This is a genomic window from Photobacterium carnosum (genome assembly GCF_002849605.1).
GTDB lineage: Bacteria > Pseudomonadota > Gammaproteobacteria > Enterobacterales > Vibrionaceae > Photobacterium > Photobacterium carnosum.
In genome coordinates, this window is the sequence record NZ_NPIB01000001.1 from 403,701 (window position 1) to 461,371 (window position 57,671).

The following is a 57,671-nucleotide window of genomic DNA, read 5'->3' on the forward strand; positions in this document are numbered from 1 at the left end:
TGCTCTCCCTTGGCCTTCCACCCCATATTGCACTTGGCACCAATAAACTCGCCGCCAGTTTTGCCTCATCAACCGCGGGATGGGCATATTATAAGAAACAGTTATTTAGCCCTACATTTTGGCGAGCGTCATTTATTGCGACCTTTATTGGGGCCATTATTGGTACACTTGTTGTTAATCTCATCAGCGGCGCGTGGCTAGAAAAAGCCTTACCTTTAGTTATTTTTGCTGTCGCTATTTATAGTTTATGGCATCCGCACCCTAACCCAGATCAAACGCAATTACCGGAAGTAACCACAACGTTTAAACGCAAGCAGTGGCTACAAGGGTGTAGTTTAGGGTTTTATGATGGATTTGCAGGCCCTGGAACAGGCGCATTTTGGACAGTATCAAGTTTAGTTTTATATCGGTTAGATATGCTACGCGCTTGTGGTCTTGCGAAAGCGATGAACTTTACCAGTAATATTACATCTTTAATTACTTTCATTATTTTAGGTCATGTCAATATTGCGCTAGGGTTAACAATGGGCGTGTGTTTAATGGTTGGCGCGTATTTAGGTGCACACTCTGCGATTCATTTCGGTGCTAAATTTATTCGGCCTGTTTTTGTTACAGTGGTCTTTATTCTTGCGGCTAAATTAGCGTGGCAAGCTTGGTTTTAACCATGCCCGTTTATAGGTATAACAATGATTGATCTTTCTCGATTAAAAACGCTTATTGAGCAACTACAACATCAAGCAGAAGAAGCGGATCGCTTACGCGGTGAAGCACAACGTCCTTTATTTGATCAACAATTATTTCGTCACCGCAGTAAATTACTGGCACCTTGTGTAACCGAAATAGCGCAAGAACTAGCAACACTGCAAAAAGAGCAACAAGCAGGTCGATTATTACCTGAACGTACTCAACATCTGTGTGAAAAACTCATCGCGCAAATCAATGCCATTCAACGAGAACTCGCAACTCAACACATTCGTAAAAATGAACCAAAACAAGCGGCCAAATGGCAACGTTCGATCAATGACGTATATCAAGATCTTAATAAACATAAAGATTGGGAACGTCGGTTGAAATTAATGCTGCGAGAGAAAGAGTCATTACTCAGTCGTTGTAGTTCTCAATTTGAACAACAACAATCTCAAAAAGAGATCCTTGCACTGGAAGGTCGAATCAGCCGTTGCCAAGCCGCATTGATAACACTTGAAAATGAGATTAATCGTCGCGAAAGAAAAGGTTAATCTTAGTAATAATACGGTCATGACAATGACACTAAAATAGCGACTGATACCTAACTAAAGAGATTCATTCATGAGTAATGTTCCAACAGCATCATCATTAGATAATGCCCCTGCTGAGATTAAACTCGCGGTTGATTTAATCTGTCTATTAGAAGACAACGATATCGCACCTCAAACAGTATTATCTGCATTAGATATTGTTCGACATGATTTTGAAAAGAAACTCCAATCACAACCGTTATAATCATAACTAACGGCCATAAAAAAAGGCTGAATAAATCAGCCCTTTATAATATTTATCTTAAAAATAAATTAGTTAATACCAGCACGCTTTAACAAACCAGCCATCAATGCTGAGCTTGATTTCACTTGCTTTGATTTATTTTTAAGATCTTTAGCAAGTGCGGTATCTTTTACATCGTTAGCAATGTAAATCATTGATTGATACATATCACGTGGTGTTTTAATACGCTCTTTATCGTTCAATGGCTTAAGCAATGTTACTACATCAGAGCCTTTCTTTTTATTTTCAGTTGTGTAACGTAAAATAGAATCAAGTAAACGATCCATATCAACCATAAATTCAGAGTTTTCAGTACCCTGTTTTTTCATTTCTTTAAGGTTTTTCTTACGAACCTGACTAATAACAAATGCTGGTTGGTTTATTTTACGATAAGCGAAGATACCCGCAAGCACCAATAACGCTACACTACCCGCTGCGACATAACCCCAGATAGAACCTGAAGATTCAGCAACAGGCTGAGCTACAGCGGCAATGTTTGCAACAGACTCTGGTACATCAGACATATTTGTAACCTTTTACTTTAAGAATTCGGAATGCGATGAGACCTTACCACCTACTCGATAAACTGCTATATATTTTATCAAAAATTAGTTCAAATAGGAGACAGAGCTCAAATGTACGCTCATTCTGCCGTTTTCAACAACAAAAATAAAGCACTGCTAGATTGATTTTCAATCAACAGATTGTAACTATTTGTCTAGCAATATAAAAACGTTAATTTGCATCGAAGTTTATTTTATTACTGAGCATAAAACCGCTAGCTACACCACAAATTAAGATTTTATTTAGTATACGTTAATCAGCACTAACAAACTGACTAACAACATACATATTTATGCTTAAAGTTTAGTTGATTTTTCACATAATGATAGTATTCATATTTACATCAGTAGCAATGATAAAAACCTAGGTTGTGCGTTTTTATTACCAAGCTAAATATAAAAATCTTTAATCCCTTGTAATAAGTTATTCACCGCAACAGCCGCTAAAATTAATCCCATAACACGGCTAATAATGGCAGCACCAATATTACCAATCCATTTTTGAATAGTTGTTGCACTCAACAATAAGAATAACGTGACCAATAATACGCCGACCATCACGCCCGCGGTTATTGCTTGATCAATCACAGAGTAACGATGATTATCAGTTAACATTACCACCGCCATCATTGCACCAGGAGAAGCAATAGATGGAATGGCTAAGGGATAAACAGCAAGATCGGCTAACTCAGAATGACTGACATCTTGCGTTAATTTTTGTTCTTGTTCCGGTTTACTTTCACCAAAGATCATCGTTAACGCGAACAATAATAACACTAAACCGCCAGCCGCTTGAAACGCAGGTAAGGGGATTTGCATCGCTTCAAGTAGTAATTGGCCGGCAACCAAGAAAAAGACTAATACTCCAGTCGCAATAGTGACCGCTTTTAATGCGACTTTACGACGTTGTTTGAGTGTCAAATGTTGAGTCTGTGATAAATAAACAGGCACCGAACCAATAGGATCAATGACAGCCCAAAGCACAACAAATTGCGTAATTATAATACCAAGCAAAAATCACCTCTCCGATAATGAATACAAATTCCATTTACTAATAAGAGCATTATCTTATTCTATTAAAGATTTTAGTTTTGGTTATAAACATAGCCTGACAATATTAAAAATAAACGTTATAGCTTCAATTTATTGATATCTTTCTGAAAGATATCAATAAAAAGATAATAACTCGATTTTATAATGCATCGACAGCGGTGGTAAATCCATTTGCAGATAAATTAAAACCTGCAATATCAACATATTCTTTCTTTTGAAAAAACGTCAATACTTTATCCATATTGCCGCTATTATTACCCGAATAAGCATATGCCGTACAATTATGCGTTGTAGAATTGTAGCTAGTACTCACTCGTAATACTATTTCATCACCAACATTTAAATTACTAAAGACAGGTACATATAACCAATTTTTACATGCTGTTGCTTGTGTTTGCATATGATCAAGAAAATCAATACGGGATAAGCGTTGGCCGTTATTAGTGAAATGAAAAATATAAGCTTGATTACCAAAATCTGTTTTGGTCATGATTTCATTTTTCGCAGAAAGCACTTAGTAACTATTGTGCTGGGTCGTACCAGCAAAGGCACTAGGAGCCATAAAACATAATGAAAGCAAAAATGAAGAAATAACGGTGGTTCGGTTAAGCACTGCGTGCACTCCAATGGCTAAATGTCGCTAATAGTCATCTAATATGACTATTAGCGATAATAACACAATAGCTTTTACGGCAATTTTATTTTTAGCGCTGGTATTTATACAGATTTTTATACTGCAGAGTTAATCAATCAATACTAAAGAATCTAAAATACCTTTACCGCTATGGATCCCACCTTCATTTTCACTCGCTGGTTTACTACGAATTAAATACCCAGCGTAACCATCGAGATCAGTTACTGGTTGGCCTTTGAAATAAGCGGTGAATAAACCTATTTCGCTGACTAAATCATTCACAACAGTGGCTTTAGCGTCGCGTATAGCAACAGTAGGTACATCTCGTTCATGAGGATATAAGCGCTGCATTAACGCCCAAGCATCATATTCAGCAACCGTTAATTTCGCTAACGTTGCGCTAATATCATCGCCAAAGACACAGTGACCACCGCCCTCACCTTGGTTTTTAAGTACCCACTCACTTTTTATCGCTTGAGTATTAAACCAATGAATCGTATCAGTATTAATCGGCTTCATTTCCGCTAATACACTTTTAATTAGCTGTGCTTCCTCAAGTGTAACGCCCCAGCGAACATACTCTTGGGCCGGCATCATGGTTAACAACATTTGCATGGTTTTACTGGTTGCTAACTGCTGACCAACCGTAGCATTAAGAGCAACATGATGCTGCTCAATAAAGACGCGCATTTGGCTTAACGTATAACAACACACCGCTTCATGAAGATCTGGCGCACAATAATCTGAATATTGATAACCCGCACGTAAATACACCACATCTATCGCGCCAACCCCGTCTAAGATCAAGCGTTGATTTGAACCGGTTATTAATTGGGCACTTAATTGTTCAAAGGTACGTCTGACAGTACGCACACCTTGTTGCTGCAACGCTATTTCTAACAAATGCTGATCGTAAACGTTATCTTCATTTTTCTGCACCACCATTAAAAATACGGGTGAGCCTTGCTCGTTAAAATCGGCTTTTATTTGGGTTGCCGCGGTCACAATGCCATTGGCTAATTGTGTTAAGCCTTCATTTTCAGCAGGTATGGCAGCGGCATCTTCTAACCATGATTGATAGGTTTCAGGCCATTGACGTTGCATAAAGGCATGAAATTCAGTTGCACGTTGTCCAAACGGAGCCATACCCGCAGCAATACCATTAAATTCAATGACTTTAGCGCCATATTGACGATCATCCATAAAATCAGTTCGCATTAACAGTAATGGCTGACGTGCAGGATCGAGTAGATGAGTGGCTGTGCCATGGATTTGCTGATGAAGCGCCATTAAGCGACCAAAAAAAGGATCCGCTTTTGCCATATCACTCAATGAGGATTGTAAAAAATCAGAATCTTCAGCCACATTGGTGATCAATTTAGTAAGAAGCGGCACCACACGACGTAAATGCGCATAAACCTCACGCTCAATTGTCATCGGAGCAATACTCAATGGGCAATGCTTAGCAGTATTATCCGCTTGACGAAAAGCCACACCATGCATAATTGCCCACTCACACACATCTTCAATAATCTGTGGTGCAATCACTGTTTTTTTATTGATATTCATACTTTAATCACTCTTTAATCTAGCTTAATTTAACACTGATTTTTATCTATAATGTCGATGACAGGGTTGCCGATGTGAGTCCAAAGGTTGTGGTTAATTGTTCATTTTGCTGCTGCTCTTGCTGTGCTAAATAGAGATCTCGATAATCACCGTCTTGAGTAATTAAAGCATCATGTGTTCCACTTTGAACAATTTCACCGTGATTCATGACTAAGATTTGATCTGCATTTTGAACCGTCGACAGTCGATGAGCGACAATAATGACAGTTCTGCCATCTTGAATATTATCCAAGGCTATTTTGACCGCTTCTTCTGTTTCACTATCAATATTAGCGGTGGCCTCATCTAATAAAAACACCTGTGGATTGTGAGATAACGCTCTTGCCAACGCTAATAATTGGCGCTCTCCAACCGATAACGATCCACCACCAATGCTTGGCCGATGATGATAACCGCCTTTTAAACGCTGAATAAAATCATCCGCTCGCACCTGTTTGGCAGCATTAATCGCACGATCTTCATTCAATATCGTATGTGACAATTCAATGTTATCAAGCACCGAACCACTAAAAATAGTTGGATCTTGAGACACTAAACCAACCATCTTGCGTAACTGTGATTCAGGGATCGACACTAACGGCTGTCCACCAACCAATACTTGCCCTTGCTGATGTTGATAAAAGCGCATCAATACATTGATAATAGAGCTTTTTCCACTGCCAGTATGTCCAACAATCGCGGTGAACTTTCCACCTTTAGCGACAAAACTAACATCTTTTAAAACGGGCTGCCCCTCTTCATAACTCAAGTTAACATTGCGAAATTCGATATCACATTGTTGTGGTATCGCAACATTCGTTGTTAACGGTGATTGAGACTCAGATTTATCATCAAACAGTTCAAAAATACGCTTCGATGATACCGTTGCGATCTGCAACTTTCGTAACTCCATTGATAACTGTCTAAAGGGGTCAAAAAAGCGTTCAATATAGTTTAAGAAAGCATATAACGTACCCACATCAATAACCGTCGTTAACGATCCGGTTGCAAACCATGCCACAATGCCCGCAGCGGTTAATGTAGACACTAAACGGGTTAATGGAATCAACATTAAGCTATCAATGCCGATAGATTTAGATCGAAACGCAAACCATCGCTGATTTTCCTGCTCAAACTTGTTTCGAAAAGCAGCCTGTTGTCTAAATGCTTGAATTAACGCCATGCCTTGTAACGACTCATTTAATCGACCATTGATATAGCTGATCTGCTCTCGAACCCCATTAAAGACTGGCATCGAGATTTTCCGATATAAATGCATCGTAAATAACAAGGTTGGAATCAGCACTAAGCTCAGTAACATCAGCCGCCAATCCAGCATTGCAATCGCAATAAAAATCGCGCTAATTCGCAATCCACCTTGAATGATCGTTGGAATGGTCGACACAAACATTTCGCGCATTGATTCAGTGTCATTAGTAATATATGACACTAAAACACCTGCTGGTTGTTTATCAAAAACACGAATCGGATAATTCAATATATGGCTAAACAAATTTCGACGTATATCATTGATAACCAATAATGCACTGTGACGAAATGTTATCGCTTGCCAATACGAAAAGATCGCAGCAATCACATAAGATCCCATCACTGCCGCAATAAGCCAACCAAGGTACTGCCATTCAAAGTGTTGCGGCACAATCACATCATCAACAATAATCTTCGCTAACCAAGGGATTGTCATCTCTGCCGCGACAGAGACAGCTAACAGCATAAACGCTACCAAAAAGCGGGCTTTATGAGGCAATGAATATGCCCATAATCGCCAGAATAACGTTGTTTTTACCGCCGTTGTTTTAAGCATGAGTCACCTCTACTTGCGATGTAGATTGTGCTTCCGCTGTATCTGCCGTATCGGCTGAGCTTAAGTCAGTTTGGCGATGATAAACTTTTGCATACCACCCTTGCTGATGCATTAATTCCGCATGTGTTCCACGTTCGACTATCTGTCCTTGATCCAAAACCAAAATATGATCCGCATTAATCAAATTAGCTAAACGCTGCGTCACTAATACCATCGTTTTATGTCCGTAATGCAACTTCAGATTTTTACGAATGATCGCTTCCGTTTTCATATCTAAGGCACTAAATGGGTCATCTAATAACAAGATATTGGCACCAGAAAGCAATGCGCGTGCGAGGGTTAATCGTTGTCGCTGCCCACCAGATAAGTTAGTTCCACCTTCACGAAGCATGCTATCAAACCCCTGTGGCATTGCTTCAATTTCAGATTTAATCGCTGCCATTTCAGCAACACGAATAATGTCTTCACGTGTTGCATTAGGTTTAGCAAACGCAATATTTTCAGCAATTGAGCCAGAAAATAACAACGGCTTTTGAGGTACCCAGGCTAAATGTTGACGTAAGCTATCAAACGTCAGTGCATCAGTACCATAGCCACCAATATAAATTTCAGAGGGCTTTGCCAGTGGAAATTGGCGCATAATTAAATGCAGCAATGTACTTTTCCCACTCCCCGTTGGACCCGTGACGCCAACCAACCCAGCCGCTGGCACTTTAACTTGAATATCTTGCAACGCACATTGATTGGCATCCTGATAAACAAATTCGGCAATATTGATATCCAAATTCGGTTCAGCATCTGCGGGTAATATTTGTTGTCCTTCTTTTACATCCGGTTGCTCTGCAAATAGTGCTTCTAAGCGTGACCATGATGTATTGCCACGTTGAAACACATTAAATTGCCAGCCAAACTGCATAAAGGGCCCCATTAATTGCCCCAGATAAAGGGTAAAGGTCGTAAATAAACCAATGGTTATATTGCCCTGTGAAATCAACCATGCGCCATAAGCCAATGACAACACAAAAGATAAGCCATAGATAACTTGAACCGTTGGCGCAAACGCTGCATCCACCTTAGCGACAGCAAGATTTGTCGTAAGCGTATTATCTAACGATTGTTCAAATCGCTGTTCTTGGCGCGCACGAATGCCGTGTGAACGAACAGCTCGAACCCCAGCGACGGTTTCACGCGCTTCTTCATTTAAATCAGAAAAACTGGCTTGAGCTGCATCAAATGCTTGGTGTAAGCGCGAACCATATCGATGCGTACAATAAATTAATAACGGAAAAGGCAACAAAGCAACCGCGGTTAGCTGACCACTAACAACAAATATCATTCCGAAAATAACAGTGAAGCCCGCAATAAAAGAATCGACTAACGTCATAATGCCCATGCCCGTAGATTCTTCTACCGCATTAAGATCATTGGTTGCGTGTGCCATCAAATCGCCAGTACTACGACGAGCATAGAATGACGGTGGCAACAAAGACAATTGATGAAACAGATCCCGTCGTAGTACCTGTGTTATAGCAATAGCAGCCCCATATAATCGGCTTTGCCACACATAACGTAAGCCGTACATCGCCAATGCCGAGCCAATAATTCCAGCAACATCAATCAGTAACGTTCTCAGATTCAATGTACCGTGACTAATACCATCGACAATGTGACCGATTAACCACGACGGTATTAAATTAAGTAAAGCAACCACTTGCAAAGCAACGATTGCGATTAAATATTGACGCGCAAACATTCTAATGTAGTGGCGTAACTTCCAAATAATAGCCATAAATTATTTCGCCTTAACCTATCTCTATTATTATTCGTAAATTTTCAGCCTGAAGATAACCATTAAAAGCCATGCGTTATTGTTACTCCATAGGTTGTTATTTTATGTGTCATGCTCCAACGATGACGATGACGCATTGCTGACGAGACTAACACTAACGGAGCCTCACCAATATCAGAGTTAATAGATGAATGTGTAAATGTCGCCCCTAAAGCCATAGGATGCGTTAATGATGACAAGTTCGATACTTAACAACAGCCATTGGTTCTGGGGGTATTCTTGGTTGATAAGTCATTTGACCCCCCAATTGTTTTGCCACATAGCGTCGTAGCTGATCTTGATCTTTGACCTCAACATTCATTATTTATAATTCCATGTTACTAGAATAATGGTTAGGATAGCAAGGTTGCCCTTCTCGCTACTAATGATAAGTTGATATTACTGATTACAGTTGCTAATGCTGGTTCTAATCTTATGACTAAAACTATTCATTCTTTTTTAGGTTCAGTATCCACTCTGCTTTTAATTGCTAAATATCAAATGCGAAAATATGCCCCTAAAAGCATCACATATAATGCTATTCTTTTACTTCAAATCTTTTACTTCAAAAGTGTATTTTTATATTTTTGGATGCAGGATGTTTGATGAGTTACCCACCTTTTATACTATTACGGGTGGGCTATTTATTGTTGCGGCGGGGTTACTTATTATTTATTCCAATTATTTTCCTACCAATAAAAACAAAACCTATTCGTTTTTATTTTAAAGACAATTAGCAGAATGGCATTTCATCATGATCAGAATGGCGTTTTTAATACGTCACCTGATCATAATAATGAAAACAATGGACTTAAATTAAACATCGAAATCTTGTTGGTACAATATTACTTTGTCATTAACCCTTTGCTGTTTAAATAACTCGCGATAAATGGGCGTGATTCTTTTGATAACGTTGCCGTTACCGCACTAGACCAATCCTGTTGTTTATTATGGCTAGAACGCTGCTGATAATAGTCAATCGTTTGTTGGTCATATTCAGCCAACAGCGGTTTATTTAATGGTTGATATTCATTTTCATGCAAAATCATATCCATCGGTAAGCGTGGTTTTGATTGTGGATCTTGCGCAGGCACACCTAAGCACATACCAAATAATACCGCGCTATACGGTGGTAAATTCAATAAAGAATCAACCTCATGGGGATTATTACGCAATCCTCCAATATAAACCCCACCTAACCCCATAGATTCAGCCGCTAATAAACAGTTTTGCGCCATGATGCCGCTATCAATCGCCCCAATTAAGGCTAACTCTGTGTATTCTGGTTTTATCTCAGCACTAATAGAATAATGGCGTTGATAATCAATACAGAACACTAAAAACTCAGCCGCTTGTTTTACATAAGCCTGATCACCGGCAAGATGTGCCAATGCAGTGCGTTTCTCAGGATCAGTAATGCGAATAATCGATGTTGCTTGGATCATGCTTGAACTAGAAGCAGCAATACCTGCTGCAATAATCGTCTTTAATTGTTCAGCAGAAATAGCATCATCCGTAAATTGACGAATAGAGCGATGACCAAGCATGGTTTGAATAGTGGTATTCATTGATAGAGATCCATCCGAGTAGACATAAACCAATAGCGAAGAGCAACAGTACTTTGCTAACCCATCACTACAATAATTGTTATTCGACAAAACTAATAACAACATACTAAATAAGCAAGCGAAAAAAACGAATACAATCATTTCGTTTAGACTACTAACTATTTTGTTATCTATTTATTTATATGTTAGCATCACCCACTTCTAAAACGCCGAGCATGATTTCATTATCATACTCCCAAATAAAAGTAGTTAAACTTGAAGATTACGCCGCCTTAACCTCCCTCTAATGAGCGCCGGCTCATTACTCTAAAAATGCAGCTCTCTTGCTGTCACTCTGCTATGCCTGCCATAGCTAAAACTTCCTGATCCTAAATGTTTGCGGACTTTATCCGTGGCTTTTACACGTCTAAAATATAGAGATTACATGTTAGATTACATAAAAAACAACTGGTTATATAATATAAAGAAAGATCTCCTTGCCGGAATTGTGGTTGCCCTAGCCCTAATACCAGAAGCTATCGCGTTTTCCATTATTGCGGGCGTTGATCCTAAAATTGGTTTATATGCTTCTTTTTCAATGACCGTTATTATTGCCATTGTCGGAGCACGATCAGGCATGATCTCAGCGGCAACTGGGGCAATGGCATTATTAATGATCACCCTTGTAAAAGAACACGGACTGCAATACTTAATGGCCGTCACTATTCTTACAGGTGTAATACAAATAATTGCCGGATATTTAAAGCTTGGTAATTTAATGCGCTTTGTGTCTAAACCTGTTATTACTGGATTTGTTAACGCGTTAGCAATACTTATTTTTATGGCTCAACTTCCAGAATTAACACATACAACTTGGTCTGTTTATCTATTAACAGCCAGTGGGTTAGCTATTATTTACCTATTTCCACTTATACCCATTATCGGCAAACTGATCCCTTCGCCTCTTGTCTGTATTATCTGTTTAACTATCGTTGCAGTATTATTTGGGTTAGATGTCCGCACTGTTGGTGATATGGGGCAATTACCCGATACGCTACCTATCTTTTTATTGCCCGATGTTCCCCTTACGTTCCATACCTTACAAATAATCTTTCCTTATTCTTTAGCGCTTGCTGCCGTTGGATTACTCGAATCGATGATGACAGCAACCATTATTGATGACTTAACCTCAACTACAAGTAACAAAAACCAAGAATGTAAAGGACAAGGCATCGCCAATATTGGTACGGGTTTACTGGGTGGAATGGCAGGCTGTGCCATGATAGGCCAATCAATGATCAATATTAAATCAGGAGGACGAAGCCGTTTATCCACGCTATTTTCAGGTATCGCCTTATTAATAATGATTTTATGTTTAAGTGATATTCTAAAACTCATTCCGATGGCCGCTTTAGTCGCTGTGATGATAATGGTATCCATTAGTACATTTTCATGGGATTCCATTAAAAACATTAAACATCATCCGTTATCAAGCAACATCGTGATGTTAGCGACGGTTATCGTCGTTGTGACAACACATAATCTGGCGATTGGTGTCTTCATTGGCGTATTACTATCATCAGTCTTCTTTGCACATCAAGTTAGCCAATGCGTTGTCGTGAAATCAACGCTGGAAAATGAACAAATTTACAATGTTTATGGGCAAATATTCTTTGCTTCTGCGGATCACTTTTCATCGTTCTTTGATGTTAATAACGTTGCTAAGCATGTCAAAATTGATTTATCGTTAGCGCATTTTTGGGATATCACTGCCATAACAGCATTAGATAAAATCATTCTTAAATTAAGATCACAAGGTGCAACCACTGAACTTATAGGCATGAATGAAGCAACCGCCAAAATAATCAATCAATTTGCTGTTCATGATAATCCAAACTTAAATCAAAAATTGTTAACCAGTCACTAATAATAGTGATTAAAAGGTTAGCTTTTAATCTTCGCTTATTCTAATAATATCAGTATAAACAGATTGCCAACCACGATACCTTGCTTATTGAAAGTGTATAAAGGTTGGCTTTCTTATTACAATATGGATTGGAGTAACGTAATGAATATTAGCCATCTTGACCATTTAGTTCTCACGGTGAAAGACATTAATATTAGTGCTGATTTCTACCAGACAGTTTTAGGCATGGAACTGATAACTTTTGCCAATGGTCGATTTGGATTACGTTTTGGTAACCAAAAAATAAACCTTCACCAATATGGCGCTGAATTTAAGCCCACAGCACAAGCCGTACACATAGGGAGTGCTGACTTATGTTTTATTACCAATACTGATTTGGCTCAAGCCCAACAACATATTGAACAATGTGGTGTCACCATTATTGACGGCCCCGTTGAACGCACAGGCGCAATGGGAAAAATTATATCGATCTATTTTCGTGATCCTGATGGTAATTTAATTGAGATCGCCAATTACCGAGCTTAGAGCTATATTTAATTAGAATCACCCTATTATTTAGTTATATCTTTGCGTTTTATGCAAAACTGTTACGCTTATATATCGATTACATCGTTTAAAAATAATTAATATACTCTTTCCAACAAATCATAAACGATAAAAAGAAAGGTATTATTATTATCCGATTGGATGGTGACACCTTATATTGATAGTAAAGAATTAGAGATCTTACTACCAAAATGGACAGTCACGCATAATGAAAATAGCAGTGGTGAAATTTATGCCGTATATAAAAGCGCTCAATATCTAAAACCACAGATTAGAGCTTTTTTGGACTATTTAGCCGAACAGTTACAATAAAAACTGACTCTTAGTCGTAAGGCATGGCAATGGTCATAGCCTAATCGCGCTCGTTCCTTACGACAAGGAACGACGGATTCGAATTTATGATTTTCGTTGATATTTACGACGAATACAGCATTAAATATTACTGTATATTCGTTATTTTTCGACGTAATAATATTTTTTCAAATAAATCTAATTGTTTATCAGATAATTCGCCATGATTGATAACCGTTTGATAAAGATTACTCAAATAGTCACGTTCCCAATGGCTTAAGGATTCAGAATGTAATAGTAATACCGTGTTAATTTTATTCATCAACTCAATATTATTCGTCATTCTCCCATTCCTTATCCCATGCTTGTTGCGCTTTAATGTTTTCAATACGCTCGCGAATACTAACCGTTCTCTGATTTACTGTTAATGGCTTTTTTCTTTTAGGCTTAGCGTTGATTGATAAATTAGAATCTTTAACTGTAGACTTTGTCATGGTTTACCTTATTGATTTTGAACATACAAATTTAGTTTATACAGACAGATAACTAAGTCGTTGAAATCAATGGCTAATATAACAAAAATCAATAGATATCAGACAACGAACGTTTACAGGAAGATATTATTCAAATTAGTACGTAACTTATTGAATGCTATGGATATACATAACAGTAAACAACTTAAATCTATATTGCACTACGGTATAACTTAGAATTATACCAATGAAGAATATTCAGCTGTAGCTCTCTTTTATTCTCAGGCTGTAATAAAATTTCACGCATTATAACACATTTTTTATACAATTGGCGGAGTGATATTTTCACACCTAAAACTAAGTAAATATTCAAAACAAATTTAGCGAGTAATGCATAAGCCTTCTTGATGAGAATTATTCTAAACACCCTAAAAGTAAGTTTTTTGTTTGCATAAATGTCATTGCATTTTTAAGTGATAGGCGCATATTAGAGAAAAGCGACAAGAACTGAATGTCGCTCTTTAATCCGTCGTTGGCCAAGATGACCAACCTCAAAAAAACAAGAGGTTAGTGTTATGAGTAAGTCTTTAGATACCAAGAAAGGTAATAAAAAACCATCTTTAACGACAAAAGAGAAAAAAGCCAAAAAATTAGCAAAAATCTCTAGCAAAATAGTGTCTAATGTTTAACGAACATCGTTAAACTGTAGCAAAGCTTCTAATACATTTAATCTATTAGAAGCTTTGATAGTTCTATCTTACCAACTGTTTTCAAACCTTCTGTTCTATCTGCCCTTCACGCTAAAGCGTCATATCCTTCGCTGTAATATATTTCAATTAAAATCTGTTAATTTCACTTCAACGTCAGAACCTGTTTATATAAGCTCTAATATAAAAGCATCACAATTTAATAATATACGGATAATCATCCATAACATTAATTACATCACTCAATTTATTGATCATCGTAAAATCAGAAGTGTAACGCAGGTTATTATCTGTCATCTCGGAAGAGAGGCACGAGCTATCCGTGATCTATTCATCACGCGCTTGAGCATTAAAGACGCCAATAAACATGGTTCTTGTGTGATATACAACTCGTTAATTTCTGATATTTTGTTACTAAAAATGTGGAAGTAAAGTCAATTTACATCTGTATCTAAGTGACCAATTTAATGTACCACTACAATAACACTCATATGCTAGTAATATTAATGATAAAATAACGCTTCTACTCTTAACTTCAGATAGTTCCTAAATTGCTATCCACCAACGAGTAATAAGTAAATGGTAAGTATCCTTAAGCGTATTTGTAATTACTTTGATTCATCTAACCTAACTAAAGATTTGACTTTTGTTGGCATAGGTGTAACTGGAATCTTTATCAGCGGGGTTTCTACTGCTGCAATTAGTAACTCATTTAACGGTGAACTGACTCAATGCTACACACCTCAGTGTTTTGATAATCTGCTAAATTGGTTTTCATTCCCATTAAAAACACTGACAGCGACAGCCGCTATCATGGGTATCGTTGCAATGGTACATCGAAGTAAACAGACTGCGACTCAAATAGAATTATCTACAAAGCAAATACAAACCACTATTAATCAAAACATGCACCTTAATTATTTTAGTCACTTAAAAGAATTTAAAGAACGTATTAATTTTTTAGATTTTGAACACTTAGAAATAGTTAATTTAAATACTCTTTACAAAGAAATATACCCATCAAACACACCTAACTATTTTAATCATATAGGTAACTCCCAGCCTTTACTTGGTAGAGTATTAAATGGTTTTAAAAATGCTTATCTAGAAATAAGCAGCTTAAACAGCTACCTATATAACAATGAAAATATATTACGGTATAAACCAACCATAGCAGATAATGATGTTTATTATGTAGCAAATGCTTTATCGTCATATCAGCAGCAAATTACAACACTATTTAAGTCATTAGGGGTATTAGTTAATTGGAATAACTTAGAAAAACAAAATCCAGAGTTATTAAAAAATAAATCAATCAAGTCTAATGGTGAAATAGTCGGCCTTTATATTAATATTGATAATATCACCACCCCAAATCCTGCTGTTTTTGATGGTATTTCGCATGAAATAAATTCATTATTAGACTGCTGCTTAGACATTGCAATGTCAGAGACTGAATACCCAATAGAAAAGAAAATGCTTCTTAGTACACTAATGCCATCTGATATAAATCTTTATTATATAACAGAAGAATTAATTAAGTGTATTGATACACTAAATGGCAAAACACTTGAAAATATAAAACAAGATTCGCCAACACTGTCAAAGGAACATTAAAGGATGAGGTAATAACATCCTCAATAAAAACAATTAGCTCTACAACACGCTAATAGTAGATTCCCTATCTCGTTCGTAACCTCACTGTAGGGAATGACGCGGGGGAGGTTCTGTGGTTAGGTAACGCTTGGATCACATGATACTTGGACACATGACACTTGAATCCACATGACGCTTAGATTAAATGACGCTTGTAATACGTTTACAGGTCTAAATATGTGAGTAGTTTGGTAGTTTGGTAGTTTGGTAGTTTGGTAGTTTGGTAGTTTGGTAGTTTGGTAGTTTGGTAGTTTGGTAGTTTGGTAGTTTGGTAGTTTGGTAGTTTGGTAGTTTGGTAGTTTGGTAGTTTGAAGATTATAACGAAGTATTTATTATTGATAGTAATAAAAAGAGCAAAACAATAATATTGAACTACACTGTAAAGAGTGAATTTGAATATAAGTTTTTGATAGGAAAGGGATTTGCTAAACGCCAGATGGGTGGAAGCTCCCACCAGCCACATCCCGGCACACACGACGCCTGCTGCGGTTGCTTCCTTCCGGATCTGGCCGAGTTCACAAGTTAGTGTTGCGGGAGGACCAATAGGAGCCTCCATAGATTCTTTGTCTCTCTCGAGAACGGGAAGGATTATCTATTAACCTCGCCCATAATGCAAGTGGTTATCTTACCCTTTTGATTGACTGCTGATTATTCAATCAAAACAAAGCAAATAGTAACAATTTCAAACTATTATCTGTTGGCAATGCTATTCATCTTCCTCTTCAGGATCATCTAATAACGATTCACCTAATAATCCCCCGCCTAATATTAATAACCATGAAACTAAAATCGGGTTAGCAACACTAAACTGTGGCAGCACCACTAAGGTCGTAAACGCTATTGCAGGTAACACACAGGCTAAACGTGGGATCCAATCTTGATGTTTCATTTTGACAAGGCTTTGCAACGCGGCAATTAAGCCCGTAACACACAACCCAACTAATGCCGCGGCTTCCATACCACCAAGCCATAGTGGCAATACGGCTAATAATGGCCACCATGTATTACCCGCAATAGGACGCCAACAACGCGCAGAATACCAAATTACCCCAATAGCAATAATTTGGATCACCGTGGCGCTAATACTACCTTCAAGTTTACCCTCAACTTGCAATGCCATTAGCCCTACATTCATTGAGAGTACAATCGAAACCATTAATGCGCCAAGCTGCCAACAGCCTTTAGCAGATGTACAAATCATCAAGATCGGTAGCATCATAAATAAGCTAATGGATAATGCTAGAGGTTGTTCAGGTAACATCGCACCATAAGCGCCAAAGCCACAGAGTAATAGCCAACCTGCAACACCACTTTGCGGCAATAACCACAGCGCAGGAATAGCAAGCGCCAACACAGGCAGTTCTCCCGCTGTTGGACCGAGAGCACTAACACCTAACACCGTTAAAATTAAGGTAACGGTAACCAATGCAGCAGCATACAACATGGCAACACCTCCTTGCGTTATCCTGTTGTTTAAAAAATGAGAGCCGCTATTATTTACCAAGCATATTATTTAACGACTACTTATAAATATGGACGACTTTTGCAATCAAATCTATAGCCAAGTCTACCAAATTCCATTTGGGCAAGTTTCTACCTATGGCGACATTGCAAAATTTGCAGGTTATTCGGGCTATACTCGTCATGTGGGGCGCTTAATGGCAACCTTACCTGATGGCTCAAAAATACCATGGCATCGCGTGATTAATAGCCAAGGCCGTATATCATTGAAAGATGATGCATTATTAAAACAAATAGCTGCATTAAGGGCGGAAAACGTTGCCGTATCTGATACTGGGCGAATATCACTGCGTTATTATCGATGGCAAGGGCACTCATAGGCATATTGGCAGCAGCGTTAAATCAGCATACCATTCCCCTAGTTTTTATTTTTCAGGATATACCATGAGCAAACAATTAGATGAACTACTAACTCTACTGCAATTAGAGCAAATTGAACGTGAACTCTTTCGCGGTCAAAGTGAGAACTTAGGTTTGCCACAGGTATATGGTGGTCAGGTTATTGGTCAGTCTTTATCGGCATCACAGCAAACGGTAGATCCCGATCGTCATTTACACTCTTTTCATAGCTACTTTCTTTTACCTGGTAATCCTGAAAAACCGATTATCTATGATGTTGAAACGCTGCGTGATGGTAGAAGTTTTAGTACTCGCCGTGTAAAAGCAATTCAAAATGGCCGCCCTATTTTTTACTTAACCGCATCTTATCAAGCTGATGAACAAGGTTTTGAACATCAGGCGACAATGCCAAATGTGGTGGGTCCCGAAGGCTTAGCGTCTGAAAGTGACTTGGTTGAATCGGTCGCACAATATTTACCACCAAAGATTGTTGAAATGTTTGGTCACACTCGTCCCATTGAAGTTCGCCCTGTAACGGTCGTGAATCCGTTAAAACCAGCGATTGAAGAACCTAAGCAATATTTGTGGATCAAAACCAACGGTGAGATGCCAAATGAATTAAGTATTCACCAATATATGTTGGCTTACGCGTCTGATTGGGGATTTTTAACTACCTCATTGCATCCTCACGGGGTGACATTATTCAGCCCTAATATGCAAGTCGCAACTATTGACCATTCAATGTGGTTTCATCGTCCCTTTAAAGTTGATGAGTGGTTACTGTATGTGATTGAAAGCCCATCGGCTAGCGGTTCGCGCGGTATTGTTCGTGGTGAGATTTATAATCAGCAAGGGCAATTAGTGGCAACAGCTGTTCAGGAAGGACTTATTCGTCAACGCTAATTTATAACTGGCAACCTAAAAATAACCCCGAACCACTATTGCTAATGACTCGGGGTTATTTTTAGTCTATCTATACGCTTAAACAGGCAACGCTGTAGTGTATTTTAGTGGTTCCATTGCAAAAGTAGACGTTACATTAGTAAGGTCAGCAACCGAAGCGACTAACTTCTTATATAGATTATCAAAAGCTTGCATATCAGCCACTTGCACTTTCATCATATAGTCATACTCTCCCGCCATACGATAAAATTCCATCACTTCAGGATACTCAGTTACCGTCGCAACAAAGTGATTAAACCAATCTTGAGAATGGTTGCTGGTTTTAATTTGTACAAAAGCAGTAAAAGCGATGCCTAATTTTATGGGATCAAGTAATGCTACCCGTTGGCGCAAAATACCATCTTCCTCAAGACGCTTTAATCGCTTCCAACATGGGGTGGTTGTTAAATTCACAGCGTCTGCAAGTTCTGCCAGTGGCATGGTTGCATCATCTTGCAATAAACGTAATAACGTTCTATCAACACTATCTAAAACTGCCATTCATTCCACCAAATTACGATAAAAGAGTAAATACTTACTAAAAAATACCTCTTATTCAATAAAGAGGCAAAAAAAATACTCATAATACTGATCCTTACCACTGTATTTATGCAACCTCACAATAGACAGCCTGTGATTTTACACTTAAAGTGGTAACAGTTATGAATACACAACTTATACAAATAAAAATAAATTCTATATTAAAATGATAATATAGAAAATAAATTCAAAAATAATAATAAAAATAGAAAAAAATACTATTAAATTCCGGTTAAACAAAAAATAAGGCAAAGATTTTTTCAATAATATTGTTTACTATATACCCAATTGCTTCAAGGAAGTTAATTACGTAAATACTCGATGGATTCGAATTAAGCAAAGAGGTAATACAATGAATATGACTGCAAATACTGCATCAGTGCAAAATGCTTGGATCAGTCAAGCCATAAAAGCCATTGAGGCAGACTATCAACGTTCTGCAGATACGCATCTGATTAAATTAGATATTCCCAGCCTTGCAGGTATCGATCTTTATCTAAAAGATGAAAGTACGCATCCAACGGGCAGTCTTAAACATCGCTTAGCGCGTTCATTGTTCTTATATGCTTTATGTAACGGTTGGATCAACCAAGATACGACGGTGATTGAGTCATCATCAGGAAGTACTGCGGTATCAGAAGCCTACTTTGCACGTTTACTCGGATTACCCTTTATTGCCGTTGTCCCACGAAAAACAGCCTCTAAAAAAATTGAACAAATTGAGTTTTATGGGGGTAAAGCCCATTTTGTTGATTCATCAGCAGCCATTTATGATGAATCGCGCCGTTTAGCCGAAGAGTTAAAGGGTCATTATATGGATCAATTTACCTACGCTGAGCGTGCAACAGACTGGCGTGGGAATAACAACATTGCGAACAGTATTTTTAACCAAATGGCATTTGAGCGTTTTCCCATTCCGACTTGGATTGTGATGAGCCCCGGTACGGGTGGCACATCAGCTACGATTGGTCGCTATATTCGTTATCAAATGCACCCAACTCAATTATGCGTGGTTGATCCAGAAAATTCAGTGTTCTATGACTATTTTATGCAACGAGATGCCAATATCACATTAGAAGTAGGCAGTCGAATTGAAGGTATTGGTCGACCACGGGTTGAACCAAGTTTCATTCCTAATGTTATCAGTGAAATGCGAAAAATTCCTGATGCAGCAAGTGTCGCAACTGTCCATTGGCTAGAAAAGATCATTGGGCGTAAAGCCGGTGCTTCAACAGGTACTAACCTTTATGGCGTACTGCAATTAGCGACTGAAATGAAACAGCGCGGTGAAACAGGTTCAATTGTAACCTTGTTATGTGATAGCGGTGAACGTTACTTAGAAACCTATTATAACGATGAATGGATCGCGGCTAATATTGGCGATATCAGTGCTTACCTTGCCCAATTACAACACTTACAACAAACGGGTGAATGGCTGGTATAACAGATAAAGAACAGCCCCTTGGGTTGGTTAGCCACAGCGCCAACCCCCTCTTTCTATTGACACCCTTTATTATTGTATTTTTAGGCAAATACAGATAAACCTAATTGTCCTCTGCACTTCTGGTAATTAGATTTATATGGATAACGTACCATGCTTATTTTTATGCCGCATACTTAGTGCGGCTTTTTTTATCTATGCTATTTGTGATAGCTACTTTTCTATCGTCTTCAGCTGAGTTAGCATACCCCTTCATGCTAATAACATTATTATTCGCATGTTGTTATACCGACTGTTTCTCGGTAATCACTCACAAAGGATAATTCATCATGGCAAAAGCCGTAGTTGTTTTCAGTGGCGGTCAAGATTCGACCACATGTCTCATTCAAGCATTAGCGCACTACGATGAAGTGCACTGTATTACGTTTGATTATGGTCAACGCCACAAACTAGAGGTTGAAATTGCTGAACATATTGCTAAAGATCTCGGGGTTGCCGCTCATAAAATCATGGATGTTAGCTTACTCGGTGAACTTGCAATTAGTTCATTAACTCGCGATAGCATTCCTGTCTCCCATGAATTACAAGCTAATGGTTTACCAAATTCATTTGTACCAGGGCGTAACATTTTATTTTTAACCTTAGCGGGTATTTATGCCTACCAAATTGGTGCAGAAGCCGTTATCACTGGCGTTTGTGAAACTGATTTCTCTGGCTACCCTGATTGCCGCGATGAATTTGTACGTTCGCTTAACCACTCATTAGTGTTAGGTATGGATCGTCAATTTACTATCGAAACCCCATTAATGTGGCTGAACAAAGCAGAAACATGGGCGCTTGCTGATCAATATGAAAAACTAGATTACATTCGCGAGCAAACACTAACCTGTTACAACGGTATTGTCGGTGACGGTTGTGGTGATTGCCCATCGTGTAATTTACGTCGTGCTGGTTTAGATGATTATCTGCAACATCAAGCCACTGTAATGGCGTCATTAAAACAAAAACAAGCACAGCATAAAGCGTGATTTTTTCGTTAATTTAAATAAAAACAGTATCAAAATTTCGATAAAAAAAGCCGACATCAATTATATTGATGTCGGCTTTTTATTTAATCTGTTGTTTTAGTACTGATTAATCGCGGTAAAGTGCAAAATCTGCGGCACAATCAACTAGTTGTTCACGAGTTAACATGAATACACCGTGACCACCATTAGCAAACTCTAACCACATAAATGGAATGTGCGGATATTGCTCTTCCATGTGGATCATTGAGTTACCCACTTCACAAATCAGAATACCATCATCTTTAAGGTAATCTGGTGCGTTAGCAAGAATACGACGAACCAATTTCAGGCCATCACTACCAGCAGCTAAACCAAGCTCTGGCTCATGACGGAATTCTTCCGGTAGGTTGTCCATATCTTCTTGGTCAACATACGGTGGATTAGTAACGATCAGATCGTATTTATCTTTCGGTATATCACGTAAAAGGTCAGAACGAAGCGGAATCACTTGCTGCTCAAGGCCATGATCCGTTATATTCTGCTCAGCAACAGCGAGTGCATCTGTCGAAATATCAACGATATCCACTTCTGCTTCTGGGAACATATGCGCACAAGCAATACCAATACAGCCACTGCCCGTGCACAGATCCATGATGCGAGTTGGTTCTTGTTGTAAAAATGGTTCAAAACGGTTTTCAATGAGCTCACCAATCGGTGAACGTGGCACTAATACACGTTCATCCACGAAGAACTCCATACCGCAAAAGTAGGCAACATTCGTTAAGTATGAAACGGGTGTACGATCATTGATTCGACGCATAACACGTTCAACAATACGATGACGCTCACTGCTTGTTAAACGCGAATTACGCACTTCCGGTGGAACATCCAACGGTAAGTAAACTGTCGGTAGTACCAGTTGCACGGCTTCATCCCACGCATTGTCTGTACCATGACCATAAAATAGGCCAGCAGCGTTAAAACGGCTTACCGTCCAACGTAGCATGTCCTGCAATGTGTGAAGTTCGCTGACAGCTTCGTCGACAAAAATCTTATCCAAAATAGCCTCCGATAAACGCTACAATACCACTATATAATTGTTGGAATTTCATTATGAGTAATAAAAATTCACAGCTTGAAGATGATTTTGACCTCTTCAAGGCAGAGGTAAAAGGCGTAAAAAAGTTCGTGCATGATACCATAATCACGCCACGTCGACAGAACTCAAAAGCGGATAAAGCAAAAGTGATGGGTAAAGAGACCCAAAATCATGAGTTTTATTTCTCAGATGAGTTTGAACCACACCTTAGTGATACTGGCCCAACTCAATATGCGCGTGATGGTGTGTCTAAGTATGAAGTAAAAAAACTACGTCGTGGCGTGTATGTGCCTGATATTTATCTTGATATGCATGGTATGACACAACAAGAAGCAAAACGAGAATTAGCAGCAATGATTGCAGCGTGCATCAAAGAACATGTGTCATGTGCTTGCGTTATGCACGGCATTGGTAAATATATATTGAAACAAAAAACACCAATGTGGTTAGCACAACATCCTGATGTGATGGCTTTTCACCAAGCACCATTAGAATTTGGCGGTGCGGGCGCATTGCTAATGTTAATTGATATACCGGAGCGCTAATATCTTGATTTTACCATATGCCCAACTTTGACGACTTTACCACGGTTAAATAACGTCACTTCTCCTGTCTCACAGACTTTAAGACGTTTTTTAACTGCGGTTTCAACGTAAAAATATTCACAATTATCATTCTTTGCACTATCAATTCGCGCAAAAATAACTAATGCCGTAGCACCAACTTCATTGGAATAATTGGCAAAAGTTATACTACTGCCCGTTTGTGAAATATGCATGCCTTCGGTATGCCCACCCGTCCATTTCACCATACCGTTAGCAGAAATACGAACCGGCTCACCCACACTGCATCCAGCGGTAAACAATAAACCTATCAGTGCCACAATTCCAAATTTAGCCATGATCATTTCTTGTCCATTATTTATGCGGTTGGTGCTGCCACAACAATTTATTTTGCCCTGATTGAGGATCGTAATCTACCGCTGCAATGGCTGAGGTTAGGAACATCGGCGGTTGTAAACCAGCCACCAACTCAGCGGTTAAATAGCCAACTAAAGGCAAATGTGAAATCAGCAATAACGATTGTGGCTGCTCAGTTTCAATGGTCGCTTTAATATAATCAGCAACCGTTTCAGCATCACCATAAGGGGTAATATCTTCAACACTACCCAGTTGTGTTGGTGTTGGTAAGATATCCGCCATTGCTTGCCATGTTTGTTGAGCACGTAGATAAGGGCTAACCCACACGTGATCTAACTCCCCCTTTAAATGCGAAGCTAGTAATGTTGCCATTTGCTGTGATTGCGCAATACCGCGTGCGGTTAATGGACGTTCGGCATCACTGGGTGCAAAATTTTCAGCTTCACCATGACGCATTATATAAATTTGCATAGATCTTTTATAACCTCAGTTAAACAATTGCTGTTCCGACTCTCATTTGGAGTTGGTCGATCATTATTACACGCTTTTATTATTGGCATAACTACATAGTTTCATTCTGTGGTTAAGCCTGCCATTAATCAATACTTCAATTGATTAAGTAATGACGACTTCATCAATTTATTAACAAAAATACGACGTATAATTCATCTAATCGCATCTTCAATTTGCCAGCCTTAATATTGAACGTCATACTTACGTTAATTCCCTCAAAAATAGGCTCTTCCTGTGCATACTAGTCCTAACGATTATAAGCAGTATCGCTACCTCACTTTAGCGAATGAACTTCGAGTATTACTCGTACATGATGCTGAAGCACCTCGTTCTGCTGCTGCCTTATCGGTAGAGATTGGTCATTTTGATGATCCTATGGATCGCCAAGGTATGGCACACTTCCTTGAGCATATGCTATTTCTTGGCACTGAAAAATACCCGCGTGTTGGTGAGTTCCAAACGTTTATCAACCGTAATGGCGGTAGTAATAATGCGTGGACAGGCACCGAAAATACGACCTTTTTCTTTGAAATCAGTCCCCATAATTTTGAGGAGGGACTCGATCGCTTTGGGCAATTTTTTACCGCCCCATTATTCAATGAAGATGCCGTTGATAAAGAACGACAAGCCGTTGATTCTGAATATAAACTAAAAATAAAAGACGATGTTCGTCGTTTATATCAAGTGCAAAAAGAAACCATCAATCAAGCGCATCCTTTTGCCAAGTTTTCTGTTGGCGATCTCACTACCCTTGATGATCGTAATGGTCAATCAGTACGTGATGATTTACTGGCTTTTTATCATCAACATTATTCTGCTGATGTCATGGGGCTGGTGCTACTGGGTCCACAGTCATTAGATCAACTAGAACAATATACACAAGACTTCTTTAGCAAAATCCCCAACGCTACCACTAAAAAGGTAGCAATAGACATGCCATTTATTACTGAAAATGAATGCCAGAAGTTCATTCAAATTGAACCTATAAAGGAATTGCGTAAGCTAACGTTATCGTTCGTAATGCCATCCGTTGATGCATATTATAAAATCAAACCATTATCCTATATTGCCCATTTATTAGGTAATGAAGGCTCTGGTAGTTTAATGGCGATTTTAAAACAACGGGGCTTAATCAATACTCTTACTGCGGGCGGTGGTGTCAGTGGTAATAATTTCCGCGAATTTACGATTAGTTTAAATTTAACCCCTAAAGGTCAGCAACAAACCGATGAAATCGTTCAATGTGTATTTGCCTTTATTGCGCTAATAAAACAGCAAGGGTTAAATAATTGGCGTTATCAAGAAAAGAAATCAGTATTAGAAATGGCTTTCCGCTACCAAGAAAAAAGCCGTCCTCTTGATACCGTTAGTTATTTGGTGATGAACCTTCTTCATTACAACGCTGAAGATATTATCTACGGCGACTATATGATGGAAGGCTACGATCAAGACTTACTTGAACAATTATTGGCTTACTTTACTGTCAGTAATATGCGACTAACGTTAGTCGCACAAGGTGGGTATTACGATCGTGTAGCAGCTTGGTATGACACACCCTATTCAGTGACACCATTAACACCATTACAAATTGAACGCTGGACTAATGTTAGCCTTGATGATGAATTATTATTGCCTGAAGCTAATATCTATTTGTGTGAACAATTTGAGCCATTACCGCTGGAGGCTGGATCAGAACTGCCTCCACAGTTAATTCAAGACCTGCCAGGCTTTCGATTATGGCATAAACAAGAACATGACTTCCGTGTACCAAAAGGCATTGTCTACGTTGCCATTGATAGCCCACACGCCGTCAGTTCAACGGCTAATATCGTTAAAACTCGCCTGTGTGTTGAGTTACTGTTAGAAGCGATTAATGAGTCAGCTTATCCGGCTGAAATAGCAGGAATGTCTTATAATCTTTATGCTCATCAAGGCGGCGTAACTCTACAACTTTCAGGCTTTAGTGAAAAACAACCCCAGTTGATGCAACTGATTTTAGCGCGTTTTAAAAATCGTCATTTTACCCAACAACGGTTTGATAATATCAAAGCCCAAATGTTACGTAATTGGCGTAATGTGGCTGAAGATAAACCCATTTCACAGCTATTTAATCAACTAACGGGGTTATTACAACCCAACAATCCACCGTATCCACACCTCATTAAAGCACTAGAAACCATTACTATTGATGAACTGCCGCCATTTGTTGAGGCTATGTTTGCAGAGATACACATTGATACGTTTGTCTATGGTAATTGGGTCAAAAAAGATGCGTTAGCCCTAGCTGAAACATTAAAAGATGCCTTTAGAGTAACCGATCAATTATACGGCGAGTCTCAACGCCCGTTAGTGCATTTAGAAAACAGCGGAACATTAACCTATGAGTTAGATTGTCACCATGAAGACTCTGCTATTTTAATGTATTACCAATCACGCCAAACGACACCTAAAAAAATCGCCATTTATACGCTGGCAAACCATTTAATGTCGACTACGTTTTTCCACGAATTACGGACTAAACAACAACTCGGTTATATGGTGGGTACGGGTAATTTACCGTTAAATCGCCACCCTGGATTGATCTTATATATTCAATCCCCCGTAGCGGAACCCAGTTACTTATCTGAGGCTATAGATGATTTTACCAATGCTTTTGCACTCGTATTATTAGAGCTAAATGAAGCACAATGGCAAGCCAGTAAAAAAGGACTCATTGCACAGATATCTGAACCCGATACTAACCTACGTTCACGTGCACAACGATTCTGGGTCAGTATTGGAAATAAAGATGAAGATTTTAATCAGCGTCAATTAGTGGTTGAACAACTAAAAAAACTAAGCCGTGCAGACATGATTAAATTTATTGTTGATACGGTGAAGCCTCGAACAGCTAACCGTTTAGTGATGTATTACACAGGTAAAACGCATCATGATGCCGAGCCATTAACGATCGGCAAAGCAATTGAATCAATAACGGATTTTCAGAAAAACGCATACTAAATAAAAACCCCCATTTATATTCAATAAATGGGGTTTTTATCATTATAAAGCATTAATAAAACCGCTGTTCCGCTTGCGCCATCTTGACTAAATAATCACATGGCGCAAACCGATCGCCATAAGAATCACTGTATTGCCGCATCATATCAACCACTAAATCGATACCTAAATGATCCATGTACCTAAATGGCCCACCAAGAAATGGCGGAAAACCAATACCGAAGATGGCCCCAATATCACCATCACGAGCAGATTTAATTACCCCTTCATGTAAACAGCGCGCGGCTTCATTCAACATCATTAACGTACAACGAATTGCAATATCCACTTCCGTTAATTGTTGTTGAGGCTCAACACCGAGCACGGTATAAATAGATTTATCTACTTCTTTATTGTTAGTGTTATACAAATAGAACCCTTTGCCGCTTTTACGGCCTTTTCGTCCATCTTGTTGTAACACATCAAACAGTGCAGGAGGGGCAAAACGCTCACCTAGCTCTGTGACCAAAATAGGACTGATCTTAGCGCCAATATCCACTCCAACCTCATCAAGTAATGTGATGGGTCCAACAGGAAAACCAAAATTAAGTAAGGCGGTATCTATATGCTCAATCGGCTCGCCAGCTAATAATATTTGAGCCGCTTCATTCATATATGGCGCTAAAATACGATTAACATAAAAACCTGCTTTATCGGCAACTACTATTGGCGTTTTGCCCTGTTTTTTTGCCAATGCAACCACGGTCGCAATGGTTGTTGCAGAGGTTGTTGCATGTGGAATAACTTCTACTAATGGCATTTTTTCAACTGGGCTAAAATAGTGTAAGCCAACAATGTTTTGTGGTCGCTGCGCGTTTACCGCAATTTGATGAATCGGAATCGACGAAGTGTTAGTGGCAAAAATCGTGTGCTCTGATGTATTAGCTTCGACTTCTTGAACCATCTGTTGTTTTAGGGCGATATCTTCAAACACAGCTTCGATCACCACATCAGCATGCGCCATACCACGGTAATCAGTACTACCAGTAATACGTAACATCTGCTGTTGAAGTTGTGATTTTCGAATAATATGCCGCTGACGTTGTTGATTCAAAATAGCGTAGTTATACGCAAGCGCATGTTGAATACCGTCATTAGTAATATCTTTAATTCGCACCGCATAGCCAGCTTTAATAGCAGAAACATAAGCAATACCTCCCCCCATTAAACCGCCACCAAGTACGGCAATTCGCGTAATAGGATTAGGTTTAGCATCTGCCCCTAATTCTTTTTTCATCGCTGTAGTAGCAAAGAAAATACTACGTAATGCACGTGATTCAGCAGTCATCACTAAATCACCAAATACTTTTGCTTCTTGCTCAAGCCCCGCTTCAACCCCTTTTTCTAAGCCATATTTTACAGTATCTAAAATCGCATCAATAGCAGGGTAACAACCGCGCGCCTTTTGTTGGGCTTTTTTGGCTGCTTGATCAAACACTACACTTCGACCAAATGCATTGCCTGTCATCGCCCAATCTTGAAATGAATGGGTACGGATCGGTTTAGCGGTTAAAGCCACTTGTTCCGCCGCCTGTAGTAAAATACTCTGCGGGACAACTTGATCGACTAACCCTTTTTGTAATGCTTGCTTTGCTCGTACTTGTTTACCCGTTAACATTAATTCTAAGCCATGTGCAACACCAATCAACCGTGGTAGACGTTGGGTTCCACCAGAGCCGGGTAATAAACCTAATTGCACTTCAGGTAAGCCTAAACGTGTAATATCATCATCCGTACAAATTCGACTATGACACGCCAAAGCAAGCTCTAATCCCCCGCCTAAACACGGTCCATGAATAGCCGCAACAACATGAACAGGCAAATCTTCAAGAGCAGTAAATAACTGTTGGCCTTTAATCGCTAATGCTTCGGCCTCGGCTGCCGTTTTACATTCAGCCAGCATGCGAATATCAGCACCTGCAATGAAATTATCAGATTTACCTGAATAGACCACTAATCCTTTGAGATCGGTATGGGTGCTCAATTCCATAAAAACAGCACTGACTTGATCAGCAAAAGCCGCTTGTAAAGTATTCATTTTGTCATTGGCAACATCGATTTTAAGCCAACCAATGCCATTATCACCATAAGATAAACTAAATGCAGATTGCGTCATTATTCTGCCTCCAAAATCATTGCCACCCCAAGACCACCCGCAGCACAAGCCGTATTTAATGCAAAACCACCGCCACGACGTTGTAATTCATGTAAGGTTTGAATGATCATTCTTGCGCCAGTCGCAGCAAAAGGATGACCATAAGCAATCGAACCACCGAGAACATTAAACTTGTCCATATCTATATCGCCAATAGCGTTATCTCGACCCAGTTTTTGTTGTGCAAATCGCTTAGAACCGAACATCTTTACATTAGCTAACGTTTGAGCTGCAAACGCTTCATGCATGTCAATTAGGGTTAAATCACCAAGGGTCAATCCGGCGCGTTCAAGAGCTAATGGGCTCGCATAGGCTGGCCCCATTAGCATATCTTCAGCAACATCAATCGCAGCAAAAGCATAAGAACGAATATACCCAAGTGGCGTTAGACCAAGTTCTTTTGCCCGTCCTTCGCGCATTAATAATATTGCCGCAGCACCATCCGTTAATGGGGTCGAATTAGCCGCAGTAACACTGCCATATAGACGATCAAACACAGGTGTTAACTTAGCGTATGCTGCCAATGTTGAATCTCGGCGAACATTATTGTCACGATCAATCCATTGTTGATAAGGCGCAAAAAATGCTGTCATAACTTCATTTTTGAGCAAACCATCTCGCCACGCCTGCGCAGCTAAACAGTGAGAACGGTGGGCAAAAGCATCTTGTTCTTCACGACTAATAGCATGACTTTTTGCCATTTGTTCCGCTGTTTGTCCCATGCTTAATCCGGTGGAATATTCAGCAACAGCGGGGGGAATAGGCATCAAATCTTTAACACCCAAGGTAGTGATTAATTTTAAACGTGCTGGCATTGTTTTAGCTTTACTGAGCGCTAATAATGTTGCTGCCATCTTTTTACTTACCCCAATAGGAAGCATTGAGGTTGAATCAGCGCCGCCAGCAATACCAATATCTATCGTACCTGCCATAATGCTTTCTGTAACATTAACGGCAGCCTGAAAACTGGTTGCGCAGGCACGGGTGACACTATAAGCATCAGTATGGGCACTCATTCCCGTCCCTAATACGATTTCACGCGCAATATTGGGCGCTTCTGGCATTTGAACAACCTGTCCAAATACAAGTTGTTCAATTAACTGGGGATCAAAATCAGCGGTTTGCAACATTTCGTTAATAACTAATTTGCCCAAATCAAGGGCTGATAAACGATCAAATACGGTTGATTGACGTGCGAATGGCGTTCGTAAACCGCTAACAATAGCAATACGCTCACCGTTACGTGTGGTGATATGTTGAAGACCCGTCATCGCAACTCCTTGTCACAATTATAATTAACCTACATCGTGAGGTCAGACCACATAATTGTAACCATAAAGTTATATAATTAAAAATATTTGTTTAAACTTTGCGATTAAATGACTTTAAAAGTAAAAAATACTCATGTTTAAATGGGTGAAAACATAGAAAAGATCAATACTATTTAAAAAAGGTATTGTTATGATGGAAGATCTATTTGCAAGGAATAATAATGCATATAATTAAGATAAAAAAAAACCACACCCTTAGGTATGGTTTGAATTGATGCAGAAATAAATCTACATAATAAAATAATCAATTAACATAAAGCCAATTGCAAATCAGGAAAACCCTGATAGGAGAAAGTAAAGTCAGCCTTCAAAAGGAAGTTGTCATCTTGCTCAACAGACGGTATTAACTATTATTAAGTTATTCAACTTAACCATAGCCGTACCATCAGATGACGCGACCACTATAACCTACCACTCAAAACAGAATTTGCACCAGATCAATTTTATTGCGGTTTATGCTATCTAAACTAGAAAAAACATAATACATCATCCAAAGGCTATTAGATGACATCATTAATTGATGCAATAACGCTAAACAGGCACATCAATGATAAAAAAATTTTTTAGTAACAAAAAGACTTCTACTACGGTCTGTTTAAATATGGATAAACAAAAACGTTATGAAGCCCTTGTTAGAGCTTGGCATCAAGACCTATATCGCTATGCGTATTGGCTCTGCCATGATCCCCATATTGCCGAAGACTTAGTGCAAGAAACATGTCTCCGCGCATGGAAATCATTAGATAATTTACAAGATGATAACGCAGCAAAAGCATGGTTAATCACTATTTTACGTCGTGAAAATGCACGTAGATTTGAACGAAAGCAATTTGATTTAGTCGATATTGATGATCACCATATAGCCGATACTAAAGCCAGTGTTGAAATGGATACCGAACAATATTTACTACATCGATTAATTATGAAACTAGCCCCTGAATACCGAGAACCTCTGATACTACAAGTCATGGCTGGTTTTAATGGTGATGAAATAGCCGAAATCTTAAATCTTAATCGTAATACAGTAATGACTCGGCTTTTTCGTGCTCGTAACCAATTAAAAGAACAACTTGAAAAGAAAACAACTCAACGGGGGAATCATCGTGGATGATCTAGAGTTTCGTCGCCGCCTTTTCGCGGATCCTAATGATAATGACCCGGAGCTGATTAAGACTAAAAATCAGTCTACGACTAATCGTCATTTCTCTAATGAGTTGCAACAATTAGATCTTAAATTAAAACAAACGCTTAATGTTGATATTCCAGAAAACCTTGCCGATAGAATCTTGTTTCATCAGTCGAGTCAGGCACAACCTAAAAATCACTCGCCTTATAAACGTTATTTATCTTATGGATTAGCAGCATCAGTGATGTTTATTGTAGGAGTAATGGTCGGTCAGCAAGGTTTCTATCCTCAGCAGCCACAACAGCACGTTTTTGCGCCTGCATCAATGGCAACGATTGCTTTGCAACATGTTAGTGCTGAAGCACAATTTGTTGAACATACAGATGAAGCTGTCACGTTACAGCAAGTGAATGCCAAACTTAAACCTTTTGGTACTAGTATGAACCAATTACCCGGTCATATTTATTATCTTAATTATTGTGGCTTTGATGGTAACCGTGCATTACATATGGTTGTTGGTACGGATACAGGGAAAATGACAGTATTTATAGTGCCGCAAACAAGTTCAAAAATAATAACCGGCAGAGATAAAAGCAACCAAAGCTTATTATTGCCACTGCAAGAGGCAAGCTTAATTATTGTTGGTGATAAAGGCGATAAATTGATGCCCGTTGCAGAAAAACTAAAATCTGAACTTTATTGGCAAATCTAACTTAGCCCTCCTTTCAGATAACAGCTGAAAACGCGATATTAATAATTAAGTATCAAGTTTTCACTGTTATTTGTCATACGAATAGTAGCGAAAACTGCATAAATTCCGCGTAAAATGATACCAAATAAACCCAAATGTTCGCTAGAAAGTATTTTTAACCACCTAAAGTACTGGTCAGCTTTGATCGAGTCCTCTCCCCCCCTACAATCATCGCCAATCAGTCATACATAGACTGGACTTATAAATATAAATAGATGATCAGGAATCATAAAGCATGAACAAGAAGCAGATATTCACACGCTCAGTTATTACTGTAGCCATCGCCTTAGCATCGTCACAAACGATGGCTGCGGGTTTTCAATTAAATGCCCAATCGGCAACAGGTTTAGGTCGAGCATTCTCTGGTGATGGGGTTATTGCTGATAACGCATCAACCATGGCAAAAAACGCCGCTTCAATGGCTCTTTTTGACGCACCAGCATTATCATTAGGTGTTATTGCCATTGATACTGATGTTAATGTTAAAAATACGTTATATAATAACAAACCGATTAATGACGCATCAATTGGTGGTACTAGCTATGCACCTAACATCTACTATATTCAACCAATTAACGATAAATTTTCAGTAGGTGCTTCGCTGTATTCAAATTTTGGTACTAAAACCGAATTTAAAGAAGGTTATAAAGCTGACCTTTTTGGCGGCTTAACGGACGTTAAAAGTGTTAACTTAGGTTTAAGTGCTGCTTACCGTATAAATCAACACTTTAGCGTGGGTGGTGGTTTAGACATTATTCATGGTAGCGGTAAACTACAACGAGGCCGTAATAACCCTCTTTTAGGTGGAAAAAATACGGTTGATATTGATGCAGATGGTATTGCACTAGGATATAACCTTGGTGCCATTTATGAATACAATCAGAATAATCGTTTTGGTTTATCATACCGCTATAGCCCAACAATAAAAGCCAAAGGTGATATTCACGCCCCAGGTAATTACAGTAATGAAAAATTAAAAATACCATTACCATCAATACTTGAGTTCTCTGGCTTTAATAAACTTAACGATAAATTTGCCGTTCATTACAGCATTCAGTGGATTGAATGGAGTGCATTTGATCAATTAAGCACTACGGGTGGTAACTTTACTAAAGATTACCAATGGCAAAATAGCTGGCACTACTCAGTCGGTGGTACTTATTATCTAAACAACGATTGGACATTACGTGCAGGTTACATGCACGACACCAGTGCTCAAGGTAATATTACTTCTATTTCAGTACCAGATTCAGACCGTAACTGGCTATCTGGCGGCTTTAGTTACCACTTAGATAGCAAATCAACTATCGACTTTGGTCTGACTTACCTAATTGGTAAAGATGTTGATGTTAGTGAAAGTCAATATTTAGCTCCTGGAATAAAGCCTTCAGTTAGTGCAACGACTCGTGCTAACGCATGGCTATACGGTCTTCAATACAGCCGTTCATTCTAATTTGAGCGTACAGCAATAACTGATTCTAAAAAAGAAGCCGCCATGGCTTCTTTTTTTATACGCGAAATAACATCTAATCTTTATTTTACCCATAATAACCAACCAAAAAACAAAGAATAACGGGCAATTAACTACAAATATAAACGACTGTATTAACATTGTTTTTAGTACAGGTGTACGCTCAAATATAACTTCATTATAATTATCGAATGAATACTACCCGATAAAAAACTATAAAATCAAACAACTCCAGCACAACACATTTAATGAGGCTATTTTATAAGATAGCTTTTAACGCAATTTATTGCTGCGAGTATCATTTACGTTATTATTTCCGTGAACAATAAATTTTTCTAATATGACTAAAAATAAAATCACTTTAGCCTTAGCGATTACTGCAGCTATTGGTATCAGCAATCAAGCTTCTGCTGCTGGTTTTCAATTAGCCGAATACTCTGCTACAGGTCTAGGACGCGCTTTTGCCGGTGAAGCCGCAATGGCAGATAACGCCAGTGCTCAATTCCGCAATCCAGCAATGCTAACGTATTTAAAAGGCATCCAAATTTCTACGGGTGCTATTTATGTTGATCCCAATATTGATATTTCTGGTACCCATACATTATTAGGCCCAACAGGTAGTTCTGATTTTGCTAATAATGCAATTATCCCTAATTTTTATTTTTCTCGCCCATTAACGGATAAAGCAACGATTGGTATTGCGTTTGGTACTCACTTTGGTATGCGCACCGATCTTGGTACTGATTTCAAAGCATCAATGTTTGGTAATCAAGCTGAGGTTCATACGGTTGAAATCAACCCTAACCTTGGTTACAAAATTAATGATCAGTTAAGTGTGGGTGCGGGTGTTCGTTATGTTATGGGTAAAGGTCATTTTGGCGCAGCACTGCCAACTAATGCATCATTAGGTATGATGCAACCTTTAGCTGGAAAAAAACTAAAATACATGGAAGGCGAAGATAACGCTTGGGGTTGGCAAGCAGGTACAGCATGGCAGATTAATGCTGATAACCGTATCGGTATTAGTTATCAATCAGCGGTTAAATTAAACCTTGAAGGTCATGCTTCCGGCATTGGTTTTGATGGTACAGGCAAGGGTTCATACGCAGGATCGTTACCTATAGAATTACCAGCGTCAGCTGAAATTGCAAGCTTCCATCAAATCGATGCTCAATGGGCAGTTCATGCAAGTGTTAACTGGACTGATTGGAGTACCTTTAAAAAGCTAGAAGCTAATATTCCACAACTTGGTGGCAATAAAAAAATTAAAGATGAAAATTGGAAAGATAACTACCGCTTTGCAATTGGTACCACTTACCAAGCGACCAATAAGTTAGTCCTTCGCTCTGGTGTTGCTTATGACACTTCAGCGGTTAATGAAGCAAACCGTACCCAAACAATCCCTGAAACTGACCGTACATGGTTAAGTGTTGGTGCAGGTTATGCTTGGTCAGAAAACCTAACCCTAGATGCTGGCTTTACCTACATTTTCGCTAAGAATGCAAAAATGAAAGAAACAGATAAAGGTTTAGGTAATCAACAATTCAATGGCCAAACATCCGGTCACATTTGGTTAGCGGGTGTACAAGCAAGTTACCGTTTCTAACACAATATTATTGACAGAAAACAAAAAGACCGCCGAAATGGCGGTCTTCTTTTATAGCTCTAACAAATAAAATTAATCGTTATCAATTTCATCTAAATAACTATCATCAAACGTTGCAGCTGCTGGTTGATCACTGACTTTACCATCACTCGCGGTAAAGTTCTTATATTGAATATAAGCATCACGCGTAAATAAATATGGATCAGGCGAATTATTTAACATCGATTCTTGATTAACTAAGGCTGCACGATCTTCCATACCTTCAAAGATCCACTTACCTAAACCTTCCCAGAAGTTTAATAAACTTAATGGCAGATAGAGATCATCAACTGAATCAGTAAAACCACGGAAAGTAATCGGTCCATAAACAGGTAACATTAAATAAGGACCATTACCAACACCGTAATAACCCAATGTGTCGCCAAAATCACGATCTTGAACTTTGTTAATATCCGCTGCTGATGCGATATCAATCAGACCCGCTAACCCAAAAACAGTATTAATCCAAAAGCGGTTAAAATGCGTTAGAGCGTCTTTACCATGCAATGTCAATAAGCTATTTACCATACCTGCTGGCTCATCAAGATTTGATAAAAAGTTAGTGATCCCCGTACGCGCAAATGAAGGCGTATAGTTCACATAAGCAAGAGAGACAGGGCGAGCAACATACGGATCTAAATAATTAAAGTTAAAATCCCACATTGCGCGGTTAAATCCTTCAAACGGGTCATAAACTGTATTTACTGCTGTATTATCACCATCAATATGATCAGCAACATTGGTTGATACTGTTTGCTCGGTCGCTTTATCGGGTGATTGAGCACACCCCACCATGCCGAGGCTTAATATAATTATCAATAATAACTTTTTATTCAAAACATACACCTAATAAAAAACAGGCTGAACATCAATATTCAGCCTGCTTTATTCACTTTAGCAATAAATCAATTAATTAATTAATATTGCTTATTAATGACAAACGCTGTTTCTCCACCTAAGGGAGTTTGGCTGCTTTGGCCGTACCAATCACCCTGTTTAGTCATTACGTTACCATCGCTATCCACACGTGCTTTAATAATCATCTCTGATAATGATGATAGTTGTCGTTGTGGGATCATGCTGTCTTTATCTGTTAACGTCACCGTTAATGGAAATTTAGTTGATAATGGTAATTTCACTGCAGCAATCGGCATTGGTGAACCATCAGCATCATGTACCGAGATAATAATATCTCCCTGCTTTGGCAACACAACATTTTTACCTAGCGCTATAGTAGCAGTAACTTGCTTATCTGTATCGAGATTTTGCGTTTTAGGTTGTGTTGTTGTTTCATCAATTGCCGTTGGATCGGAGACAACTGCTGAGCCATCCGCACTGTTGATACGCATTTTTGCACGTTCAATACTACGGGTTAGCATTGGCGTACGTGAATCATTAGGACCGATAAGGGTTTTCATCATCGTCCAATAATCGACCGCTTGCTGATAATTTTTCTGCTCAAAGGCATCAAAGGCTAATAACGACAATGCTTGAACGTTAGTATGATCGCTCTTGATCACCTGACGTAAAAGTTGACGAGCTAACTCACTTTGACCCGGCTTACCACTTAACATTAATGTTTGCGCATAACCTAAACGAATAGCGAGATCAACAGGATTAAGATCATAAGCACGTTTCATTGCCATTTCAGCCGTTGCACCATCGCGATTAGCAATAGCAATTCGACCTAACAGTAACCATCCCATTGGATCATCACCGTCTTTGTGCAATTTAGTCCGCAATGCCAACGTAAGATCCGACATGTCTTGATCAGACAGTGGTTCATTCGCTGCATTATCACCCATTAGACGTTGTGTTAGCTCTGGTAAGCGATTTACAGCCTGATGCCATGCCTCAACTTTAGCACTGCTACCAACTGCGCCATAAACACCGTAACAAATACCCACAATCAAAATCAAACCCGGTACAAGCATTGCTGGGCTAACATGTATTGATTGTTTCTTTTCAGTAACAGGCAAGTCATCCAGTAATGTTTGTTGTAAGTCAGACACCATATCTTGCTGACTATCGACCAAACCTTCTTGGGATTCTTCTTCAAGCTCATGAATACGATCTTTAAAGAAGGCTTTATTAAGCTCATCTCGGCTTGCCGCATCGTCATGCTCTTTACCGATATACATCGGAATTACAAAGATGGCGATCGCAATTAAAACCAAGACCGCGGTTAAAATCCAAAACAGCGTCATTTATTTACCTTTGTCTGATTATTGGTAGCTTCAGTATCTTGCTGCGCCATTTCAGCCAACAACCCCTGCAAACGTTCCGACTCAACATCATCAAGTGGCTCATCTTTGGCTAGCTCACTTTTTTTGCGTGAACGATAAACCAAGATAGTAAAACCAATCACAATAAAGCCAATGGGACCGGCCCATAAGATTATTGTTGATGCTGTCACTGCAGGATCATACGTTACGAAATTACCGTAACGAGCAATCATATAATCAATGACTTGCTGTTTGGTTTTGCCTTCTTTTAACAGCTCGTAGCTTTTCAGACGCATATCTTCTGCTAAGGTCGCATTAGAATCAGCAATGCTGTTATTTTGACATTTAGGACAACGTAAAGTCTCTGTTAACTCTTGAAACTGCTTCTCTTGTGCTGGATTTTTAAAATCATACACATCAATTGCAGCCAATGCGGGTGCAACCATCGAAAAAGTCAGTCCAAGTGCAAACATTAAAGCAAAGAAGCGTTTCATTGTGCTTTTGCCTCCGTTTGCATAGCCTTATTTTTTGCTTCCGCTTGTAATTTCTTATAAAGCGGCTCAAGAGTCTTGTTCCAGTTTTCTGGATTCACATCACCTACATGGCGGTAACGAATAATACCATTCGCATCAACCAAGAAGGTTTCAGGTGCGCCATAAACGCCAAGATCCATGCCTAACATGCCATTGCCATCAAACAAAGAGATCATGTAAGGATTACCTAACTCTTTAAGCCATCTAATCGCTTTAGGTCGCTGATCTTTGTAGTTTAAACCAATGATCTTCACCCCTTGCTTCGCCAACACGTTTAAGTATTGATGCTCAGCTTGACATGTAGGACACCACGTCGCCCATACATTTAATAGCAGCGGTTGGCCTTTAAAAATCGTTTGCTGATATTCTTTACCTGGCTCAAACAAATCTTCCAGCTTAAAGGCAGGAACAGGTTTCCCCACTAACACCGATTCAAGCTTCGTCGGATCATCACCCGCTGCATTGCGGCTTAGCTGGACCATAAACATCACAACTAACCCTAAAAACAATACTAAAGGAATAAATAATAGCTTCTTATTCATTAGTTAGCTTTGCCTCCGATTTTTTGTCATTAGCCGCAATGTTAGCAGGCTTACGGAATCGGTAACGCTTATCGCTGATTGCAAAAGCACCACCTAGCGCCATTAAGAACGCACCCATCCACATCCAATTAACAAATGGCTTGTAGTACATACGCACAGCCCATGCACCGTCATTACCTAAACGCTCACCCATAGCAACGTATAAGTCACGGGTAAAGCCGCTATCAATTGCCGCTTCTGTCATCATTGAGCCAGCAACGGTGTAATAACGTTTTTCAGCGTGTAGCGTTGTAATATCGATACCGTTACGGCTAATTTCAAAGTCAGCCACATAACCGTCATAGTTTGGACCATCTGCATCACGTAAACCGGCGAAATGGAAATCATAGCCTTTCACATTAACAGATTGACCTGGTGACATCCGTAAATCACGTTCGATACCGTAATTTGATACTAATGTCATACCGATAATAGCAACCGCTAAACCAAGATGGCCTAACATCATTGCCCAATGACTACGTCCTAGCTTACCTAATCCATCAAGGAAAGAGTGACGGTGAGTCGCACGACGGTAGATCTCAACAAGGTGGAGAACAATAATCCACACTGCCATCATCACACCGACAACCGCTAATGGTTCCACAACGCTTGCTGTTAAATAAATAACTAAGAATGAGAATGGAACGGTAAATAAACCACACCACAACATTGGTTTCGCGATTGAAGCAAAGTTATCACGCTTCCAGCGAACCAGAGGACCGATACCCATTAAGAATGAGAATGGCACCATTAACCATGTAAATAGAGTATTAAAGAACGGTTCACCAATAGAAACAGAACCTAAGCCTAATTGCTTATGAACTAACGGCAGTAACGTACCAATTAATACCACTAATAACGCAGCAACTAATAATAAGTTATTGGCTAATAAGAAATTTTCACGTGAGAACAACGCATAATTGCCACGAGAACGGATTTGACCACCACGTAAGGCGTAAAGCAGTAATGAACCGCCAATAATCACCACTAAGAAGCCAAGAATAAACATACCGCGTGAGGGATCAGATGCAAACGCGTGCACAGAAACCAATACACCAGAACGAACTAAGAACGTGCCTAATAGACTTAATGAGAAAGCAGAAATCGCCAGTAATACTGTCCACGCTTTAAATGTACCGCGTTTTTCAGTTACTGATAATGAGTGCATTAGTGCCGTACCTGCAAGCCATGGCATTAATGATGCGTTTTCGACGGGATCCCAGAACCACCAGCCGCCCCAGCCAAGTTCGTAATAAGCCCACCACGAGCCTAGTGCGATACCTAATGTCAAGAATGACCATGCAGCAATTGTCCAAGGACGCGACCAACGAGCCCAAGCCGTATCTAAACGGCCAGTCATTAGCGATGCAATAGCAAACGAGAATGCAACCGAGAAACCAACATAACCCATGTACAACATTGGTGGGTGAACAATTAAACCGGGATCTTGAAGCAATGGGTTTAAGTCACGACCTTGTACTGGGAAGTTTGGCAATGTGCGCAAAAATGGATTCGATGTTACGATGATAAACAGTAAGAAACCCACTGCCACCATACCCATAACGGAAAGTACACGCGCCACTGCATCTAGAGGCATACCACGGCTAAATCGAGCAACAGCTGCTGCCCAACCCGCTTGGATAAGTACCCATAGCATCAATGAACCTTCATGCCCGCCCCATACTGCGGTTAAACGGTAATACCATGGCAGTAAACTGGTTGAGTTACTGGCAACATACGCTACCGTAAAATCATTGCTATAGAACGACCAGCTCAAAATACCAAACGACAATGCAAGCATGCCGAATATTCCGTAGGACAGTGGTCGTGCCATACGCATCATTGCTTGGTTACCAACCGTGGCACCATACAATGGGTAAATGCTGGCCAGCACCGATAGCGCAAGTGCGGCTATAAGAGCGAATTGGCCTAATTCAGGGATCATTGATCACTTACCTTGTAGTTGTTCTTCAGTGTATTTAAGTTGTTTATGGTTTATCTTCATTGCATCTGCCACTTCAGGTGGCATATAGTTTTCATCATGCTTTGCAAGCACTTCACTTGCTTTAACTGTGGTTGGGTTAATCAATACACCCTGTGCCACAATACCTTGGCCTTCACGAAATAGATCCGGCAGAATACCATCATAAATAACGGTAACTGAAGGACCAATATCAGCGACTTTAAATGTAATGCGTAATGATTTAGGATCGCGTTTAACTGACCCTTTTACAACCATGCCGCCAATACGTAATCGCTGCCCAATTTCAGGTCTAGCACCACCATCAGACTTACCGTTAATTAATTCTGAAGGTGTATAGAATAAATTCATATTTTGGTTAAGCGCGTATAACACGAGTCCAACCGTAGCACCGAGTCCAAGCACTAACGCCAGTACAATGACTAAACGTTTTTGACGTCTTGGGGTCATAGTGTGTTCTCCAATGTTTTTGCTTCTTGAATGCGTTGTTCACGCGCCATTTTATTTTTAATTTCGCGTAACAAACGGCGTTTCGTTGTTAAGCTTGAAAATAAAACCCATAACATCGATAGAAAAGAAATAGCGTAGGCACTCCAAACGTAGCCTGCATAACCGCCCATCGCAAAAAAATCATTTATAGAATCAAAATACATAACGATCTCACTTCACCAACTTCTGCACCCAAGGGCGGTGGCTCTCACGTGATAGAATTTCATTGCGTAACCGTATCAACGTGACAGCAGCAAAGAAACAACCAAAACCAAGTAGCATCACCAACAATGGCCATAACATATCATTTGACATTGAAGGTTTGCCAAATTTAGAAATCGTTGCACCTTGATGAAGGGTATTCCACCATTCAACAGAATAGTGAATAATTGGAATGTTAATCACACCGACAATCGACAATATACCCGCCGCTTTGGCTGCTGTTTTGTGATCATCAAACGCGTTATACAATGCAATAACACCAAGATATAAAAACAATAGAATCAATTCAGACGTTAAGCGAGCATCCCAAACCCACCAAGCACCCCACATAGGTTTACCCCAAATAGCCCCTGTAATTAGAGCAATAAAGGTAAACACGGCACCAATAGGAGCCATTGCAGCGGCAGCCATATCCGACATTCGAATCTGCCACACAAGGCCAACAAAAGAAGAAATAGCCATGGTGACATAAATACTCATCGACCAAATGGCTGCGGGTACGTGAATATAAATAATCCTAAAGCTATCGCCTTGTTGATAGTCAGCAGGAACAAATAAGAGTCCCCATACCGATCCCACTAAAATAGAAATCAAAGCGATAATAGAAAACCAAGGCAACAACTTACCGCATAATCGATAGGTGTTTTCTGCTTTAGCGTAGGGATGTAGCCACTTCCACATAATGCTCTCAACTTATAATAAATAATAAATACGTCACTGAGAGCAACATTATCACTCTCGCTTTCTTCACCACCTCACACTTGAATATCGTGTAAGTGCTAAAGAAAAAATTCATTGGTTAATTAACACTGATCCTGAGTGAGGCTGCCACAGCAAATGGCGCTAAGGTCAACGACCCAGCTAACATCGCCCCCATGATGGCTAATTGACCATCATAAGCCATGCCCAAACTTGCCGCCTCAATCGCAGAGGTTGCGAATATAAGCACAGGTATATACAAAGGCAGTATGAGCAAGCTCAATAAAACGCCACCTTTTCGTAATCCAACCGTTAATGCCATTCCAATTGCGCCTAAAAAGCTCAATGTTGGCGTACCAATCAGTAACGTTAATAACACTGCGATCCAAGTATGTAAATTGAGTGACAATAAAATCGCTAATAACGGACTAATTAAAATCAACGGTAATCCGGTAAGTAACCAGTGAGCAATCATTTTACCAAAGGCCGTAACCGACAGTGGTATTGGCATTAACAGCATTTGTTCTAATGAACCATCAAGATAGTCATCTCGAAATAAACGCTCCATAGAGAGCAATGCCGCTAATAATGCTGCTACCCAAATAATACCAGGGGCAATACGGGCTAATAAATTAGGCTCAGGCCCTATGCCTAAAGGAAACAACGTGATAACAATAATAAAAAACCATAACGGATTAAAAATATCCGCTTGTCGACGATAAGCTATCAATAACTCACGACGAATAATTTGGATAAGGGTGTTAAGCATTATTATTATCCTAGCTTAATTTTTCTTAAACGATCACTGTCAACAAACATGTCTTGGTGGGTGGTTAATAATACCATTCCACCACGTTCTGCATGAGCTAAAAAAAGCGCTTCAAGCACCTTTATACCTTGCTTATCGATTGCAGTTAACGGTTCATCAAGCACCCACAATTTATGATTACTTAACCATAATCTCGCCAAAGCAACACGACGTTGTTGACCTGCGGATAACTGCCCAGCACTAATATCTTCACGCCCAGCTAAACCAACATGTGCTAAAGCTTGCCACAGAGCACCCTCACCATTTACTGCAGGTGTTCCTTTGAGATCTGAGCCTTGCTCACTCGTATGCATTGATTGAAAAAAAGCCAAGTTCTCAAAGGCCGTAAGCTCACGCTTTACGCCTGTTTGATGCCCTAAAAACAATAGTGCTTGATGATAGTCTTCACGGGCAGTCGTAATATTTTCATTACACCACTGCACTTCACCACTGTCTGAATGACCTAGGCCAGCAATAATCCTTAATAAGGTTGTTTTGCCCGCCCCATTTGGACCTTCAATTTGAACTAATTCACCACTTGAAATCGTGAAATTTAATTCATCAAATAATACGCGTTCATCACGAACACAGCTCAAATTTGCTACTGACAACATAAAATAATGTATCCTAGGTGTCACAAAATAGCCGCATAATACCACAATGGCTAACAAATTGACTAAACTGCTCTGCTTCTTAATCGTTAACTAACGTAAGTAAATGTGAAACAAATGCAAACAAAAATATCACCAAATCAATCTATATTTATAGAAAAACCATCAAAAATTGAAATGGTTAACATAGCATCTAAGACTTCACATGTAGAATTACCAACAATAATTACCAACAGCAACTCAAAACTTATATCTCAACTGCCACAATTATTATTATTTATGAATAGCTTGCAACAATTAGTTACAAATTTATTGATTCCGTTAAACTTAGGTACAGTTAAGTCAACCCATGTGGCACCACAACCACTACAACAGTTATTTAACCAATTATTACTACCCAATAATCAACCCGCATTAATCAATTGGCTACAACACAATATTGGCAATAAAACCTTAGCGACGTTATTACTGCAACTATCGCAATCGTCAAGTCCTCTAAGTCAGTGGTTAAATCAGCTTAGCCCTGAACAACAGCAAGAATTCACTGCATTATTACGCCTTGCGGGTGAACAACGAGGACCAGAAAATCAACGTTCACCAGATCATAACAATATCCATCTACAATGGGTGCAAGCCAACGGCCAAACTATTTCACTACAAGTGAACAATCACCAACCAAAGAAAACAAATACTGTTAAGAATAACAATAACAAATGGACCGTCAAATTGAGTTTACCTATTGGTACAATAGATAAGATGAATGTTATTGCTTGTTGGCATCAACAACAGTTAAGCACTCGCTTTGAATGTGCCAATCAAACGTTATTACATCATATTGAACGGGTTACACCTTATTTAATTTCACGATTACAACAATTAGGTATAAATAGCACCCCGCCACACTATAAACTGATCATTCAGCAACCACAAAATATGCCACCAGCGTTATCGGGTTTATTAATAAAAGTATAATTATTAGAAGATAAATATGACAATCAAGTCAACATCCGACCCGCAACAAGCGATTGCGTTACGCTATGATGGTAAGCAAAGCCCCTATATAGCGGCTAAAGGCTACGATCAATTAGCACAGCACATTATTGAACAAGTAAAACAACAAGGTGGGCTAATTCATCAAGATCCAGTATTAGCGCAATACCTCAATAGTTTTGATCTCAATGATCATCTTCCACAGGAGTTATATCTCATCATTGCAGAGTTAATTGCATTTTCATGGTACCTAAACGGAAAAACCCCTCCAGGATGGGAAGGGTTTGAAAATATTGATCTTACAGCATAGTGTGATGGTTAAATCTAACGAGTTAACGCCGATAATGTTGGGACATACTTTTTTGTAAGCTCAGCATTAATTCCGCTTCCGCTTTTGGCAAGTCGCATTCAGTCATTAGCTCGTTAACATCCGCCCCAAGTTCGACCATCTTGCTGGCGCGACTGTATAACCGCCCACCAGAGTCATTCATGGCAATCTCATTTTGACGTTCTTCAACCTGTTCAAGCTGCTCAATCAAATCAACTAACTTATCACTCATACCAATGCTGCCAGTACGTAATTCATTAAATTGCTTAGTTAAACTTTCATACTGTAAACGTGAATTTTTTAATACTGTTTCAATAGCTGAAAATTTTATTTCTAATGCTTTTCGGGCTCGACGCTCACGGCTAATTAATACCGTTGCAGTTATCGCAATTAACACCGAAATAGCAACAGGTAGCCATTGTTGAAGTATTATATCCATTACAAATATGCGACCTCATCCCACTCGTCTTCAGACAACAGTTTATTTAAGTCAACTAATATCAATAATTGATCGTCATGGTTACTGACACCTTGAATAAACTTGGCACTTTCTTCTGTTCCGACACAAGGGGTACTATCAATTTCAGAATTACGCAAATAAACCACTTCAGCGACACTATCAACTAAAATACCGATCACTTGCGTTTCTGCTTCAATGATGACAATACGTGTGCTATCTGAAATCTCACCATGCTGTAAACCAAAACGAGCACGAGTATCAATAACGGTAACAACATTGCCACGTAAATTAATAATACCAATCACGTAATCAGGCGCACCTGGCACCGGTGCTATCTCTGAATAGCGTAAAACTTCCCGTACCTGCATAACATTAATGCCATAGGTTTCATTTTCTAATTGAAAAGTAACCCATTGCAATACCTGATCATTAACGCCGTCTTTTTGTTTTTCCGTTATATTTACTTGGGACATACTATTTCCTTTTTGACGCCTCAACTCGCGCCACTATTAACATCTAAGCCTTTATTCAACATTTGAATTAATGCATCAACATGGATCAGAGTACACATCTTTTGTTTTACCATTCCCGCTAACCACGGCCGCTTACCGGCTTGTTCTCGCCACCGAATATCTGTTGTCATTAACGTTTGAGTACCATGTAACTTATCGCAAGCTAGGCCCCACTGACTATTCCCTAGCATTACCATATAACGATAATTATCACGATAATGGTCATTAGTTAACTTATCAGCCATTACCCAATGCGCCGTATCAACCACATCAACATTGTATTGTGGTAACGGAGCTAATCCTAAATACCATGCTGGGCGACCCACTATATGGTTCAATTCACCAAGCTGATAAATCGCACCTAACTCGGTTAATGCCACCGCAAACATCATCCCATTCACTTCAAAAAACAAAGATTGAAATGGTTGTTGTTGCCCATGATGTTGCCATGCGACAAACTCTGGTTCTGGTTCTGGTTCTGCATCAATCACAGCCACAACCAGAGGTTCAACATCAAGTTGTGGTGGTATTTGCGCTAATAATTGTTGTAATTGTTGTGACGCTGATGGCTCACAAAATACCGTCGGTTTGATCTCTGCTATCGGTTGTGGATCAGTCTCTAACAGTAAATCACCGAAATAATCATCTAATGCTTGTTCACTTGTTAACGGTTTATTATTCATTGTGCACTAATCTTGTTAAGTGATTCAGTAACGTTTTATAAGCAAAAACCCCTCGACAATTAGGAGCATACAATGAGGGCGGCATATGTTTAATACTGGCATCACGAAACTTAGTATCAATGGGAATAGCAGACATCCACACTTGATCAGAATAACGGGTTTTTAAGTCTTGTAACGTTTGCAATGATGCACGAGTACGCTTGTCATACATAGTTGGTACAATAGTGACATCAAATTCAGTCGGTTTTGAACGTTGCATAATCTGTAAAGTACGCAACATCCGTTCTAAACCTTTCATGGCTAAGAACTCTGTTTGTACCGGAATTAAAATACGATCACTGGCCGCCAATGCATTGACCATCATCACCCCAAGAATGGGCGGGCAATCAATTAATACATAGTCATAATCAATGGCGACACTGTGTAAGGCTTTCTTTAAGACTAACCCCATTCCACTACGATTACCCATCGATCGATCTAAGGTCGCCAATGACATATGGGCAGGAATAATATCAATATTGTTAAATGTGGTACTTAAGATCAATGATCTTACGCCATCTCGATTAATCTCAGGCAATTGAAACAAATCAAATAAACTGGCAGGCACATAATCAGCATCAAAATTCAAATAGGTTGTTAATGAACCATGGGGATCAGTATCAACTACCAATACCCGTTGATTTTGCTCACTTAATAATCCTGCTAATGCTATGGTAGTGGTCGTTTTCCCTACTCCACCCTTTTGGTTTGCAATACTCCAAACAACCACCGGCAACTCCTCATGACAAACCTAATTCAATTAAAATACATTCAGCAATACGGTCGAGGGGAAGATCATGACTAGAAATGCCAGCTTTAGCAACTGCTTGTGGCATACCATATACAACACAGCTCTCTTCATCTTGAGCCCAAACGGTCGAACCATTGGCTTTTAGCATGCGAGCACCTTCACGCCCATCAGCACCCATGCCCGTCAGCACTATTGATAACACCCGATCATTAAACACTTTTGCAGCTGATCCAAACGTCACATCAACACAAGGTTTATAATTCATTCGATCGCCACCATCAATAATTCGTAGTCGTGCTCCGACGTTACGTCCATCGACCATCATCTGCTGTCCGCCTTGCGCTAAATAAGCAACGCCAGCACGTAGTATATCGCCATCTTGGGCTTCTTTTACTTCTATACGGCACAAGTTATTCAATCGAGCAGCAAAAGCGGCAGTAAATGTCACGGGCATATGCTGTATTAACACAATCGGATGAGGAAAATTAGCAGGTAATTGGGTCAATATTTTTTGCAAAGCAACAGGGCCACCCGTAGAAGTACCAATGGCGAGTAGCTGATATTTTTTTCCTGATGCGCGAAAATGAAATGGCATTGATGGGGTCATTGCCGAGCCTGCCATTGCAGACCCCGTTAGCGCACGTCCAGCGGTCGAAGTAACCGTGGTGTTCGGTGTTGCCATCACTTTAGCCGTTATGGCTGGAGTATGACGAACAAAGGGCGTTGATGCAGATTTAATTGACGAAGCTAGACTGCTATTTCTACGCAAATAAAAGCGCTTACCCGCTAACTCCGCTACGCGTTTTTGTAATAAATCGACGGCATCATCACGATTACGGGCAATATCTTCAAATTTTTTCGGCAAGAAATCTAATGCGCCAGCATCCAATGCATCTAAGGTTGATTTAGCGCCAGCTTGCGTTAAAGAAGAAAACATCAAAATAGGTGTTGGGGCAATTCTCATTATTTCACGAACAGCGGTAATCCCATCCATCACCGGCATTTCAATATCCATGGTAATAACATCAGGCTGTAAATGTTTAACCATTTCACATGCTTCTTTACCGTTAGTGGCATTACCAATAACCGTTAATCGTGGATCAGCATTAATGATTTCACTAACGCGACGACGAAAAAAACTTGAATCATCAACGACTAACACCTTTATTGCCATTTTCTTTTATTCCTTTACTTACACAACACTGTAAACATGAACACCATGGATAACATGACCATTATTGTTAATAATTAGCGTCTTACATAATGATTTAATAGATTTGGCACATCTAAAATAAGTGCAATATGACCATCACTGGTAATCGTTGCTCCAGCCATACCCGGCGTTCCTTTTAGCAATTTATCTAATGGTTTAATCACCACTTCTTCTTGGCCAATCAAACTATCAACAACAAATCCGATCCGTTGAGGCCCCGTTTGTACAATCACTACATGACCATAACTATTATGTTGTTTATTAGTCTTTGATTTTTTTGATAACCAATCTTGTAAATAAAATAACGGTATCGCTTTTTCACGCACAATAATCGTCAATTGACCATCAACTGTGTGCGTTTTAGTTAAATCCAAATGAAAAATTTCATTCACATTTGCCAATGGTAAGGCAAAGGGTTGTTGTGCGACCCCAACCATCAATGTTGGTAAGATTGCTAATGTTAATGGTACTTTAATATCAATCCGTGTCCCTTTCCCTAAGGTAGAATCAATCACGATTGAGCCATTAAGTTGGTTAATGCTGGTTTTCACCACATCCATGCCAACACCACGTCCTGAAATATCAGAAATCTCTTTTTTAGTTGAAAATCCTGGTGCAAAAATCAGGTTATAAGCATCATTATCACTCAAACGAGAAGCCGCATCGTGATCCATCATGCCACGATCAATCGCAATCTGACGCAATTTATTAGCATCCATACCCGCACCATCATCAGCAATGGTTAAACGAATATGATCCCCTTCTTGTGACGCGGATAACAATACTTTACCAGTCGATGATTTACCTGCTTGTTCTCGTACAGCTGGCATTTCAATACCATGATCAACTGAATTTCGAACCAAGTGAACTAACGGATCAGCCAAAGCTTCGACTAAGTTTTTATCAAGATCGGTATCTTCACCCACCATCTCAAGCACAATTTCTTTATTGAGGCTACGGGCTAAATCACGTACAACACGCGGAAAACGACCAAAGACTTTCTTAATCGGCTGCATACGGGTTTTCATGACCGCCCCTTGAAGATCAGCAGTAACAACATCCAGTGTTGATACCGCTTTTGACATTTCTTCATCGGTAGTATTTAAGCCTAAACTCACAAGTCGATTGCGCACTAAGACTAACTCACCCACCATATTCATAATGATATCAAGGGTTGAGGTATCAACACGTACCGTAGTATCAGCCTGTGGCTTAGGTTTATCTTTACTAGGTGGCAATGGCGAACGATTAGCAGGCTCACTTATTACCGTTGGCGGCGTAACTAACGCCGAATTTTTAACAGCAGCTACTTCGATAACTGGCGTACTGTGTACAACTTTATCCGTAGATGTAGATGTAGATGTAGATGTAGCTGTAGATGTAGATGTAGATAGATCATGGTCAACCTGGGGTGCGCAACCAATGCCATGTAATTCATCTAATAGATTTTCAAACTCATCATCCGTCATTACATTTTCACTAACACCCATTCTATTTTCATTCGCAGTTATTGGCGTTACAGTGATCTCAGCCGACGTTGCTGTTGAAGCTATTGTTGCAGCAGTTACCACAGAATCGGCAGCGCCTGGGGCATTACCACTACCATGTAGCTCATCTAATAAACGTTCAAACTCATCATCGGTAATATCATTACTTTCAACACTTGCAACAGTATTAGCGATAACAGCAGTTGGTGATGATGATGGTGAATGACCCACACCATGTAATTCATCTAATAAGCGTTCAAATTCATCTTGGGTAATATCATCAACAGAATTAGCCGCAATCGCACTTGTCGATAAAGAAACCGCGGGGGGGTTACTGCTTACTACCGGAGTTTCAACTACAGCGTCAAGCGTCACGTCAACAGTCACTGGCGGTAAACTATAATGATGTAATTGCCCCAATAATGCGTTATCTGCTTTGATCAATGGCTGGTGTTCTTGTACTTGAGCAAACATCACATTAATACAATCTAGCGCTTCTAAAATCACATCCATTAATTCGGAGGTCACTTTACGCTTACCTGTACGTAAGAGATCAAATACATTTTCAGCGCCATGACAAGCTTCAACCAACTCCGTCAATGATAAAAAACCAGCCCCACCTTTTACGGTATGAAAACCACGAAAGATGGCGTTTAATAATTCACTATTATCAGGACTACGTTCAAGCTCAACCAATTGCTCAGACAGTAATTCAAGGATCTCTCCGGCTTCAATCAGAAAGTCTTGTAGGATATCTTCATCTAAATTAAAACTCATAAAGTTCTCTAAAATCCAAGAGTTGAAAGTAAATCATCAACATCGTCTTGTGATGAAACCGTATCTTCACGCTGCTGAGGATTTATAATAGGTCCTTCAGCTATAACGCCTAACGGTAATCGCTGTTCTGCCGTCGAAATAGAGGCTTGCTCAAGACCAAATGCTTGTAAAACATCTAGCATTCGCTCTTCAACTTCATGCACTAACGTGATCACTCGTCGAATCACCTGTCCGGTAAGATCTTGAAAATCTTGAGCCATTAAGATATCGGTTAAATGCTCACGTAACAGTGAACTATCTTGATCAACTTGGAGCAATAACGCATTAATATCATGACAAAGCTGTTTAAAATCGGTCAACGCAATTTGGCCAATCATTAATCGCTGCCATTGCGGATGAAGACTCTGCAATGTTTGTTGTAATTGTTCAGCAATAGGCAAGGTTATTTCAACCGCGTCCATAGTGCGGTTAGCAGCAGCTTCAGTTTTATCAATAACATAAGATAAACTATCTCGTGCATCTGGAATATCCGTTTCCGCTAAATCCCGCCAACGTAGATCTTGTCGAAAACTGGCTAAACAATCATGCAATTGGCGAGTCATTTTCCCCACTTCCTCATACATAGGCGCATGATGACGTTCAACTAAAGTCTGCACTAACGTGTTAGCTTGTTGTTGTTGTCTTTGCTCAAGCAACACCACTAACTGCTGTGCTTGCTCTAATGAAATCATGGTTATCTTTCCCTATGCCAAACATAATTACTGCTGTAATCGTTCAAAAATCTTCGCCAATTTTTCTTTTAATGTCACTGCATTAAAAGGCTTAACGATATAGCCATTGACGCCAGCTTGAGCGGCTTCAATAATTTGATCGCGTTTAGCTTCAGCGGTAATCATTAATACAGGCAAATGTTTCAATTGCTCATCAGCTCGGATTTGACGTAACAAATCAATACCTTGCATACCTGGCATGTTCCAATCAGTCACCACAAAATCAAAATCACCACGCTTTAGTAATGGTAATGCGGTTAAACCATCATCCGCTTCTACGGTATTATTAAACCCCAAATCCCGCAGTAAATTTTTTACAATTCGACGCATTGTTGAAAAATCATCAACAATAAGAATTTTCATATTAGTATTCAAAATCACCTCCACAGCGAAATCTGTGTTGTTCTTAGTTATAAAATAATTGTTTTGTTACTATTATCGAAATTATGCAGCCCAAACCTTTAACTTAGCCCGCAAACGTTGCATTGCTTGACTATGAATCTGACAAATACGTGATTCACTCACACCAATAACAGCACCAATTTCCTTTAAATTCATTTCTGCGTCGTAATACAGTGATAACACCAACGCTTCTCGCTCGGGTAATGTTTTAATCGCTGCCGCTAAACTGTGACGGAAACTATCATCAACAACATCTTGAAATGGCGTATTTTGATTGATGTCATCTGCATGCATCATCGTTTCTTCACCACCAGCAAGATCAGCGATCCCAACAATGCGACCACAATTAACATCATTTAATGCCTGATGATATTGCTCTAACGGCATTTCAAGAAACTGTGATATTTCAATATCTGTTGGATCTCGTCCAAGGCTGTGTTCAAGTTTTGAAATAGCATCACTAATTCGACGATTATTTTTATATACAGACCGCGGAACCCAATCGCCACGTCGAATATCGTCTAACATCGCGCCACGAATACGGATCCCAGCAAAGGTTTCAAAACTCGCACCTTTAGTCGGATCATAATTTTGGTGCGCTTCTAACAAACCGATCATGCCTGATTGAATCAAATCTTCGACCAAGACACTGGGTGGCAACCGTGCCATTAAATGATGAGCTATCCGTTTAACCAATGTCGAATAACGTTCAATAAACGCCTGTGGACTTGGTTGATAACGGCTATACGTTAACGTTTTATTCACGAATAAAAGCCTCCATGGCTCGTGGTTTATGCACTAACAATCGTTCAACAAAAAATTCCAAATGCCCACCAGGATGATGTGGTAGCGGCCATGTCATCGCTTTTGATGCGAGTGAATTTAATGCTAATGCCGCAGGGCTATGTGGAAACGCCTCAACCACGAGTTTTTGACGCTTAACCGCTTGGCGAACATTATCATCAAGTGGTATACATGCCGCGAGCTCAAGGTTGGCATCAAGAAAACGTTCGGTTACTCGGGTTAACTTAATGAATAAATCACGCCCTTCACGATAACTACGAACCATATTGGCAACAATCTTAAATCGTTGAATATCATACTCACGACTCAGAATTTTCATTAATGCATATGCATCTGTGATCGAGGTCGGTTCATCACAAACCACAATAACAACGTCTTGAGCAGCACGCGCAAAACTCAGCACCATGTCAGAAATACCGGCTGCGGTATCAACAATAAAAAAATCAAGTTCATGCTGTAAATTACTAAAAGCTCGAATCAAACCCACATGTTGAGCTGGGGTTAATTCCGCCATATTTTGCGTACCAGAAGCTGAAGGGATAATTTTTACGCCATAAGGACCTTCGATAATAATATCTTCAAGTTCACATACCCCAGCCAGTACGTGCGACAAATTTCGTCCCGCACGTAAACCAAGCATCACATCAACATTCGCCAGTCCAAGATCAGCATCAAGTACCATCACTCGCTTACCCTGACGAGCCATTGAAATAGCCATATTAAGAGTGATATTGGTTTTTCCCACGCCTCCTTTACCGCCAGTAACCGTAATGACTTTCGTCGATGTTAATTGGGTCATTCGACGCAAACCACTCGCTTGATCGTACATAATGTTCTCAGTCATAAAAATCGGCCGCATTATTATCTGGGCTATCACTAGACCAGACATGAGATTGCTGTGACAGTTCTAACTCTAACAACTCATTGGCGCGCGAAACGAGATAATTCCCGGTCGCTACTTTTAAGTCTTCAGGAACCCGTTGACCATCCGCTAAATAGGCAATGGGTAACGCATTTTGAATAGCAACCCCAATGATTTCCCCTAAGCTTAACGATTCATCAAGCTTGGTTAATACACAACCTGATAATGGAATACGGCGAAAATGCTCAAGCGTTTCTTGAAGTACTCGCCGTTGTGATGTCGCTGGCATAACTAAATAACTGCGGATCTTAGCGCCGCTATTTTGCATTAATGTATCTAATTGTTCAGATAGACGAATATCCCGTTGACCCATGCCTGCGGTATCAAGCAGCACTAATCGACGATGACGTAACTGATGAAGTATATCGGCCAGTTCCTGTGCATCTTTAGCAACTCTTACTGGACATCCCATAATTCGACCATAAGTGGCCAGTTGTTCATGGGCACCAATACGATAATTATCGGTGGTAACTAATGCAATTTGATGTGGTCCAAATTCCATAGCAGCACGTGCAGCCAGTTTTGCTATTGTGGTGGTTTTTCCCACTCCGGTCGGTCCAAGTAGCGCCACAACACCACCCACTTCTAAAATACAGTCATCAGTGGTGATCAATTGATCGGCTAATAAATCTAGCAAGGCTGGCCATGCTTCATTAATCGGTAAATCTTCAGATATATAGCACGCAAATTGATCGGCCAATTGATCAGATAAACCCATCGTCTTAAGCCGTTTAATCATCATTGCTCGCATCGGTTCTTGGCGTTCAACTTCTTGCCACATTAGTCCCGATAATTGATGCTCTAATAAACGTCGAATAGAGATAATTTCGGCACGCATACCCTCTAATTCATCGTCTTTTCTCGTCCCTTTGGCTTCATAGCGACTCGGGTCTAAACGGGGCTTACGACCAACTGACGCTTCTCGTTCATAGTGTTTTGATGATGGGCGGGTATAGTCACCAATATTGAGATCTTGAGGGTGATCATCATAACGGCGTGCAGGTTTCGACGGTGACGATAAGCTTTGACGCTCAGCGGTCAGTTGCTGACGCTGTTGGTCATGATTATCATTATGATAATCATGCTGACGCGCTTGCCCTCGATCACCATCATTCGTATGGTTAGGTTGTGATTGCTGCTGATTTTGATGCTTAGATTGGCGTTGCAACAATGCCGTTAATGAATCAACTGATGCCATCTCATCGGGTACATTTGTTGTCGCTGCATAATTTTGTAATACACTGGCAAACTGCTTCGATACTAAAGGGCTAACATTAACTTTATCATCGGCAAGTTTGCGTCGAGCTTGACCTAAACCTTGTTCTAATTCATCACGCGCTACATGGTTATTTTTAATATTTGATGGATGAGGTTCAGGATCGACCGCGGCAACAATTTCAACCCCACCAGACACTTTTTTATTTGACATAATCACCGCATCGGGGCCGAGCTCTTCTTTGACTTCGCTAAGTGCAGATCTCATATCCTTGGCAAAAAATCGTTTAATTTTCAAACTTAATTCCCTATCAGCAAGTGCTTAAATTAGTGTTCACTTTCAACATTATTAATGACCTACAGCATTAACAATTCGAATTTGCTTTTCATCGGGCACTTCTTGATAAGAAAGTACTCTCAAAGTCGGAATGGTATTTTTGACAAATTTTGCCAAGGTAGAACGTAATACACCGGAAGTTAATAACACCGCAGGTTCACCTTTTAATTCTTGTTGCTGAGTCGCTTCTGTCAGTGAATTCTGTAAACGTTCGGCTAGCCCAGGTTCAATACCTGACGACTCGCCCCCCGCAGACTGCATCGTTTGATGCAATATCTGTTCCAACTCAGGAACTAAAGTAATGACGGGTAATTCTGCTTCTATTCCATTGATTTCTTGACAAATTAAACGTTTTAATCCAATACGAGCTGCTGCGGTTAAAATGTCAGGATCTTGACTCTTGGTTGAGTACTCAGACAAAGTTTGAACAATGGTTCGAATATCTCGTAATGGAATAGCTTCGTTAAGTAAGTTCTGCATCACTTTCACCACCGCCCCAAGAGGCAATTGTTCTGGTACAAAACCATCAACCAATTTAGGGGTTGATTGACCTAGCATTTCAAGTAGATTTTGAACTTCTTCATGACCCAACAATTGTGCCGCATGATTGGTAAGTAATTGACTTAAATGGGTAGCTAGCACAGTGGCAGAATCCACCACGGTGTAACCTAAAGCTTGTGCATGTTCACGTTGTGAGACTTGAATCCATACTGCTTCCAAACCAAACGCGGGATCGAGCGTACGTTCACCATCAATATTGCCAAATACTTGACCAGGATTAATGGCTAAATCCATATTGGGGTGAATATTAGCTTCACCACAGGTGACACCCATAAGGCTGATACGGTAGCTATTAGGCGGGAGTTCTAAATTATCGCGAATATGTACCGGTGGAATGAGGAAACCAAAATCTTGAGACAGTTTTTTACGTACCCCTTTAACGCGCTCTAACAACTCACCGCCTTGGTCTTTATCAACCATCGAAATCAACCGATAACCGACTTCAAGTCCAATCGTATCGACAGGCTGAACATCATCCCATGACAACTCTTTCATCGGTTGAATCATCGCCATATCATGCATGGGTGGTTCTTTTTCAACTAACGCTGCGATCTGATCTTTTTTGTAGCGCCAATACGCCGCGCCACCAATAATAGCGGCCAAAAATAGAAACGGCACATGGGGCATGCCAGGAACAATCCCCATTACAAATAAAATAACCCCAGTAATAATCAATGCTTGAGGATTATTAAACATTTGGAAATACATCTGCTGGCCCATGTCTTCGTCAGTATTTTGACGAGTTACCAGCATTGCCGCACCAATCGACAACAATAATGATGGGATCTGTGCGACCAAGCCATCGCCAATAGTAAGCAGGCTATATATTTCTATCGCTTCCATAAAGGCTAAGCCATGCTGGCTCATACCAATGATTAATCCACCGATAATATTAATAAATAAAATCAAAATACCCGCTATTGCATCCCCTTTAACAAACTTAGATGCACCGTCCATCGAGCCATAAAAATCCGCTTCTTTTGTCACCTCAAAACGACGTGTACGTGCTTGATCTTGATCAATCAAACCTGCATTTAAATCAGCATCAATTGCCATTTGTTTACCGGGTAAAGCATCAAGAGTAAAGCGAGCACTAACTTCTGAAATACGCCCCGCACCTTTAGTAACAACCATAAAGTTAATGATCATTAGAATAAGAAATACCACCAAACCGACGGCATAATTACCACCAATCACCACCGAACCAAAAGCATCAATAACCTGTCCTGCAGCATCAGATCCTTCATGACCA

The 57,671-nt window shown here is 39.7% G+C and carries 58 protein-coding genes and 1 other RNA gene (2 of these 59 cut by a window edge); 19 read left to right on the plus strand and 40 right to left on the minus strand.

Translation table 11 applies throughout. The features are described from left to right. The 3 genes from CIK00_RS01790 to rsmS all read left to right on the plus strand — a co-directional run. Nucleotides 1–662: the 3' portion of a TSUP family transporter gene (locus tag CIK00_RS01790; RefSeq protein WP_101767211.1), read on the plus strand. The gene continues 112 nt to the left of window position 1, outside the view; only the last 662 of its 774 coding nucleotides appear in the window; the start codon falls outside the window, past its left edge; the stop codon is at nt 660–662. A 24-nt stretch (nt 663–686) separates the two neighbouring features. Continuing rightward, complete coding sequence (locus CIK00_RS01795) at nt 687–1,238, plus strand: primosomal replication protein (RefSeq protein WP_101767212.1); 552 nt, start codon at nt 687–689, stop codon at nt 1,236–1,238. Between the two features lie 70 nt (nt 1,239–1,308). Further along, nucleotides 1,309–1,482, plus strand: coding sequence for a pleiotropic regulatory protein RsmS (rsmS, locus tag CIK00_RS01800; RefSeq protein WP_101767213.1), 174 nt, complete (start codon nt 1,309–1,311; stop codon nt 1,480–1,482). A 68-nt stretch (nt 1,483–1,550) separates the two neighbouring features. Here the strand turns inward: rsmS and CIK00_RS01805 are convergent, their stop codons facing one another. The 8 genes from CIK00_RS01805 to nfsA all read right to left on the minus strand — a co-directional run bounded on the left by CIK00_RS01805 (nt 1,551) and on the right by nfsA (nt 10,600). Continuing rightward, nucleotides 1,551–2,045 (minus strand): hypothetical protein, encoded by a 495-nt coding sequence (locus CIK00_RS01805; protein WP_101767214.1) that lies wholly within the window; start codon nt 2,043–2,045, stop codon nt 1,551–1,553. A 429-nt stretch (nt 2,046–2,474) separates the two neighbouring features. Next, nucleotides 2,475–3,098, minus strand: coding sequence for a MarC family protein (locus CIK00_RS01810; protein WP_101767215.1), 624 nt, complete (start codon nt 3,096–3,098; stop codon nt 2,475–2,477). Nucleotides 3,099–3,276: 178 nt separating this feature from the next. Continuing rightward, nucleotides 3,277–3,627, minus strand: coding sequence for a hypothetical protein (locus CIK00_RS01815; RefSeq protein WP_233426521.1), 351 nt, complete (start codon nt 3,625–3,627; stop codon nt 3,277–3,279). A 252-nt stretch (nt 3,628–3,879) separates the two neighbouring features. After that, a complete protein-coding gene (locus CIK00_RS01820; protein ID WP_101767216.1) occupies nt 3,880–5,340 on the minus strand; it encodes a glutathione synthase in 1,461 nt (486 codons plus the stop codon). Nucleotides 5,341–5,386: 46 nt separating this feature from the next. Beyond that, entirely contained in the window at nt 5,387–7,204 is a 1,818-nt protein-coding gene (locus tag CIK00_RS01825; protein ID WP_101767217.1) for an ABC transporter ATP-binding protein, read from the minus strand. After that, entirely contained in the window at nt 7,197–8,993 is a 1,797-nt protein-coding gene (locus CIK00_RS01830; protein WP_101767218.1) for an ABC transporter ATP-binding protein, read from the minus strand. The genes CIK00_RS01825 and CIK00_RS01830 overlap by 8 nt, the downstream gene beginning before the upstream one ends. Before the next feature lie 62 nt (nt 8,994–9,055). Next, a complete protein-coding gene (locus tag CIK00_RS21245) occupies nt 9,056–9,232 on the minus strand; it encodes a glutamate--cysteine ligase (RefSeq protein ID WP_164838134.1) in 177 nt (58 codons plus the stop codon). Nucleotides 9,233–9,877: 645 nt separating this feature from the next. After that, the gene (gene nfsA, locus CIK00_RS01840; RefSeq protein WP_101767220.1) at nt 9,878–10,600 is read right to left on the minus strand and encodes an oxygen-insensitive NADPH nitroreductase; all 723 of its coding nucleotides are present in this window, start codon (nt 10,598–10,600) and stop codon (nt 9,878–9,880) included. Between the two features lie 424 nt (nt 10,601–11,024). Here nfsA and CIK00_RS01845 point away from each other — a divergent pair, with 424 nt between their 5' ends. From CIK00_RS01845 to CIK00_RS01855, 3 genes are all read left to right on the plus strand, one after another. Beyond that, nucleotides 11,025–12,506, plus strand: coding sequence for a SulP family inorganic anion transporter (locus tag CIK00_RS01845; protein ID WP_101767221.1), 1,482 nt, complete (start codon nt 11,025–11,027; stop codon nt 12,504–12,506). Between the two features lie 141 nt (nt 12,507–12,647). After that, nucleotides 12,648–13,031 (plus strand): VOC family protein, encoded by a 384-nt coding sequence (locus CIK00_RS01850; RefSeq protein WP_101767222.1) that lies wholly within the window; start codon nt 12,648–12,650, stop codon nt 13,029–13,031. 129 nt (nt 13,032–13,160) lie between these two features. Further along, nucleotides 13,161–13,364 (plus strand): LysR substrate-binding domain-containing protein, encoded by a 204-nt coding sequence (locus CIK00_RS01855; RefSeq protein ID WP_227990257.1) that lies wholly within the window; start codon nt 13,161–13,163, stop codon nt 13,362–13,364. A gap of 127 nt (nt 13,365–13,491) precedes the next feature. On the opposite strand, the gene CIK00_RS01860 is transcribed toward CIK00_RS01855, so the two are convergent. Together CIK00_RS01860 and CIK00_RS21250 are read right to left on the minus strand one after the other, a co-directional pair. After that, entirely contained in the window at nt 13,492–13,686 is a 195-nt protein-coding gene (locus CIK00_RS01860) for a hypothetical protein (protein ID WP_101767224.1), read from the minus strand. Then, entirely contained in the window at nt 13,676–13,837 is a 162-nt protein-coding gene (locus CIK00_RS21250; protein ID WP_167388489.1) for a hypothetical protein, read from the minus strand. Before CIK00_RS21250 ends, CIK00_RS01860 begins: the two co-directional genes overlap by 11 nt. A 1,265-nt stretch (nt 13,838–15,102) precedes the next feature. On the opposite strand from CIK00_RS21250, the gene CIK00_RS01865 reads away from it, so the two are divergent. Then, on the plus strand, nt 15,103–16,140 hold the full coding sequence (locus tag CIK00_RS01865; protein WP_101767225.1) for a hypothetical protein: 1,038 nt from the start codon (nt 15,103–15,105) through the stop codon (nt 16,138–16,140). Between the two features lie 487 nt (nt 16,141–16,627). On the opposite strand, the gene ffs is transcribed toward CIK00_RS01865, so the two are convergent. After that, nucleotides 16,628–16,724, minus strand: an RNA gene (ffs, locus tag CIK00_RS01875) — signal recognition particle sRNA small type. Nucleotides 16,725–16,885: 161 nt separating this feature from the next. Next, nucleotides 16,886–17,623 (minus strand): VP0952 family biofilm-associated protein, encoded by a 738-nt coding sequence (locus CIK00_RS01880; RefSeq protein ID WP_101767227.1) that lies wholly within the window; start codon nt 17,621–17,623, stop codon nt 16,886–16,888. An 88-nt stretch (nt 17,624–17,711) separates the two neighbouring features. Here CIK00_RS01880 and CIK00_RS01885 point away from each other — a divergent pair, with 88 nt between their 5' ends. Next, nucleotides 17,712–18,020: an MGMT family protein gene (locus CIK00_RS01885; RefSeq protein ID WP_101767228.1), complete on the plus strand. Its 309-nt coding sequence runs from the start codon at nt 17,712–17,714 to the stop codon at nt 18,018–18,020. A gap of 64 nt (nt 18,021–18,084) precedes the next feature. Then, entirely contained in the window at nt 18,085–18,942 is an 858-nt protein-coding gene (gene tesB, locus CIK00_RS01890; protein WP_101767229.1) for an acyl-CoA thioesterase II, read from the plus strand. Between the two features lie 78 nt (nt 18,943–19,020). On the opposite strand, the gene CIK00_RS01895 is transcribed toward tesB, so the two are convergent. Further along, on the minus strand, nt 19,021–19,482 hold the full coding sequence (locus CIK00_RS01895; protein ID WP_101767230.1) for an Lrp/AsnC family transcriptional regulator: 462 nt from the start codon (nt 19,480–19,482) through the stop codon (nt 19,021–19,023). A gap of 397 nt (nt 19,483–19,879) precedes the next feature. Here CIK00_RS01895 and CIK00_RS01900 point away from each other — a divergent pair, with 397 nt between their 5' ends. Both CIK00_RS01900 and queC read left to right on the plus strand, forming a co-directional pair. Further along, entirely contained in the window at nt 19,880–20,965 is a 1,086-nt protein-coding gene (locus CIK00_RS01900) for a PLP-dependent cysteine synthase family protein (protein ID WP_101767382.1), read from the plus strand. 326 nt (nt 20,966–21,291) lie between these two features. Then, entirely contained in the window at nt 21,292–21,990 is a 699-nt protein-coding gene (gene queC, locus CIK00_RS01905) for a 7-cyano-7-deazaguanine synthase QueC (RefSeq protein WP_101767231.1), read from the plus strand. A 106-nt stretch (nt 21,991–22,096) separates the two neighbouring features. Here queC and prmB read toward each other — a convergent pair whose 3' ends face one another. Further along, nucleotides 22,097–23,029, minus strand: coding sequence for a 50S ribosomal protein L3 N(5)-glutamine methyltransferase (gene prmB, locus CIK00_RS01910; RefSeq protein WP_101767232.1), 933 nt, complete (start codon nt 23,027–23,029; stop codon nt 22,097–22,099). Between the two features lie 53 nt (nt 23,030–23,082). On the opposite strand from prmB, the gene smrB reads away from it, so the two are divergent. Beyond that, the gene (gene smrB / locus CIK00_RS01915; protein WP_101767233.1) at nt 23,083–23,613 is read left to right on the plus strand and encodes an endonuclease SmrB; all 531 of its coding nucleotides are present in this window, start codon (nt 23,083–23,085) and stop codon (nt 23,611–23,613) included. Here smrB and CIK00_RS01920 read toward each other — a convergent pair. Continuing rightward, on the minus strand, nt 23,610–23,969 hold the full coding sequence (locus tag CIK00_RS01920; protein WP_101767383.1) for a hypothetical protein: 360 nt from the start codon (nt 23,967–23,969) through the stop codon (nt 23,610–23,612). The genes smrB and CIK00_RS01920 overlap by 4 nt on opposite strands. Nucleotides 23,970–23,985: 16 nt before the next feature. Continuing rightward, nucleotides 23,986–24,459, minus strand: coding sequence for a phosphohistidine phosphatase SixA (sixA, locus tag CIK00_RS01925; RefSeq protein ID WP_101767234.1), 474 nt, complete (start codon nt 24,457–24,459; stop codon nt 23,986–23,988). A gap of 276 nt (nt 24,460–24,735) precedes the next feature. On the opposite strand from sixA, the gene CIK00_RS01930 reads away from it, so the two are divergent. Next, nucleotides 24,736–27,501 carry an insulinase family protein gene (locus tag CIK00_RS01930; protein WP_101767235.1) on the plus strand — a complete coding sequence of 922 codons (2,766 nt, stop codon included), beginning with the start codon at nt 24,736–24,738 and terminating at the stop codon, nt 27,499–27,501. A gap of 52 nt (nt 27,502–27,553) precedes the next feature. On the opposite strand, the gene fadJ is transcribed toward CIK00_RS01930, so the two are convergent. Then, entirely contained in the window at nt 27,554–29,656 is a 2,103-nt protein-coding gene (gene fadJ / locus CIK00_RS01935; RefSeq protein ID WP_101767236.1) for a fatty acid oxidation complex subunit alpha FadJ, read from the minus strand. Next, entirely contained in the window at nt 29,656–30,966 is a 1,311-nt protein-coding gene (fadI, locus tag CIK00_RS01940; protein WP_101767237.1) for an acetyl-CoA C-acyltransferase FadI, read from the minus strand. Before fadI ends, fadJ begins: the two co-directional genes overlap by 1 nt. A gap of 607 nt (nt 30,967–31,573) precedes the next feature. On the opposite strand from fadI, the gene CIK00_RS01945 reads away from it, so the two are divergent. The 4 genes from CIK00_RS01945 to CIK00_RS01960 all read left to right on the plus strand — a co-directional run bounded on the left by CIK00_RS01945 (nt 31,574) and on the right by CIK00_RS01960 (nt 35,980). Further along, complete coding sequence (locus CIK00_RS01945) at nt 31,574–32,137, plus strand: sigma-70 family RNA polymerase sigma factor (RefSeq protein ID WP_101767238.1); 564 nt, start codon at nt 31,574–31,576, stop codon at nt 32,135–32,137. Further along, entirely contained in the window at nt 32,130–32,864 is a 735-nt protein-coding gene (locus CIK00_RS01950) for a DUF3379 family protein (protein WP_101767239.1), read from the plus strand. Before CIK00_RS01945 ends, CIK00_RS01950 begins: the two co-directional genes overlap by 8 nt. Before the next feature lie 274 nt (nt 32,865–33,138). Then, nucleotides 33,139–34,356: an outer membrane protein transport protein gene (locus tag CIK00_RS01955; protein WP_101767240.1), complete on the plus strand. Its 1,218-nt coding sequence runs from the start codon at nt 33,139–33,141 to the stop codon at nt 34,354–34,356. Nucleotides 34,357–34,714: 358 nt separating this feature from the next. Beyond that, complete coding sequence (locus CIK00_RS01960; RefSeq protein WP_101767241.1) at nt 34,715–35,980, plus strand: outer membrane protein transport protein; 1,266 nt, start codon at nt 34,715–34,717, stop codon at nt 35,978–35,980. A gap of 72 nt (nt 35,981–36,052) precedes the next feature. Here the strand turns inward: CIK00_RS01960 and CIK00_RS01965 are convergent, their stop codons facing one another. From CIK00_RS01965 to ccmA, 10 genes are all read right to left on the minus strand, one after another. After that, nucleotides 36,053–36,856 carry an MlaA family lipoprotein gene (locus CIK00_RS01965; RefSeq protein WP_101767242.1) on the minus strand — a complete coding sequence of 268 codons (804 nt, stop codon included), beginning with the start codon at nt 36,854–36,856 and terminating at the stop codon, nt 36,053–36,055. 80 nt (nt 36,857–36,936) lie between these two features. Continuing rightward, nucleotides 36,937–38,226, minus strand: a complete 1,290-nt coding sequence (ccmI, locus tag CIK00_RS01970) for a c-type cytochrome biogenesis protein CcmI (RefSeq protein WP_101767243.1) — start codon at nt 38,224–38,226, stop codon at nt 36,937–36,939. Beyond that, a complete protein-coding gene (locus tag CIK00_RS01975) occupies nt 38,223–38,738 on the minus strand; it encodes a cytochrome c-type biogenesis protein (protein WP_101767244.1) in 516 nt (171 codons plus the stop codon). The genes ccmI and CIK00_RS01975 overlap by 4 nt, the downstream gene beginning before the upstream one ends. Continuing rightward, on the minus strand, nt 38,735–39,319 hold the full coding sequence (locus CIK00_RS01980; protein WP_101767245.1) for a DsbE family thiol:disulfide interchange protein: 585 nt from the start codon (nt 39,317–39,319) through the stop codon (nt 38,735–38,737). The genes CIK00_RS01975 and CIK00_RS01980 overlap by 4 nt, the downstream gene beginning before the upstream one ends. Then, entirely contained in the window at nt 39,312–41,303 is a 1,992-nt protein-coding gene (locus CIK00_RS01985; protein WP_101767246.1) for a heme lyase CcmF/NrfE family subunit, read from the minus strand. Before CIK00_RS01985 ends, CIK00_RS01980 begins: the two co-directional genes overlap by 8 nt. Nucleotides 41,304–41,306: 3 nt before the next feature. Beyond that, on the minus strand, nt 41,307–41,789 hold the full coding sequence (gene ccmE, locus CIK00_RS01990; protein ID WP_101767247.1) for a cytochrome c maturation protein CcmE: 483 nt from the start codon (nt 41,787–41,789) through the stop codon (nt 41,307–41,309). Continuing rightward, nucleotides 41,786–41,992, minus strand: coding sequence for a heme exporter protein CcmD (gene ccmD, locus CIK00_RS01995; protein ID WP_101767248.1), 207 nt, complete (start codon nt 41,990–41,992; stop codon nt 41,786–41,788). Before ccmD ends, ccmE begins: the two co-directional genes overlap by 4 nt. A gap of 7 nt (nt 41,993–41,999) precedes the next feature. After that, on the minus strand, nt 42,000–42,731 hold the full coding sequence (locus tag CIK00_RS02000) for a heme ABC transporter permease (protein ID WP_101767249.1): 732 nt from the start codon (nt 42,729–42,731) through the stop codon (nt 42,000–42,002). Between the two features lie 118 nt (nt 42,732–42,849). Then, nucleotides 42,850–43,518 (minus strand): heme exporter protein CcmB, encoded by a 669-nt coding sequence (gene ccmB / locus CIK00_RS02005; RefSeq protein ID WP_101767250.1) that lies wholly within the window; start codon nt 43,516–43,518, stop codon nt 42,850–42,852. A 5-nt stretch (nt 43,519–43,523) separates the two neighbouring features. After that, nucleotides 43,524–44,171, minus strand: coding sequence for a cytochrome c biogenesis heme-transporting ATPase CcmA (gene ccmA, locus CIK00_RS02010; RefSeq protein WP_101767251.1), 648 nt, complete (start codon nt 44,169–44,171; stop codon nt 43,524–43,526). A 114-nt stretch (nt 44,172–44,285) separates the two neighbouring features. Between ccmA and CIK00_RS02015 the strand changes: the two genes are divergently transcribed. Further along, on the plus strand, nt 44,286–45,140 hold the full coding sequence (locus CIK00_RS02015; protein WP_101767252.1) for a hypothetical protein: 855 nt from the start codon (nt 44,286–44,288) through the stop codon (nt 45,138–45,140). Nucleotides 45,141–45,156: 16 nt separating this feature from the next. Then, complete coding sequence (locus CIK00_RS02020; RefSeq protein ID WP_101767253.1) at nt 45,157–45,468, plus strand: EscU/YscU/HrcU family type III secretion system export apparatus switch protein; 312 nt, start codon at nt 45,157–45,159, stop codon at nt 45,466–45,468. A gap of 22 nt (nt 45,469–45,490) precedes the next feature. Here CIK00_RS02020 and CIK00_RS02025 read toward each other — a convergent pair whose 3' ends face one another. The 12 genes from CIK00_RS02025 to flhA all read right to left on the minus strand — a co-directional run. Beyond that, complete coding sequence (locus CIK00_RS02025) at nt 45,491–45,925, minus strand: DUF2802 domain-containing protein (RefSeq protein ID WP_101767254.1); 435 nt, start codon at nt 45,923–45,925, stop codon at nt 45,491–45,493. Continuing rightward, nucleotides 45,925–46,419: a chemotaxis protein CheW gene (locus CIK00_RS02030; protein WP_101767255.1), complete on the minus strand. Its 495-nt coding sequence runs from the start codon at nt 46,417–46,419 to the stop codon at nt 45,925–45,927. Before CIK00_RS02030 ends, CIK00_RS02025 begins: the two co-directional genes overlap by 1 nt. Nucleotides 46,420–46,439: 20 nt before the next feature. Next, nucleotides 46,440–47,141, minus strand: coding sequence for a chemotaxis protein CheW (locus tag CIK00_RS02035; RefSeq protein WP_101767256.1), 702 nt, complete (start codon nt 47,139–47,141; stop codon nt 46,440–46,442). After that, entirely contained in the window at nt 47,134–47,910 is a 777-nt protein-coding gene (locus CIK00_RS02040) for a ParA family protein (RefSeq protein WP_101767257.1), read from the minus strand. The genes CIK00_RS02035 and CIK00_RS02040 overlap by 8 nt, the downstream gene beginning before the upstream one ends. Nucleotides 47,911–47,920: 10 nt before the next feature. After that, nucleotides 47,921–49,105 (minus strand): protein-glutamate methylesterase/protein-glutamine glutaminase, encoded by a 1,185-nt coding sequence (locus CIK00_RS02045; RefSeq protein WP_101767258.1) that lies wholly within the window; start codon nt 49,103–49,105, stop codon nt 47,921–47,923. 74 nt (nt 49,106–49,179) lie between these two features. Continuing rightward, nucleotides 49,180–51,408, minus strand: coding sequence for a chemotaxis protein CheA (locus CIK00_RS02050; RefSeq protein WP_101767259.1), 2,229 nt, complete (start codon nt 51,406–51,408; stop codon nt 49,180–49,182). Between the two features lie 8 nt (nt 51,409–51,416). Further along, the gene (locus CIK00_RS02055; RefSeq protein ID WP_101767260.1) at nt 51,417–52,139 is read right to left on the minus strand and encodes a protein phosphatase CheZ; all 723 of its coding nucleotides are present in this window, start codon (nt 52,137–52,139) and stop codon (nt 51,417–51,419) included. 27 nt (nt 52,140–52,166) lie between these two features. Further along, nucleotides 52,167–52,541, minus strand: coding sequence for a chemotaxis response regulator CheY (gene cheY / locus CIK00_RS02060; RefSeq protein ID WP_167388495.1), 375 nt, complete (start codon nt 52,539–52,541; stop codon nt 52,167–52,169). An 81-nt stretch (nt 52,542–52,622) separates the two neighbouring features. Continuing rightward, nucleotides 52,623–53,345, minus strand: coding sequence for an RNA polymerase sigma factor FliA (locus tag CIK00_RS02065; RefSeq protein WP_101767262.1), 723 nt, complete (start codon nt 53,343–53,345; stop codon nt 52,623–52,625). Then, entirely contained in the window at nt 53,338–54,228 is an 891-nt protein-coding gene (locus tag CIK00_RS02070) for a MinD/ParA family protein (protein WP_101767263.1), read from the minus strand. The genes CIK00_RS02065 and CIK00_RS02070 overlap by 8 nt, the downstream gene beginning before the upstream one ends. Then, the gene (gene flhF, locus CIK00_RS02075) at nt 54,221–55,819 is read right to left on the minus strand and encodes a flagellar biosynthesis protein FlhF (RefSeq protein WP_101767264.1); all 1,599 of its coding nucleotides are present in this window, start codon (nt 55,817–55,819) and stop codon (nt 54,221–54,223) included. The genes CIK00_RS02070 and flhF overlap by 8 nt, the downstream gene beginning before the upstream one ends. Nucleotides 55,820–55,870: 51 nt before the next feature. Then, on the minus strand, nt 55,871–57,671 hold the 3' portion of the coding sequence (gene flhA / locus CIK00_RS02080) for a flagellar biosynthesis protein FlhA (RefSeq protein WP_101767265.1). The gene runs 296 nt beyond the window's last position; only the last 1,801 of its 2,097 coding nucleotides appear in the window; its start codon lies beyond the right edge, outside the window; it ends in the stop codon at nt 55,871–55,873.

Coding starts and splice junctions, on each gene's coding strand:
- CIK00_RS01795 (WP_101767212.1), top strand. CDS start 687: ATGATTGATCTTTCTCGATTAAAAACGCTTATTGAGCAACTACAACAT.
- rsmS (WP_101767213.1), top strand. CDS start 1,309: ATGAGTAATGTTCCAACAGCATCATCATTAGATAATGCCCCTGCTGAG.
- CIK00_RS01805 (WP_101767214.1), bottom strand. CDS start 2,045: ATGTCTGATGTACCAGAGTCTGTTGCAAACATTGCCGCTGTAGCTCAG.
- CIK00_RS01815 (WP_233426521.1), bottom strand. CDS start 3,627: ATGACCAAAACAGATTTTGGTAATCAAGCTTATATTTTTCATTTCACT.
- CIK00_RS01820 (WP_101767216.1), bottom strand. CDS start 5,340: ATGAATATCAATAAAAAAACAGTGATTGCACCACAGATTATTGAAGAT.
- CIK00_RS01825 (WP_101767217.1), bottom strand. CDS start 7,204: ATGCTTAAAACAACGGCGGTAAAAACAACGTTATTCTGGCGATTATGG.
- CIK00_RS01830 (WP_101767218.1), bottom strand. CDS start 8,993: ATGGCTATTATTTGGAAGTTACGCCACTACATTAGAATGTTTGCGCGT.
- nfsA (WP_101767220.1), bottom strand. CDS start 10,600: ATGAATACCACTATTCAAACCATGCTTGGTCATCGCTCTATTCGTCAA.
- CIK00_RS01845 (WP_101767221.1), top strand. CDS start 11,025: ATGTTAGATTACATAAAAAACAACTGGTTATATAATATAAAGAAAGAT.
- CIK00_RS01850 (WP_101767222.1), top strand. CDS start 12,648: ATGAATATTAGCCATCTTGACCATTTAGTTCTCACGGTGAAAGACATT.
- CIK00_RS01860 (WP_101767224.1), bottom strand. CDS start 13,686: ATGACGAATAATATTGAGTTGATGAATAAAATTAACACGGTATTACTA.
- CIK00_RS21250 (WP_167388489.1), bottom strand. CDS start 13,837: ATGACAAAGTCTACAGTTAAAGATTCTAATTTATCAATCAACGCTAAG.
- CIK00_RS01865 (WP_101767225.1), top strand. CDS start 15,103: ATGGTAAGTATCCTTAAGCGTATTTGTAATTACTTTGATTCATCTAAC.
- CIK00_RS01880 (WP_101767227.1), bottom strand. CDS start 17,623: ATGTTGTATGCTGCTGCATTGGTTACCGTTACCTTAATTTTAACGGTG.
- CIK00_RS01885 (WP_101767228.1), top strand. CDS start 17,712: ATGGACGACTTTTGCAATCAAATCTATAGCCAAGTCTACCAAATTCCA.
- tesB (WP_101767229.1), top strand. CDS start 18,085: ATGAGCAAACAATTAGATGAACTACTAACTCTACTGCAATTAGAGCAA.
- CIK00_RS01895 (WP_101767230.1), bottom strand. CDS start 19,482: ATGGCAGTTTTAGATAGTGTTGATAGAACGTTATTACGTTTATTGCAA.
- CIK00_RS01900 (WP_101767382.1), top strand. CDS start 19,880: ATGACTGCAAATACTGCATCAGTGCAAAATGCTTGGATCAGTCAAGCC.
- queC (WP_101767231.1), top strand. CDS start 21,292: ATGGCAAAAGCCGTAGTTGTTTTCAGTGGCGGTCAAGATTCGACCACA.
- smrB (WP_101767233.1), top strand. CDS start 23,083: ATGAGTAATAAAAATTCACAGCTTGAAGATGATTTTGACCTCTTCAAG.
- CIK00_RS01920 (WP_101767383.1), bottom strand. CDS start 23,969: ATGGCTAAATTTGGAATTGTGGCACTGATAGGTTTATTGTTTACCGCT.
- sixA (WP_101767234.1), bottom strand. CDS start 24,459: ATGCAAATTTATATAATGCGTCATGGTGAAGCTGAAAATTTTGCACCC.
- fadJ (WP_101767236.1), bottom strand. CDS start 29,656: ATGACGCAATCTGCATTTAGTTTATCTTATGGTGATAATGGCATTGGT.
- fadI (WP_101767237.1), bottom strand. CDS start 30,966: ATGACGGGTCTTCAACATATCACCACACGTAACGGTGAGCGTATTGCT.
- CIK00_RS01945 (WP_101767238.1), top strand. CDS start 31,574: ATGATAAAAAAATTTTTTAGTAACAAAAAGACTTCTACTACGGTCTGT.
- CIK00_RS01955 (WP_101767240.1), top strand. CDS start 33,139: ATGAACAAGAAGCAGATATTCACACGCTCAGTTATTACTGTAGCCATC.
- CIK00_RS01960 (WP_101767241.1), top strand. CDS start 34,715: ATGACTAAAAATAAAATCACTTTAGCCTTAGCGATTACTGCAGCTATT.
- ccmI (WP_101767243.1), bottom strand. CDS start 38,226: ATGACGCTGTTTTGGATTTTAACCGCGGTCTTGGTTTTAATTGCGATC.
- CIK00_RS01975 (WP_101767244.1), bottom strand. CDS start 38,738: ATGAAACGCTTCTTTGCTTTAATGTTTGCACTTGGACTGACTTTTTCG.
- CIK00_RS01980 (WP_101767245.1), bottom strand. CDS start 39,319: ATGAATAAGAAGCTATTATTTATTCCTTTAGTATTGTTTTTAGGGTTA.
- CIK00_RS01985 (WP_101767246.1), bottom strand. CDS start 41,303: ATGATCCCTGAATTAGGCCAATTCGCTCTTATAGCCGCACTTGCGCTA.
- ccmE (WP_101767247.1), bottom strand. CDS start 41,789: ATGACCCCAAGACGTCAAAAACGTTTAGTCATTGTACTGGCGTTAGTG.
- ccmD (WP_101767248.1), bottom strand. CDS start 41,992: ATGTATTTTGATTCTATAAATGATTTTTTTGCGATGGGCGGTTATGCA.
- CIK00_RS02000 (WP_101767249.1), bottom strand. CDS start 42,731: ATGTGGAAGTGGCTACATCCCTACGCTAAAGCAGAAAACACCTATCGA.
- ccmB (WP_101767250.1), bottom strand. CDS start 43,518: ATGCTTAACACCCTTATCCAAATTATTCGTCGTGAGTTATTGATAGCT.
- ccmA (WP_101767251.1), bottom strand. CDS start 44,171: ATGTTGTCAGTAGCAAATTTGAGCTGTGTTCGTGATGAACGCGTATTA.
- CIK00_RS02015 (WP_101767252.1), top strand. CDS start 44,286: ATGCAAACAAAAATATCACCAAATCAATCTATATTTATAGAAAAACCA.
- CIK00_RS02020 (WP_101767253.1), top strand. CDS start 45,157: ATGACAATCAAGTCAACATCCGACCCGCAACAAGCGATTGCGTTACGC.
- CIK00_RS02025 (WP_101767254.1), bottom strand. CDS start 45,925: ATGGATATAATACTTCAACAATGGCTACCTGTTGCTATTTCGGTGTTA.
- CIK00_RS02030 (WP_101767255.1), bottom strand. CDS start 46,419: ATGTCCCAAGTAAATATAACGGAAAAACAAAAAGACGGCGTTAATGAT.
- CIK00_RS02035 (WP_101767256.1), bottom strand. CDS start 47,141: ATGAATAATAAACCGTTAACAAGTGAACAAGCATTAGATGATTATTTC.
- CIK00_RS02045 (WP_101767258.1), bottom strand. CDS start 49,105: ATGGCAATAAAGGTGTTAGTCGTTGATGATTCAAGTTTTTTTCGTCGT.
- CIK00_RS02050 (WP_101767259.1), bottom strand. CDS start 51,408: ATGAGTTTTAATTTAGATGAAGATATCCTACAAGACTTTCTGATTGAA.
- CIK00_RS02055 (WP_101767260.1), bottom strand. CDS start 52,139: ATGATTTCATTAGAGCAAGCACAGCAGTTAGTGGTGTTGCTTGAGCAA.
- cheY (WP_167388495.1), bottom strand. CDS start 52,541: ATGAAAATTCTTATTGTTGATGATTTTTCAACAATGCGTCGAATTGTA.
- CIK00_RS02070 (WP_101767263.1), bottom strand. CDS start 54,228: ATGACTGAGAACATTATGTACGATCAAGCGAGTGGTTTGCGTCGAATG.